Annotated in this window: 44 protein-coding genes and 2 tRNA genes; 19 read left to right on the top strand and 27 right to left on the bottom strand. The window is 69.2% G+C overall.

The features are described 5' to 3' along the window. Positions 1-158 precede the first annotated feature (158 nt). On the bottom strand, positions 159-920 hold the full coding sequence (cobF, locus tag ACFXI3_RS35535; RefSeq protein ID WP_378405569.1) for a precorrin-6A synthase (deacetylating): 762 nt from the start codon (positions 918-920) through the stop codon (positions 159-161). A 114-nt stretch (positions 921-1034) separates the two neighbouring features. On the opposite strand from cobF, the gene ACFXI3_RS35530 reads away from it, so the two are divergent. Further along, positions 1035-1241, top strand: coding sequence for a heavy-metal-associated domain-containing protein (locus ACFXI3_RS35530; protein ID WP_378405567.1), 207 nt, complete (start codon positions 1035-1037; stop codon positions 1239-1241). A gap of 11 nt (positions 1242-1252) precedes the next feature. Beyond that, a complete protein-coding gene (locus ACFXI3_RS35525) occupies positions 1253-3484 on the top strand; it encodes a heavy metal translocating P-type ATPase (RefSeq protein ID WP_378405565.1) in 2232 nt (743 codons plus the stop codon). A gap of 473 nt (positions 3485-3957) precedes the next feature. Here the strand turns inward: ACFXI3_RS35525 and ACFXI3_RS35520 are convergent, their stop codons facing one another. From ACFXI3_RS35520 to ACFXI3_RS35510, 3 genes are all read right to left on the bottom strand, one after another. Beyond that, positions 3958-4239, bottom strand: a complete 282-nt coding sequence (locus ACFXI3_RS35520) for a metal-sensitive transcriptional regulator (protein WP_009081418.1) — start codon at positions 4237-4239, stop codon at positions 3958-3960. A 676-nt stretch (positions 4240-4915) separates the two neighbouring features. Then, positions 4916-5737 (bottom strand): DivIVA domain-containing protein, encoded by an 822-nt coding sequence (locus ACFXI3_RS35515; protein ID WP_378405563.1) that lies wholly within the window; start codon positions 5735-5737, stop codon positions 4916-4918. A gap of 118 nt (positions 5738-5855) precedes the next feature. Further along, positions 5856-6575 carry an MgtC/SapB family protein gene (locus ACFXI3_RS35510; protein ID WP_344282958.1) on the bottom strand — a complete coding sequence of 240 codons (720 nt, stop codon included), beginning with the start codon at positions 6573-6575 and terminating at the stop codon, positions 5856-5858. An 83-nt stretch (positions 6576-6658) separates the two neighbouring features. Between ACFXI3_RS35510 and ACFXI3_RS35505 the strand changes: the two genes are divergently transcribed. Further along, a complete protein-coding gene (locus ACFXI3_RS35505) occupies positions 6659-7279 on the top strand; it encodes an L-threonylcarbamoyladenylate synthase (protein ID WP_116206505.1) in 621 nt (206 codons plus the stop codon). A gap of 541 nt (positions 7280-7820) precedes the next feature. On the opposite strand, the gene ACFXI3_RS35500 is transcribed toward ACFXI3_RS35505, so the two are convergent. Further along, a complete protein-coding gene (locus ACFXI3_RS35500) occupies positions 7821-9368 on the bottom strand; it encodes an FAD-dependent monooxygenase (protein WP_378405561.1) in 1548 nt (515 codons plus the stop codon). Between the two features lie 95 nt (positions 9369-9463). Between ACFXI3_RS35500 and ACFXI3_RS35495 the strand changes: the two genes are divergently transcribed. Continuing rightward, on the top strand, positions 9464-10555 hold the full coding sequence (locus tag ACFXI3_RS35495; RefSeq protein WP_378405559.1) for a TetR/AcrR family transcriptional regulator C-terminal domain-containing protein: 1092 nt from the start codon (positions 9464-9466) through the stop codon (positions 10553-10555). Positions 10556-10763: 208 nt separating this feature from the next. Here the strand turns inward: ACFXI3_RS35495 and ACFXI3_RS35490 are convergent, their stop codons facing one another. The 7 genes from ACFXI3_RS35490 to ACFXI3_RS35460 form a co-directional block, all read right to left on the bottom strand. Next, positions 10764-11243 carry a nitroreductase family deazaflavin-dependent oxidoreductase gene (locus tag ACFXI3_RS35490; protein ID WP_378405557.1) on the bottom strand — a complete coding sequence of 160 codons (480 nt, stop codon included), beginning with the start codon at positions 11241-11243 and terminating at the stop codon, positions 10764-10766. Positions 11244-11961: 718 nt separating this feature from the next. Continuing rightward, positions 11962-12696 (bottom strand): thioesterase II family protein, encoded by a 735-nt coding sequence (locus ACFXI3_RS35485; protein WP_378405555.1) that lies wholly within the window; start codon positions 12694-12696, stop codon positions 11962-11964. Positions 12697-12725: 29 nt separating this feature from the next. Then, entirely contained in the window at positions 12726-13886 is a 1161-nt protein-coding gene (locus tag ACFXI3_RS35480; RefSeq protein ID WP_378405553.1) for an exo-alpha-sialidase, read from the bottom strand. A 79-nt stretch (positions 13887-13965) separates the two neighbouring features. Further along, entirely contained in the window at positions 13966-15012 is a 1047-nt protein-coding gene (locus ACFXI3_RS35475; protein WP_378405551.1) for an AAA family ATPase, read from the bottom strand. A gap of 41 nt (positions 15013-15053) precedes the next feature. Beyond that, entirely contained in the window at positions 15054-16091 is a 1038-nt protein-coding gene (locus ACFXI3_RS35470; RefSeq protein WP_344282981.1) for an aliphatic amidase, read from the bottom strand. Positions 16092-16115: 24 nt separating this feature from the next. Beyond that, complete coding sequence (locus ACFXI3_RS35465; protein WP_378405549.1) at positions 16116-16742, bottom strand: AmiS/UreI family transporter; 627 nt, start codon at positions 16740-16742, stop codon at positions 16116-16118. Positions 16743-16830: 88 nt separating this feature from the next. Beyond that, positions 16831-17901, bottom strand: coding sequence for a substrate-binding domain-containing protein (locus tag ACFXI3_RS35460; RefSeq protein WP_344282987.1), 1071 nt, complete (start codon positions 17899-17901; stop codon positions 16831-16833). Between the two features lie 94 nt (positions 17902-17995). Between ACFXI3_RS35460 and ACFXI3_RS35455 the strand changes: the two genes are divergently transcribed. Next, entirely contained in the window at positions 17996-18403 is a 408-nt protein-coding gene (locus tag ACFXI3_RS35455; RefSeq protein WP_344282990.1) for a MarR family transcriptional regulator, read from the top strand. 5 nt (positions 18404-18408) lie between these two features. On the opposite strand, the gene ACFXI3_RS35450 is transcribed toward ACFXI3_RS35455, so the two are convergent. Both ACFXI3_RS35450 and ACFXI3_RS35445 read right to left on the bottom strand, forming a co-directional pair. Continuing rightward, positions 18409-18888: a hypothetical protein gene (locus tag ACFXI3_RS35450; RefSeq protein ID WP_378405546.1), complete on the bottom strand. Its 480-nt coding sequence runs from the start codon at positions 18886-18888 to the stop codon at positions 18409-18411. Between the two features lie 76 nt (positions 18889-18964). After that, entirely contained in the window at positions 18965-19711 is a 747-nt protein-coding gene (locus tag ACFXI3_RS35445; RefSeq protein ID WP_344282996.1) for a helix-turn-helix domain-containing protein, read from the bottom strand. 106 nt (positions 19712-19817) lie between these two features. Here ACFXI3_RS35445 and ACFXI3_RS35440 point away from each other — a divergent pair, with 106 nt between their 5' ends. Together ACFXI3_RS35440 and ACFXI3_RS35435 are read left to right on the top strand one after the other, a co-directional pair. Next, complete coding sequence (locus ACFXI3_RS35440; RefSeq protein ID WP_378405573.1) at positions 19818-20939, top strand: CaiB/BaiF CoA transferase family protein; 1122 nt, start codon at positions 19818-19820, stop codon at positions 20937-20939. Continuing rightward, positions 20936-22126 carry an acyl-CoA dehydrogenase family protein gene (locus tag ACFXI3_RS35435; protein ID WP_354747581.1) on the top strand — a complete coding sequence of 397 codons (1191 nt, stop codon included), beginning with the start codon at positions 20936-20938 and terminating at the stop codon, positions 22124-22126. Before ACFXI3_RS35440 ends, ACFXI3_RS35435 begins: the two co-directional genes overlap by 4 nt. Here ACFXI3_RS35435 and ACFXI3_RS35430 read toward each other — a convergent pair. From ACFXI3_RS35430 to ACFXI3_RS35410, 5 genes are all read right to left on the bottom strand, one after another. After that, positions 22093-23283: an MFS transporter gene (locus ACFXI3_RS35430; protein WP_378405544.1), complete on the bottom strand. Its 1191-nt coding sequence runs from the start codon at positions 23281-23283 to the stop codon at positions 22093-22095. The two genes, ACFXI3_RS35435 and ACFXI3_RS35430, sit on opposite strands and share 34 nt — an antisense overlap. Next, a complete protein-coding gene (locus ACFXI3_RS35425) occupies positions 23280-23768 on the bottom strand; it encodes a carboxymuconolactone decarboxylase family protein (protein WP_344283005.1) in 489 nt (162 codons plus the stop codon). The genes ACFXI3_RS35430 and ACFXI3_RS35425 overlap by 4 nt, the downstream gene beginning before the upstream one ends. 48 nt (positions 23769-23816) lie before the next feature. Then, complete coding sequence (locus ACFXI3_RS35420; RefSeq protein WP_378405542.1) at positions 23817-25208, bottom strand: PLP-dependent aminotransferase family protein; 1392 nt, start codon at positions 25206-25208, stop codon at positions 23817-23819. Positions 25209-25247: 39 nt separating this feature from the next. After that, complete coding sequence (locus ACFXI3_RS35415; protein WP_378405540.1) at positions 25248-26192, bottom strand: ATP-dependent 6-phosphofructokinase; 945 nt, start codon at positions 26190-26192, stop codon at positions 25248-25250. A 109-nt stretch (positions 26193-26301) separates the two neighbouring features. Next, a complete protein-coding gene (locus ACFXI3_RS35410) occupies positions 26302-28437 on the bottom strand; it encodes a phosphocholine-specific phospholipase C (RefSeq protein ID WP_344283014.1) in 2136 nt (711 codons plus the stop codon). A 382-nt stretch (positions 28438-28819) separates the two neighbouring features. On the opposite strand from ACFXI3_RS35410, the gene ACFXI3_RS35405 reads away from it, so the two are divergent. The 5 genes from ACFXI3_RS35405 to ACFXI3_RS35385 are packed head-to-tail and all read left to right on the top strand — an operon-like array spanning position 28820 to position 34522. Then, positions 28820-29362, top strand: a complete 543-nt coding sequence (locus tag ACFXI3_RS35405) for a YbaB/EbfC family nucleoid-associated protein (RefSeq protein WP_378405538.1) — start codon at positions 28820-28822, stop codon at positions 29360-29362. A 13-nt stretch (positions 29363-29375) separates the two neighbouring features. Next, positions 29376-29708 (top strand): type VII secretion target, encoded by a 333-nt coding sequence (locus ACFXI3_RS35400; protein WP_378405537.1) that lies wholly within the window; start codon positions 29376-29378, stop codon positions 29706-29708. Next, positions 29705-33574, top strand: a complete 3870-nt coding sequence (locus tag ACFXI3_RS35395) for a DUF6531 domain-containing protein (protein ID WP_378405536.1) — start codon at positions 29705-29707, stop codon at positions 33572-33574. The genes ACFXI3_RS35400 and ACFXI3_RS35395 overlap by 4 nt, the downstream gene beginning before the upstream one ends. Beyond that, positions 33525-33989, top strand: coding sequence for an RHS repeat-associated core domain-containing protein (locus ACFXI3_RS35390; protein ID WP_378405571.1), 465 nt, complete (start codon positions 33525-33527; stop codon positions 33987-33989). The genes ACFXI3_RS35395 and ACFXI3_RS35390 overlap by 50 nt, the downstream gene beginning before the upstream one ends. Further along, positions 33977-34522, top strand: coding sequence for a hypothetical protein (locus tag ACFXI3_RS35385; protein WP_378405534.1), 546 nt, complete (start codon positions 33977-33979; stop codon positions 34520-34522). The genes ACFXI3_RS35390 and ACFXI3_RS35385 overlap by 13 nt, the downstream gene beginning before the upstream one ends. A 33-nt stretch (positions 34523-34555) precedes the next feature. On the opposite strand, the gene ACFXI3_RS35380 is transcribed toward ACFXI3_RS35385, so the two are convergent. The 5 genes from ACFXI3_RS35380 to ACFXI3_RS35360 form a co-directional block, all read right to left on the bottom strand. Continuing rightward, positions 34556-34897, bottom strand: a complete 342-nt coding sequence (locus ACFXI3_RS35380; protein ID WP_378405532.1) for a hypothetical protein — start codon at positions 34895-34897, stop codon at positions 34556-34558. Between the two features lie 125 nt (positions 34898-35022). After that, positions 35023-35364, bottom strand: coding sequence for a hypothetical protein (locus tag ACFXI3_RS35375; protein WP_378405530.1), 342 nt, complete (start codon positions 35362-35364; stop codon positions 35023-35025). Positions 35365-35465: 101 nt separating this feature from the next. After that, positions 35466-35537: transfer RNA gene (locus tag ACFXI3_RS35370), tRNA-Val, on the bottom strand. A gap of 34 nt (positions 35538-35571) precedes the next feature. Continuing rightward, positions 35572-35643: transfer RNA gene (locus ACFXI3_RS35365), tRNA-Val, on the bottom strand. Between the two features lie 83 nt (positions 35644-35726). Then, positions 35727-36917 carry a transcriptional regulator gene (locus ACFXI3_RS35360; protein ID WP_378405528.1) on the bottom strand — a complete coding sequence of 397 codons (1191 nt, stop codon included), beginning with the start codon at positions 36915-36917 and terminating at the stop codon, positions 35727-35729. 154 nt (positions 36918-37071) lie between these two features. Here ACFXI3_RS35360 and ACFXI3_RS35355 point away from each other — a divergent pair, with 154 nt between their 5' ends. Both ACFXI3_RS35355 and ACFXI3_RS35350 read left to right on the top strand, forming a co-directional pair. Next, positions 37072-38889, top strand: coding sequence for an NAD(P)-binding domain-containing protein (locus ACFXI3_RS35355; protein WP_378405526.1), 1818 nt, complete (start codon positions 37072-37074; stop codon positions 38887-38889). Positions 38890-39009: 120 nt separating this feature from the next. Beyond that, positions 39010-40506: a class I adenylate-forming enzyme family protein gene (locus ACFXI3_RS35350; protein WP_378405524.1), complete on the top strand. Its 1497-nt coding sequence runs from the start codon at positions 39010-39012 to the stop codon at positions 40504-40506. On the opposite strand, the gene ACFXI3_RS35345 is transcribed toward ACFXI3_RS35350, so the two are convergent. After that, positions 40503-41912, bottom strand: a complete 1410-nt coding sequence (locus ACFXI3_RS35345; protein WP_378405522.1) for a PLP-dependent aminotransferase family protein — start codon at positions 41910-41912, stop codon at positions 40503-40505. The two genes, ACFXI3_RS35350 and ACFXI3_RS35345, sit on opposite strands and share 4 nt — an antisense overlap. Here ACFXI3_RS35345 and ACFXI3_RS35340 point away from each other — a divergent pair. Further along, the gene (locus tag ACFXI3_RS35340; RefSeq protein WP_378405520.1) at positions 41911-42858 is read left to right on the top strand and encodes a DMT family transporter; all 948 of its coding nucleotides are present in this window, start codon (positions 41911-41913) and stop codon (positions 42856-42858) included. The genes ACFXI3_RS35345 and ACFXI3_RS35340 overlap by 2 nt on opposite strands. A gap of 48 nt (positions 42859-42906) precedes the next feature. Here ACFXI3_RS35340 and ACFXI3_RS35335 read toward each other — a convergent pair whose 3' ends face one another. Further along, entirely contained in the window at positions 42907-43851 is a 945-nt protein-coding gene (locus ACFXI3_RS35335; RefSeq protein ID WP_378405518.1) for an ankyrin repeat domain-containing protein, read from the bottom strand. 18 nt (positions 43852-43869) lie between these two features. Continuing rightward, positions 43870-46125, bottom strand: a complete 2256-nt coding sequence (locus ACFXI3_RS35330; RefSeq protein ID WP_378405516.1) for a helix-turn-helix domain-containing protein — start codon at positions 46123-46125, stop codon at positions 43870-43872. Positions 46126-46294: 169 nt separating this feature from the next. Between ACFXI3_RS35330 and ACFXI3_RS35325 the strand changes: the two genes are divergently transcribed. The 4 genes from ACFXI3_RS35325 to ACFXI3_RS35310 all read left to right on the top strand — a co-directional run bounded on the left by ACFXI3_RS35325 (position 46295) and on the right by ACFXI3_RS35310 (position 49714). After that, the gene (locus ACFXI3_RS35325; RefSeq protein WP_370935344.1) at positions 46295-46534 is read left to right on the top strand and encodes a hypothetical protein; all 240 of its coding nucleotides are present in this window, start codon (positions 46295-46297) and stop codon (positions 46532-46534) included. Between the two features lie 32 nt (positions 46535-46566). Beyond that, the gene (locus ACFXI3_RS35320; protein ID WP_378405514.1) at positions 46567-47727 is read left to right on the top strand and encodes a serine hydrolase domain-containing protein; all 1161 of its coding nucleotides are present in this window, start codon (positions 46567-46569) and stop codon (positions 47725-47727) included. A gap of 23 nt (positions 47728-47750) precedes the next feature. Continuing rightward, complete coding sequence (locus ACFXI3_RS35315) at positions 47751-48602, top strand: hypothetical protein (RefSeq protein ID WP_378405512.1); 852 nt, start codon at positions 47751-47753, stop codon at positions 48600-48602. A gap of 125 nt (positions 48603-48727) precedes the next feature. Next, positions 48728-49714: an alpha/beta hydrolase gene (locus tag ACFXI3_RS35310; protein WP_378405510.1), complete on the top strand. Its 987-nt coding sequence runs from the start codon at positions 48728-48730 to the stop codon at positions 49712-49714. Positions 49715-49778: the final 64 nt, after the last annotated feature.

Here is a 49778-nt window from a genome sequence, read left to right as displayed (position 1 = left end):
GTACTGCAACCGAAGGGTTGTGGGAGAGTAGGACACCGCCGAACTCAACATGAGAAAAAGGGGCGGGACCCCGGTCGAGAACCTGAAAAGGTTTTCCCGGAGTCCCGCCCCTTTTTTCATGCCCAAAAACAGCGGGCCGAAAAGGCGGCCCGCCGGCCTCACTCCGGCCGGCGCAGCAAATAGGTGTCCATGATCCACCCGTGCCGCTCCCGAGCCGCGGCTCGCGTCTCCCGGATCTTCGCCGCCAGCTCGTCATCCAGCGGCCCGGACAGCAGGATCTCGTCCGGAGTCCCGACGTACGCGCCCCAATAGATCCACAAGCCCTGGCCCGCATACTGATCGAACGTGGTGTGCGCGTCGAGCAGCACGAAGACGTCATCAGCGTCACTCGGCCAGCCATCGGCCAGTCGGCGCCCAGTTGTGAGCTGCACAGCCCGGCCGATCTGGTTCATCGTCGTCCGATGCCGCGCGACCAGCGCGGAGATGCTGCTGATCCCCGGCACGACCTCGTAGTCGAACGCCACATTCCCGCGCGCGAGCACGGCCTCGATCAACGCGATAGTGCTGTCGTACAGCGCCGGATCGCCCCAGACGAGAAACGCGCCGGTCTCGCCGTCAGCCAGCTCGTCGCGGATCAGCTGCTCGTAGACGTCCGTGCGGAGCTGGTGCCAGTCGGCGACCGCGGTGCGGTAGTCGGCGGGCGTGCGGTCGCGGTCCGGGTCCTTCGCGCTCACCACGCGATACCCCGGCCGGCTCACGAACCGCTCCAGGATCTCCTGGCGCAGCTGCACCAGGTCGGCTTTCGCGCTGCCCTTGTCGAGCACGAAGAACACGTCGACGCGATTGAGCCGGTCGATTGCCTGCACCGTGAGGTGTTCCGGGTCGCCGGCGCCGATCCCGATCGCGTAGATCTTCCGCATCCGTGAAGTCTCTCCCGGCGGGTAACCGGGTTCGGCAGAGGGTCCCCTGGCGTACTGCTACCCCCTAGGGGTATAAAGGAGGCATCAGGAGAGAGCACCATAGGGAGTGTGGCGATGACCGAAGCGACTTACACCGTCGAGGGCATGACGTGCGGGCACTGCGTCGGATCGGTGAAAGAAGAGGTAGGCGGCCTGACCGGCGTGCGGACGGTCGACGTCGACCTCGCCACCGGCGCCGTGAAGGTCACCAGTGCGGAGCCGATCTCGCGCGAAGCCGTCGAGGCTGCCGTCGCTGAGGCCGGCTACCAGGTCGTCGCGTAAAAAGGAGTGACATGAGCACCACGACACCAGCCCCCGTGCAGTCAGTCGAACTCGCCATCGGCGGGATGACCTGCGCGTCGTGCGCTGCTCGGGTCGAGCGGAAGCTCAACAAGGTCGAGGGCGTCAGTGCGAGCGTCAACTACGCGACCGAGAAGGCACACGTCGAATACCCCTCCACCGTTTCGGTCGACGACCTGGTGGGCGTCGTCGAAGCGACTGGTTACACCGCGCAAGCGCCGCAACCGGAGAAGCCGGAAGAGCCCGAGCAGGACGAGACGCGACCGCTGCGCGACCGGCTCCTCTACTCGGCGATCCTCACGGTGCCGGTGATCGTGCTGGCGATGGTCCCCGCGCTGCAGTTCACGAACTGGCAGTGGCTGTCGCTCACGCTCGCCGCGCCGGTGGTGGTCTGGGGAGCGTGGCCGTTCCACCGCGCCGCGTGGACCAACCTCAGGCACGGCGCGGCGACGATGGACACGCTGATCTCGCTCGGCGTCTCGGCCGCCACGCTGTGGTCGCTGTACGCGCTGTTCTTCGGCATGGCGGGGATGCCCGGCCTGCGGCACGGCTTCGAGTTCAGCGTGTCCGGGGGATCCGGAACCGACAACATCTACCTCGAGGTCGCGGCGGGCGTCACCACGTTCATCCTGGCCGGCCGCTATTTCGAGGCTCGGTCGAAGCGTCGCTCCGGGGCTGCGCTGCGAGCCCTGCTCGAACTCGGCGCGAAAGACGTGACGGTCCTTCGCGATGGTCGCGAGCAGCGAATCCCGGTCGAGCAACTGCGGGTCGGCGACACGTTCGTGGTGCGGCCTGGCGAGAAGATCGCCACCGACGGCGTGGTCACGGACGGTGGCTCGGCAGTCGACGTCAGCATGATCACCGGGGAATCCGTGCCGGTCGAGGTCGCAGTCGGTGACGGCGTGACCGGAGCGACGGTGAACGTCGGCGGCCGGATCGCGGTGCGCGCGACCCGGGTCGGCGCGGACACACAGCTCGCGCAGATGGCCCGGCTCGTCGAGGAAGCACAGAACGGCAAAGCCGCAGTACAGCGACTGGCCGACCGCGTCTCGGCAGTGTTCGTGCCGATCGTGCTGGTCTTGGCCCTGGGAACGCTGGTCACCTGGCTGCTGACCAGCGGAAACGTCACCGAGGCGTTCACTGCCGCGGTAGCGGTGCTGATCATCGCCTGCCCGTGCGCCCTAGGGCTCGCGACCCCCACCGCCCTGCTGGTCGGCACCGGTCGTGGCGCGCAACTCGGGATTCTCATCAAGGGTCCGGAGGTGCTCGAGTCCACTCGCCGCGTCGACACCGTGGTGCTCGACAAGACCGGGACCGTCACGACCGGGCGAATGAGCCTGGTGGACGTCCACGTCGGGGAAGGCGTCACGGAGCGCGAACTGCTGCGCTATGCCGGAGCAGTCGAGCACGCTTCGGAACACCCGATCGCGAAAGCCATCGCAGACGGTGCTCGCGAACGAGTCGGTGACCTCCCGTCCGCGACGGAGTTCCGGAACACCGAGGGCCTCGGCGTCTCCGGCCTCGTGGAAGGCGCAGCTGTCCTAGCCGGCCGTGCGGCGTTCCTGGCCGACTGGAGCGTGAAGGTCGACGACCGGCTCGCCGAGGCCAAGTCCGCAGCGGAAGAACAAGGCGCGACAGCAGTGTTCGTCGCCTGGGACGGCGTGGCCCGAGGCGTGCTGGTGGTCGCGGACACGATCAAGCCGACCTCTGCCCAAGCTGTCGCCGAACTCCAAGCCCTGGGCCTGCGTCCAGTGCTGCTGACCGGCGACAACGCCGGCGCAGCGCGGGCGATCGCCGACGCCGCAGGCATCACCGAGGTAGTGGCCGAAGTGCTGCCCGCGGAGAAGGTGGCCGTGGTGAAGCGACTGCAAGACGAAGGCCGAGTGGTGGCCATGGTCGGCGACGGCGTCAACGACGCAGCCGCGCTGGCCCAAGCCGACCTCGGCCTGGCCATGGGCACCGGAACGGACGCAGCCATCGAGGCGGGCGACCTGACCCTGGTCCGAGGCGACCTGCGCGCAGCAGTCGACGCGATCCGCCTCGCCCGCCGCACGCTCGGCACGATCAAGGGAAACCTGTTCTGGGCGTTCGCCTACAACGTGGCGGCACTGCCGCTGGCCGCATTCGGCCTGCTCAACCCGATGATCGCAGGTGCCGCGATGGCGTTCTCGTCGGTGTTCGTGGTGTCGAACAGCCTGCGGTTGCGGCGCTTCCGGGCTGCTTGATTCACCTGAGGACGGGCCAGTTGGCGGGACTTCCCGCTGCTGGCCCGTTTCACGTTCGCCGGGCTCCGCGCTTTGGCGGCTACGGATTGCTCGGGCGCTGATCGCTGCACCAGGGACCGCGACCGGCGGGGACGATGAGAGCGCCGGACTAGTGAGCACAGCGGATTGACCGGCAGTCGCGTGCGGTGGAACCGGCTAGGACGTGTCGCAGGAACTCATTACGCGGGTAGGCCGTGGGGACGCATCGCGCGGTAGGCCTTGGGAATGCATCGCTCGGGTAAGCCCTGGGGACGCATCGCGCGGGTAAGCCTCAGGAATGCATCAAGCGGGCAAATCACGTGGGAGACCTCGCATGTGCACTATCCGCGCAGTTCCCTCCACCCGCAGCGGCGGCCATGGTCGCGTCAACGGGTGTGGCCTTATAACGTCGGACTAGCCGAACCCGCGCTCCGCGGAACGAGCCGTGAGTTACGTCAGGAACGCACCAGCCGAGCGATCGCGTCGGAGGCTTCGCGCACCTTCAGATCGGCTTCCTCTCCGCCCGCAGCCGCAGCCTGGACGACGCAGGTCGCCAGATGCTCGTCGAGCAGCTCCAGCGAGAAAGACTGCAACGCCTTCGTCGCCGCGGACACCTGCGTCAGGATGTCGATGCAGTACTTGTCCTCCTCGACCATGCGCTGCAGGCCGCGGATCTGCCCCTCGATCCGGCGAAGGCGCTTGAGGTAGGCCTCTCGTTCACTGCCGTAGCCGGTCATCGCACATCGTCCCTTTTTCTCGACATCCCCGTTGGTCCACTCCCCAGTATACCCACCCGGCGTATCCAGGTTCGGCGCTCAACCGCCGGGGCGACTTCGGCGATCGCCGACGTTCGGCACCGGTTCGCTGTCCGACCATCCCGAGTACGCCACCCGGCGTAGCCGGGATTGGTGCTAAGCCATGCGCGCTGCCTGCGATGAACGCGCACGTTGGCCGCGAGGTCGGCCTGCACGGCGGTCGCCGCTGAGTGAACCGTCCGGCGTATCTGGGGTTGGCGCTCAGCCAGTGGCGGCTGTCATAAACGCGCACGTGCGGCGGCACTGGTTCGACGCGACGTCGGCGCTCGTGGTGGCCATCCGCCGAGCAGGTCAGTCGTCGTGGGTCGCTACGCGCCGAGTAGATCACCCGCCGAAAGTGTCTGGCCGCCGAGTAGGTCAGACGCTGTGGGCTGCCACGCGCCGCGCAAGCCATCCGCCGAAGGTGTCCATCCGCTGCGCAGGCCACCCGCCGAAGGGGGCCACCCACCCCGTAGATCACCCGCCGAGGGTGTCCGGCCTCCGAGCGGGCCATTCGCCGAGGGTGTCCCCGCGCCGCGTAGATCACCCGCCGAAGGTGTCCGGCCGCCGAGGATGTCCAGCCGTCCAGCAGGCCTGGCGACGTCTCCAGTGCTGGCGTTCAGCCAGTCGGAGTGGCCTCGGTGACTTCGGTGAGCGCGGAGGTGCGTCTTTGGTTCGGCACGGGCGTTCCGTCCGGCGCGAGGTCGGCGTTCGCGGTGGCCAGCAGTTCGCGGGCGCCGCGCAGCGCGGCCTTGACCCGTTGCTGGACGGCGGCGAGTTCGGCGACGCGCTGTTCGGCGTCGGCGACGATTCGGGTGGCGTGGTCGGTGGCTTGGCGGACGTGCGCGTCGGCTTCGGCGCGCGCGGTGGCGGTGCGGTCGGCGATTTCTCGGAGTGCGTCGGTGCGGCGGTCGGCCAACGTGCGCGTGAGGTGTTCTTCGAGCCGCCGGCGTTCTTTCGCCGCCGCCTCGTCCGCGGCTTTGCGTTCCTCGACTGCGCGGCGCAGCAGATCTTCGTGTTCTTGCCGCTGCTGCACGCGGTCCGCGGAGACGGCTTCGACGAGCGCGCGTTCCTTTTCAGTGAGGCGGACGGCTTCCGCCTTGGCGTCGGCGATGATCCGCGCGGCGGTGTCCTCGGCGCGGGCGGTGATCTCCGCGGCTTCCTCGCGCGTCAGCTCGACCATCCGGCGGGAGCGTTCCTGCAATGCGTCCGGCTCGATAGGGGTGCGGCTGATCCGGTCGACCGTCGCGCGCAGTTCGCGATTGCGCTCGGCGAGTTCGGCCGCCTGCTGTGCCGCGGCGTCGCGTTCCGCCGCGAGGCGCCGGAATTCCGCCTCGACCCACGTGACGAATTCTTCGACCTGGCCGCGCTGATAGCCGCGCCACGCCGAGTCGAAGGACGGCCGGACGGACATCAGGTCCTCGCCACCGCCGGGGGCCATGCTCTCACCTCCCATTTGGATGGTTTCTCCTCGGCGCTCGTTTTTCTTGCCGCACCGGGGTTTCCGCACTGCCTCCAGTGTGCCTGAAGTCCGGCGATCCGTGTGAGTCCGGGGCGGGTCAATCTTCGAGCGGGTCCTCGGTTCCCGTCGCGGTGCTTCGCACGCCGGGCAATTCGGCCAGTTCCGCGGTGAGTTCGGGAAGATCGCCGCGCCCCTGCAACAGCAAGGTGACGACCGCGATCCGTTGCCCCTCTTCGGAAACTGTTTCGCGGTCGACCGCCACCCGGTGGACGGCCCAGCCCCGATCGGTGCAAGTGGCGAGCACGGCGCGCAGTACGCCGTGTCCGTCGGCATAACTCAACCGGAGGATCGGCGGCTGCCGCCGATGGCGCGCGACGAACCGGGAAAGCGGCGGGAATCCGCGAGTGATCACCACGAGCCCGGCAGTCGTCGCGACGGCCAGCACGGGCAGCCCGGCGCCGCATGCGACTCCGACGGCCGCGGCGAGCCAGACGGTCGCCGCGGTTGTCAGGCCGCGCACCGCGTCGCGGCGCACGAAGATCAGCCCGCCGCCGACGAACCCGATGCCGGACACGATCTGCGCGGCGATCCGCGACGGGTCGAGTGCCACGTGCTCGATGCCGAGCAAATCGGCGAAGCCGTATTTCGACACCAGCATGAAGACTGCCGACCCAACGCCGACCAGCGTGTGCGTGCGCAGGCCGGCCTGTTTGTTGCCGACCTCGCGCTCGATGCCGATCACCGTGCTCAGCAGCAGGGCGAGCAGCACCGGCGGCAGCAGTTCCCACTGTTCGCCGGTGGACCAGAGAGCATGCACGGACGTACCTCCTCGCCCGTCACTGTGCCCGGCCTCCGGAGAGCCCGCGCGCCCGGCCCGGCGGGCACGCCTAAGCTCGGGCAATGGCCCGTTACTTCGACGTGCACCCGCAGAACCCGCAGCGCCGCGCGCTCGCCCAGGTAGTCGACCTGCTGCGCGACGACGGGCTCATCGCCTACCCGACCGACTCGTGCTTCGCGCTCGGCTGCCGCATCGGCAACCAGCAGGGGATGGAACGGATCCGCACCATCCGCAAGCTCGACCACCGGCACCACTTCACGCTCGTCTGCCAGGACTTCGCCCAGCTCGGCCAGTTCGTGCACATCGACAACGCGGTGTTCCGCGCCATCAAGGCCAGCACGCCCGGCGCGTACACGTTCATCCTCCCGGCGACGAAGGAAGTCCCGCGGCGGCTGCTGCACGCCAAGAAGAAGACCGTCGGCGTGCGGATCCCCGACCACGTGGTGACCCAGGAACTCCTCGGCGAACTGGGCGAGCCGATCCTGTCGAGCACGCTGCTGCTGCCCGATTCCGGCGAGCCCCTCACCCAGGGCTGGGAGATCAAGGAAGAACTCGACCACGTCCTGGACGCCGTGATCGACTCCGGCGACTGCGGCGTGGAACCCACCACGGTGATCGACTTCTCCTCCGGCGAGGCGGAGGTCGTGCGGCACGGGGCGGGAGACCCGTCCCGGTTCGAGTGAGCAGGGTTGTCATCGGTACTTGCCTCCTGATGGGGTCTTGATCGGATCCTGATTCGGGTGGTGTGCGGACGGTGTTTACGGGCCGCTCCGCGCGACAGTTCTTGACGCGGATTGCCCGACTCGGCGGCTGCTCATGACAACTTCTTGACGTGACGATCCTTGTGCGGCAGCTACCGTCACGGGCTGTGTGAACTGACGGCTGCCGACTGCGGCGGATCGAATCGTCTGCTGTTGGCACGGAACGTTTGCGGCGACGCGGCAAACCCTGGTCATTTGACCCTGACTGCTGGCAGTTGAGACCCGCTGCGGCTCAGTCTCCTTCAGGCGCGGGCCGCGGGTGGGTGCGGGCTGGCACGGTGGCGCGGCTCAACCTGGAGGGACAGCGGCGGATCCCGACCGGTCGGTGCCGAAGCGGGCTGGCAGATACCGGCACCGGGGGTCCGCGCTTTCAGGTGTTTGTCCGATCAGTGCTCCTTTCTTGCGTCGAACGTGTGGCAGATCTGGCGCGCGGGGCGGGCGAACCCGGGCACCGCCGAAGCGATCACACGGTTGCCTCCATAGGGACGTTGAGCAGGCGGGACAGGGCCTCGGCAAGCGGGACTTCCGACGTCGAATGCCAGCCGACGACAGCGTCCGGCCGGAGCAGCAGCGCACCGTCGGCGGGGAGTTCCGTCTCGGCCAGCCACGCCTCGTTCGCTATCGGAACGAGGCGGAGGCCCAGCCGGTCGGCCTCGGCTGCCCATCGGGCGTTGTCCGGCCCAGTGAGCAAGACGAGGCCGGGGCCCGCTAGGTCCACTGTGGACGTCGTGGCGTCGAGCCAAGCGTGGGGCACTCGGGTGCCTGGACGGCCTGCGGGGCTGTATCGATCTTCCGGTGCGGGACCGCGTCCGTCCGGGATGAAGGCACCGCGTTCGTATTGCACGCCGAACAGCGCGGCGAGCGGGTCGATGCGCGGCGCGTCGGCACTGGTGATCGCGGCGATCATGGTGCCGAGATGGCCGCTGGCCATGCTGGAGAACTCCGCGGTCGCGTACCCGATCGGGTACCGCTCGGCGTGGTAGGTGTCGAGCAGGGCGGGCGTCGCGCTGCCGGCGAGCACTGCGGCGAGCTTCCAGGCGAGGTTGGCTACGTCCGCGATCGCGGTATTCGCGCCCGCGGCGGCCATTGGCGGCATCGCGTGTGCGGCGTCGCCCGCGAGGAAGACCCGGCCGGAGGAAAACTGGTCGGCCACGTACATCCCCGACTCCCAGTGCATCCGGCTCAGCACCTCGACCTCGAGATCCGGCACGCCGACGACGGTGCGCAGCAACTCGCGCCAGCCGTCCTCTCCCAGGGATTCCGAGCCGGGGAAGTCGGAGGTGGAGAAGAGCCACCGGTCGGTGCCGTTGACCGACACGAAAGCGCCGGAGGCCGCCGGGTTTTCGATCCGGCACAGGTTGAACGGTTTGTCCCGGACGAGCTCCGCGAGATCGGCGCGGAAGCAGACGTCGAGATTGTCGGCCAGGTGCCCGTGCCCGCTGCGCGTAATGCCGAGCGCGGTGCGGATCGGGCTGCGCGCGCCGTCCGCCGCGATCAGGTACTCGGCGCTGATCCGGTATGGCTCGCCGTCCGCCGGGCGCAGTTCGGCGGTGATTCCGGTGTCGTCCTGCTCGAACGACACCAGTTCGGTGCCGAACCGGACTGAAACGCCGCGCTCGACAGCGGCCTGCCGCAGCACCGGTTCCAGGACGTCCTGCGGGCACAGCACGCTTGGCGCGGGGCTGAGGTCGGGCATTTTCGCGTGCAGGTTCGGCCGCTCGCGCAACGCGTCGGTGATCTCCGGCCAAGTCGCGTCGGCCAGTGTCGTGCCGGAGAGCATCCCGGTGAACGACGCGAGCGGAGCGCTGGCGCGCTCGACCTCGTCCATGAGGCCGAGCAGGCGGAACACCTCGGTGCTGCGCGGGTTGAACCGGCGCGCTTTCGGCTGCGGGGAGGTGCCGGCGTGCTTTTCCACCAGCGCCGCCGCTACTCCCTCGCGGTGAAGCAGCAGTGCCGCGGTGAGGCCGGCGATCCCTCCGCCGCAGATCAGAACAGGAATTCGAGCAGTCATTTCGCAACCCCCAGTGTCGTGTACGTTGTACATCTTGTGTACGTTGTACATGACGATGTACTATGTACGCAAGCGGGCTGGAGACAGGGAGATGAATGGGAGATCAAGGGCCGACACCGCCGATTTGGCTGTTGCCTGAGCCGCCGGAACGCGGTTGGGGCCTAGGGCGGGTCGACATCGTCCACGCGGCCGTGCGCCTCGCCGACCATGGCGGCGCGGAGGCGCTCACGATGCGGGCAGTGGCGAAGGAGCTGGGCGCGTCCACGCCGATGTCGCTGTACCGCTACGTGCACAGCAAAGACGGCCTGGTGGACCTGATGCTGGACCTGGCGAACAGCGAGGTGCGCACCCCGGAAGTCCCGGGCGAGGACTGGCGGGGCGAGCTGACGGCCGTCGCGGTCGACACGTGGACTATGACGAAGCGGCATCCGTGGTACGCCCGGCTCGTGCACCAGCGGCCTCCGGCGGGGCCGAATGCGAGCCGGCGGACCGAGTTCGTGCTGGCGACGTTCGACCGGCTGGGTCAGGACCTCTCGTCGGCGCTCGGGTACGCCCGGCTGCTCGACGGATATGTCACTGGGCAGGCGCTGCAGTGGGCCGAAGAGCGGGCGATGTGGCAGCGCAACGCGTTCGTCGACGTGGTGGACGTGCAGCGGCAGGCGCGGGCCTGGTTCGGCGACGTCGTGTCGGAGGACGGGCCGTATCCGTTGCTCGTGCGCGTGCTGGAGAGCTTTCTGGCCGAGCGGCACGACGCGGCTGGTGAGAGTGCCGAGGCTGGCTCGGACGGTGCCGGGTCGGACGGTGCTGGGTCAGGCGCGGAGCCGGAGGAGTTTGGCCGGGCGGCCGGTGCTGGCGGGTCGGATGCTGGGCCGAGCGTCGGGTCGGATGCGGAGGTCGTTGAGGCTGGGCGGGTGGCTGACGCTGCTCGCGAGGTGGCTGGCTCTGGTCGGGCCGCGGAGGCTCACCGGGGTGCGGCTGGAGCTGACCGACGGGGCGGGAGTCGTCCCGGACCGGCTGGGGCTGGCCAGGCGGTCGCCGGGACAGATGCGGCGGTCGGAGCGGGTCAGTCGGTGGATGCGGAAGCTGCTGCCGGCGCGTGGAAGGTGGCCGAGGCGGCGGCTGAGGACGCGCAGTTCGAGCTTGGCCTCGAATGTCTGCTCGACGGCATCGCCGCCCGGCTCCGCTAGGTTGGTGCGCCTGGACCGGCTGCTGGGGAGAACGACGTGAAGTTCCTGCTGACGATGCACATGAACCCCGCGATCTGGGAAGGGCTGAGCTTCCTTCCGCGGGGAGGGTAGGCGGGTTTCCGGGCAGGTGAGTTGGCTGGCCAAGTGCGGTCAGACCGGGAGATCCGGGACCGGCTCGGTCGGGCTGGGGGAGCCGGGATCGGCTCGGTCAGGTGGCTGGGTTTGTGCGTTCCAGGAGGAAGACGCGGATTTCGCGGTGGGCGGCGCGTTCGGCGTAGCGGTTGTAGGCGGGCCAGTAGGAGGCGACGGCGTCCCACATTTCCTGGCGTTCGGCGTCTTTCAGGAGGCGGCCTCGGACCGGCGAGGTGCGGCCGTGGACGGAGACTGTCGCGTCGGGGTGGGACAGGAGGTTCGCGGTCCAGGCGGGGTGGCGTTCTCCGCCCCAGTTGGAGCCGATCACGATGTATCCGCCGGAGCGTTCGACGTACAGCAGCGGGACCTGGCGTGGTTCGCCCGTCGTGCGGCCGATGGTGGTGAGCAGGAGGGTGCGCAGTCCGACTGCCGCGCCTACGCCCACGCGGCCGCCGCTGATGCGGAGGAGGAGGCGGTCTGCGGGCATCATCGCTTGGCCGAACGCGGCGAATGCCTTGCTGCGGCCCAAACCGGCGAACATCCTGCGCAATTCCATGATCGGCAGCCTACGGGGCGGTGCAGGAACGATTGACGGGTGGAGTCTCGGGCGGAGGGTGCGGCGGGGTGGCAGTTGCGCGGGCTTGGTTGGTGCGGGGGAAGGGGTTGCAGTGCGAAGGGTTGGACGGCGAAGGGGCTGCAGTGCGAAGGGTTGGACGGCGAAGGGGTGGCGGTGCGAAGGGTTGAACGGCGAAGGGGTGGTGAGGGGCGCTGATGGCTGGGGGACGGTCCAGTGGGGATCGCGGGGTGGGTCGATCGTCGGGATGGTGGGGATGAGGTGCTGGTGGAAGGCCGAGTGGAGGTCGCGAGGCGGGTCGATCGTGGTAGCGGCGGGTAGATGAGGCGCTTCTGCCCGGGGCAGAGGAGGCTGGTGGAGGCCATGTTCGGGGTGATCGGCGGGAAAGAGTTTGAGAAACCGGCACCAGGAGAGCCGCGTGCTGGAGAAGGTGTCTGAGGCCCGAAGACCGCGGGGATCGAGTGGCCGAGGCCGACATTGGCGAGTTGCGCTGGCGGGCAGGCGTTCGGGTCGGCAGGGTGCGAAGAACTGGCACCGGTGCCAGGGGGCGGCAAGCGAAGGCCAACGAGCCAGTGGTGGGCAAGCGGAGGTCAACGAGGCAGGGGTAAGCAAGCGGAGGTCAACGAGGCAGGGGTAAGCAAGCGGAGGTCAACGAGGCAGGGGTAAGCAAGCGTGGGCCAACGCAGCCGCGCAGAGGAGGCTAGAAACCGCTTGTGGTGAGTTTCAGCAGGGCGTCCGTGATCGCCGGAGTGTGGTCTACCAGGTAGAAGTGGCCGCCGGGGTACGTGGTCAGGGTGAAGTCTCCTCGGGTGTGCGACGACCAGGCTTGGACGTCCGCTACGGGGGCGTGGGGGTCGGCGTCGCCGGTGTGGGCGTGGATGGGCGCGGTGAGCGGGCCCGCGCTCGGGTGGTACGTCTCGATGGCCGTGTAGTCCGCGCGCAGGGCTGGCAGGAACAGTTCTCGCAGTTCCGGGTCGCGCAGCACCTTCGGATCTGTGCCTGCCAGGCCTTCGATTTCGGACAGCAGACCGTCGTCGTCCTGGAGGTGGACTCGTTCGTTCACCTGGCGGGACGGGGCTCGGCGGCCGGAGATCACTACTGCTTCCGGGGGTGTGCCGCGTTCCTCCAGACGGAGGCCTACCTCGTACGCGAGCGTCGCGCCCATGCTGTGGCCGAACAGCACCACCGGGACGTCCAGCCATGCCTGCAACGCCTGGGTGACGCTGTCGGCCAAGGCCTCGATGGTGCGCAGGGCTGGTTCGGCCATGCGGTCCTGCCTGCCGGGGTATTGCACCGCCAGGACGTCGACGGCGGGGGACATCGCTTTCGACAGCGGGTGGAAGAACGGGGCTGCGCCGCCTGCGTGCGGCAGGCACACCAAACGGGCGGGGGCATCGTCGGCGGGGTGGAAGCGGCGTAGCCACGGGTCCGTCATGCGGGCGATTTTACCGGCGGCGGGCGTCGTCACAGGGGCAAGCGGCGGAATTCGATCTTTTCGTAGGCGCTGGTTTCGCCGGTTTCGTACAGGACGCCGATGGTCTTGCGGTCTGGTTGCACCAGGTCGGAGTAGCCGGCGGGGGCGTCGGCGAGAACTGTGGACGGGCGCCAGGTTTTGCCGCCGTCGGAGCTGGTTCGGAGTTGCATGGTGCGGCGGATCGCACTGTCGGAGGGGCCCGAGTAGAGGAGGATCCGGCGGTTGGTGGTTTGCAGGACGCTGCCTTCTACCTTCGGGCCGGACAGGGTTGGTTGCACTTGGTAGGGACGAGTGAGGGTGCGGCCGCCGTCGGTGCTGTAGGCGTCTAGGCGGTGTTCTGGGGCGGAGCCCTGGTTGCGGCTGGAGAAATACACGGTGCCGTCCGGAAGTTCGGTCGCGGTGGTTTCGTTGGGGGCGAGGACGCCGTCGGTGGGGTCGTCGGTGAAGCCGATGTGCCAGGTGCGGCCGTTGTCGTCGCTGTAGAGGTCGTGGCCGCCGTAGTACTTGGCTTCGGTTCCTACATCTGCCGAACCTGCGGCGGGCGCGCTGGAATGGTTGGCTGGGACGATGATTCGGCCTGCGTAGCGGCCGTGTTTGAGGAGGGTCGCGTGGCCTGGGGCTGCGGCGTACCAGCGCCAGTTCGGCAGCTTCGTCGTGGCGGTGATGTCGCGGGCCGGGGTCCAGGTGCGGCCGTTGTCGGGGCTGCGCTGGACGAAGACTCGGCGGGTGTCTTGCGGGGAAACCGTGCCGGACATGATGGCTTTTTCGCTGACGGGTCCGTTGTGGACAGTCAGCAGGATTAGGTCGCCGTTGCGGGCCAGTACTGGGGTCGGGTTTCCGGCGGTGGCTTCGCCGTTGCTGTCTACTAGGCGCAGGTCGCCCCAGGTGCAGCCGCCGTCGTGGGAGGTTTTGGCGACCGTTTGGATCGCGCCGGAGTCTCCGGGGGAGTCTCGACGGCCTTCGGCGAAGGCGATCAGCGAGCCGTTCGCGGCGCGGACTGCGGCTGGGATGCGGAAGGTGTGGTAGCCCTCGGTGCCGGAGACGAACGGGGTCGACGACGTGCAGCCGCCGCTCGCGCTGGCGGGTGGCGGGGTCGGAGTGAGGCTCAAGAGGGTTGCGGCGAGCGCAAGCGTGACTGTTCTCGGGAGCACCGGGGGACCGCCTCTCGCTCCGGACATGGGATGTCCGACGTCCTATGTCCGGAGAACTTAGAGAGGCGGTCGCGCGGCGTCAAGACTCCGGATCGGTGGCGGTCGCGCGGATGGTTCCGTTCGCGGCGGTGGCGGTGATCGACAGCGGGGCGGTGCCGGTCGGGCGTACGCGCATGATTTCCGCGGCTACTGGGGCGGCCAGGCGGGTGCGGAGGGTTCGGCGCAGGCCGCGGGCGCCGTAGATCGGGTCGAAGCCTTCGAGGGCGAGGAGGTGGACAGCGGAGTCGTCTACCTGAAGGTCGACGCCGCGGCGGCGGAGCCTTGAGCGCAGCAGATCAGTTTCCAGGCGGGCTACTTGTTCGATGGTGGTGCGGTCCAGCTCGTCGAAGATCACCGTTTCGTCGATGCGGTTCAGGAACTCTGGGTCGAAGAACGACTGCAGGGCTTTGTCGACCACGGTGCGGCGGGTGTGGCCGCGGTCCAGGAGCGAGCGCCAGCGGGAACCTCGGCGGCGGGCCAGTTCCTTGGAACCCAGGTTTGAAGTGAGGAAGACGAAGGTGTTGCGGAAGGAGATTTTCTCCTGACCGTTCGCGAGGCGCAGGATTCCGTTGTCCAGTACGCCCAGGAGGGCGCGCAGGACGGTGGGGTGGGCCTTTTCGACCTCGTCGAAGAGGACGATTCCGGGGGTGTACGGATCACCCTCCACAGTGGATCGGTCGAAGACGGTGAAGGCTTCCTTGCTCCCGGCGTATCCGGGTGGGGCACCGTTGAAAGAGGCGGCATAGTGCTCTTGGGCGAGGGAGTTCATGTCCACTCGGCACAGGTCGTCCGGGCTGGACCGCACCGCGGCGGCGACTTGGCGGACCAGTTCGGTTTTGCCTACGCCGGTGGGGCCAAGGAGCAACACTGTCGCGGGTGGACGGTCGGGTTCCGTTGCTCCGGCGCGGGCCAGGGTGATGGCTCGGACAACGGCGTCGATGGCGGGGTCTTGGCCAAGGACGCGGCTGCGCAGGCGTTGAGCCAATGCGTCGGGAGTGTCCGGGGCGGACGGAACGGGGGCGGGGGCCGGAGCGGCTGGCTGCCGGTTCCGGTTCTGGTCGTGGTACCTGTCGGTGATGAACGGCATGGTGTCCTTTCCCTGAACCGAAAACCGGCAGCCAGCGAAAATCAGGCCTGTTTGGTCTTTTCGACTGGCAGCTCGCCTACGGGACATTCGGCGACGCCGACGGTGCTGCGCGTGATGGCCTCGACGTTCTCCTGCGCCTTCTGCGCGTCGGTGACCCACGTGCGGTAGAACTCGAACGGGCAGTCCGCGACGCCCTTGTCGCCGTCACCGGCCGCGTGCACGCCGGAGTAACCGCGGTGCAGCAGCTTGAACAGATGGTTCTGCGACTGGTCGTACTCGCGTGCGTCCCGGATCGCCGAAAGCGACAGCTGGGCGAACTGGATGCCGTACTCCTCCTCGCCGGTTTCGCCGAGCGTCCGGCCGTCGAAACCGATGATCGACGAGTGGCCGAAATACGAGTACACGCCGTCGAATCCGGCAGCGTTGGCGACCGCGACATAGCAGTTGTTGGCCCAGGCCATGGCTTTCGCCATCAGCACCTGCTGGTCCTTCGCCGGGTACATGTAGCCCTGGCAGCGGACGATCAACTCGGCGCCCTTCATCGCGCAGTCCCGCCAGATTTCCGGGTAATTGCCGTCGTCGCAGATGATCAGCGAGATCTTCAGGCCCTTCGGACCGTCCGTGACGTACGTCTGGTCGCCCGGGTACCAGCCTTCGATCGGGCACCACGGCAGGATTTTCCGGTACTTCTGCACGATTTCGCCGTGGTTGTCGATCAGCACCAAGGTGTTGTACGGCGGCTTGTTCGGGTGGTCCTCGTGCTGTTCGCCGGTGATCGAGAAAACGCCCCAGGTGTCGGCCTCGCGGCAGGCGGCGGAGAAGATCGCGGTCTCCTCGCCGGGGACGGTCGCGGCGGTGTCGTACATTTCCTGCTCGTCGTACATGATCCCCTGCGTCGAGTATTCGGGGAACACGACGAGGTCCATTCCGGGAAGGCCGCTCTTCATGCCGACCACCATGTCGGCGATCTTGCGCGCGTTGTCCAGCACCTCGGCCTTCGAATGCAGCCGCGGCATCTTGTAGTTCACGACCGCGATGCCGACCGTGTCCGGGCTCGAGGAAATGTCACCGTGTCGCATGGGATTTCTCCTTTGGATGGAGGGTCAGGCCGCGGCCGCCGCGCGGTCGTGGACGGAGCGGAGCCTGCCGCGGAATCCGAGCACCGCGGCGAGGGCGACGAGGAGGACGGCGACCGCCGCCGCGATGAGCGCGGTGGCGCCGGTGGAGCGGTAGCCGCCGGTGAGCGCGAGGAACGCGGGCAGCGTGCAGGTCGGCTGGCTCAACAGGACGGTCGTCCAGCCGGTGAACCGGGTCAGCTCCTCGCGGCCGAGCCCGAGCACGAGGAAGAACAGGCCCCACAACAGAGCCCAGGAAAGCCAGATGACGCCGAACACCGGATCGTGCTGCCGCCAGAACGCCAGGCCGGCGTACACGAGCGCGGCGCCCGCGACGAACAGCGAGAACCAGCCGATGCCCTCGGGTTCGAGCCCGGCGAGGTTCGCGATCCCGACGTACAGATAGGTGAAGCCGAACAGGAACAGCCCGGACGCGCCGAGGATCGCTTCGGAATCCCCGTGCGCCTGGATGATCAGCACCGTCGGCGTCACGCACTGCAGCCCGCCCACGAACAGATTCAGCGCGGCGGCCGACCGCGCGGGCACGCGCCCGAGCAGCATCAGCCCGTTGACCAGCAGTACCGCCCCGACGTAGAGCAGGCCGACGTTGTTCATCGCACGCTCCTCAGTTGGTACCAGATGAAATACTGTCAAGTGAAAATAAATGGACAGGAGGCGGCCGTCAAGACCGGAGCGGGACGGGTCAGAGCCGGGTGATCGGATCGAAGTCGCAGCCGTGCGCGGCGGCGAGGTGCACGTGCTGCGCGGCTTGCTGGCCGTGGAATTCGACCGTGCCGCGCGGTCCGTCGTAGGCGACGCCGTCGATGGCGGCGTTCAGCGCGCGCATGTCCGGAGTGCCCGCGCGGCGGGCGAGTTCGGCGAGCGTATGCAAGCCCTCGTAACAGGATTCGGCCGCGTTGTTGAGCGGCGGCGCGGCCGGGCCGTGCAGGCGGACGTAGCGGCCGAGCAGGTCCATCGCGTCCGCGGTGACGAGGGAGCGGAAGTACGCGGCGGACGCGAAGAGGTTGTGGGTCGCTTCGGCTCCGCTGGCGAGCAGCATGTTTTCTTCCATCAGCGGGCTGAAGCGCAGCATCTGCTCGTGGAGGCCGCGCGCGGCGAACGTGCGGTTGAACCGGACCGCGTCCTGTCCGACGAACAGCATGAGAACGCCGTCGCACGCCGACGTTTCGACGCGGCGCACGAGCCGCGCCATGTCGCCGGAACCGAGCCCGACGAACGCTTCGCCGGCGATCTGGAGATCGAGTTCCCTTGCGTAGCGCCGGATCGCGTTCGCGGAACCGCGCGGCCACACGTAATCGTCGCCCGCCACGAACCAGCTGCGCGCGCCGCAATTGTCGCGCAGCCACCGCAGCGCGGGCTGGATCTGCACGCGCGGCACTTCGCCGGAACAGTAGATGCCAGAACGGCTTTCGCCGCCTTCGTACAGTGACGTGTATACGTACGGCACACGGTCGGCGAGCACCGGGGCGAGCGCGTTGCGGACTGAAGAAATGTGCCAACCGGTGACCGCGTCGATCTCGCCCGCGTCGACCAATCGCCGCACGGACGACGCGACCTGGGCGGGAGGAGCGCCGCCGTCGACGACTTCCAGCGTCACCTCGCGGCCGAGGATTCCGCCCGCGTCGTTGAGTTCCCGGACCGCGAGTTCGCTGATCGCCTCGCACGAAGGCCCGAAAAGGCCCGCCGGTCCCTGCAGCGGGACGACCAGCGCGACGCGCAACGCGCTCGCGCGGCTGGCGACTCCGAGTCCCATGCCGGCTCCGGGCTTCTTTGCCGGTTGACTTGCTTCCATTTGGAAGTCTTACAATGCGGAGGCATTTGCGCAAGGGCGGAACGAGGGCGGGCGGATGAGGCAGGCACAGGCGGCCGAGGCGTCGTTGATCCGCGCACTCACCCGCACCGCACGCGCGGTCACACTGCGGATCGAGCCGCTGCTCAAAGAAGAGGGCCTGTCCCTCGACGGCTGGCTGGTCCTGGACGCGCTCGCCGGAGGCGACGGCCTCACGATGACCGAACTCGCCGGGCACACGCTGGTCACCGGGCCGACGCTGACCCGCGTGGTCGACCGGCTGGTCACCACCGCGGCGGCGTATCGCGAGGTGGACGCGGAGGACCGGCGGCGGGTCCGGGTGTATCTCGCGCCGCGCGGACGCAGTGCGCATCAGCGGGCGACGGCCCGGCTGGCCGAGGTGGAACGCGAACTGGATCCGGACGGCGGCGTGCTGGCGAAGCTGTCGGACGTCGAGGTCGAGTAAGGCGTTCAGTCCCGGCGTTGTGCCCACGGCGTGCGGAAGGCGACGAGGCTGCCGAGCAAGACCAGGGCGAGCAGTGCCGCGCCGCCGTCGGTGATCACGGACGGGAGGATTCCCGCTGGTCCGTAGAGGGTGACGGACGCGTCGAAGACCGCGGGCGGGATCGCGAAGACACCGGCGGCTTGGGTGACGTTGACGGCCACGACGACCCAGAACGTCCATGTCCGGCCCCGCAGTGCGAGCAGGCCGACCGCGTTGCCGACGATGTAGAGGCAGCCGACTGTGCGAAGCCCGATCAGGAATCCCGGCGCGTCGGACGCGCTGGCCCCGGCCGACTGCAGCGCGAGGCGAAGCATGTCGAGGTCGATGACGAGAAAGTTCTGCAGGATCGTGCCGACGGTGAACACCAGCGAGCAGACGGCAGTGGCGATTTGCAGCGGACGAGTCCACGCGGTCGGGCGGAACCTCCGGACAAGCGTGTGCGACATGAGTCCAGCTTTGTCCGGTTCGTGCTTGAGGACATCCGGCACAAGCCCCGAATAGCGACCCCGGAATACCCTGAGACTAGGGCCGCTTCTGCCAACCGCGCTGATGCCGGGTCAGCACTTCGATCAGCTCGTCTTTGCGCGAGGCCACTTCGGTGTGGCTGCCCATGATCCCGACCGCGGCGACCGTCCGGCCGTCCTCCACGACCGCGACCGACACGCCGTCCGCCTCGGTCGAAGCACTGGGCGCGGCGACCAGGCCCTCGGCTTGGATCCGGGTCAGGTCTTGGAGAAAACGCTCGACCAATTCGGCGTCCGAAGGCGGCAGCGCGCCGATCTGCGGCCACAGATCGCGGTTTTCCATGGCTGCCAACAGGATCCAGCCAGTCGACGTGCGGATCGGCGAGCGGCGCACGAAACCCTCGGCGAGATAGGCGTACCGCGGGTCGTGCGAGGCGTAGTCGACGTAATAAAGGTCGCTGCCCACCATGATCGCCAGCACCGCGGTCATCCCGGTTTCCTCGTGCAGCGCTTCGAGATCCTCGTGCGACACCGTCGTCACCGTGGGGCGGCCGACGAGGCGGATGAGCAGGAACGGGGCCGGGCCGAGGGAGTAGCGGCGGTCGTGCTCGTCGAGGTAGCCGGTCGCGACGAGGCCGTTGACCAGGCCCTGGATCGAGCTCATCGGCGCGTCGAGCTCGCGGGCGAACTCGGTGAGCGTGACCCCGTGCCGGGAGCGCGCGGCCCGCTCCAGGATGGTCGACACCCGGTCGATCATCCGGTGGTGCGGCCTCGGGCGGCCGTCCGGCGTGGGGTGCGTCGGCATCGGTGCTTTCTCTCCTCGGGTGATCGGGAACTCTACCCGGACCTGCGGGTTGCGTAAATACGTATTTTGATGCCAGTATGCGTAGCGAGGAGGTGCGCTCGTGAGCATGCCACTGGACGGTGTCGTCGTCGCGGATTTCAGCCGGGTGCTGGCCGGTCCGCTGGCGTGCGTGAACCTGGCCGACCTCGGGGCGAGGGTGATCAAGGTCGAACGACCCGGTGCCGGGGACGACACCCGCGGCTGGGGACCGCCGTGGACGGCGCACTCCAGCTCGTACTTCGAATGCGCGAACCGGTCCAAGCAGTCCGTGGTGCTCGATCTCGGCGATCCGGACGACCTGGTCTTGGCGCGCGAACTCGCCAGCCGCGCCGACGTGCTCGTGGAGAACTTCCGGTCCGGCGCGCTGGGGCGGCGCGGGCTCGACTACGAATCCGTCCGCGTGGGTAATCCGGGCATTGTGTACTGCTCGGTTTCCGGCTTCGGCGGCGACGCGGACCTGCCCGGCTACGACTTCCTCGTGCAGGCGATGGGCGGCTTGATGAGCATCACCGGCACCGACGAACCGGCGAAGGTCGGCGTGGCGCTGGTGGACGTGCTCGCCGCGAAGGACGCCACCATCGGCATTCTCGCCGCGTTGCGCGCCCGCGAGCAGACCGGACGCGGCCAGCGGGTCGAGGTGAATCTGCTGTCCAGTTTGCTCGGTTCGATGGCCAACCAAGCCTCTTCGTACCTGACGACCGGACGCGCGCCGCAGCGGATGGGCAACTCGCATCCCTCGATCGCGCCGTACGAAACGTTGCGCTGCAAGGACGACGTGCTCGCGCTCGCCTGCGGCAACGACGGGCAGTTCCGTCGGCTTGCCGAAGTGCTGGGCGTTCCGGAGCTGGCCGACGACGAGCGGTTCGCGACGAATGCCGAACGCGTCCGCAATCGTCCGGAGCTGAGGGCCGCGCTCGAACAGCAGCTCGGCACCGACACGGTGGTCGCTTGGGCCGCGCGGCTGACCGAGGTCGGCGTGCCCGCTGGTCCGGTCGGCGATCTCGCGGACGGGTTCAGGCTCGCGGAATCGCTCGGTCTCGCCCCCACCGTGCCGGTCGGCGATTCGCCGCCCCAGGTCCGCCATCCGATCGGCTACTCGGACACGCCGGTCGCCCGCTACACCGCCCCGCCCCGGCTGGGGCAGCACAGCGACGAGATTCGCCGCTGGCTCGCAGAGGAGAAGAAATGAGCGCCACGAAGTCCCTGCCGCCGCTGGACCCCCGCGACCCCGCCGGGCTCAACGACCTGTTCACCGAGGACGAGAAGGCGATCGCGGCCGCGGTCCGCCGGGTCTGCTCCGAGCGGATCGACCCGTACGTCGGCGACTGGTTCGAGCGCGGCGAGCTGCCCGACGTCCGCGGTCTCGCGAAGGACCTGGGGTCGCTCGGGGTGCTCGGCATGCACCTGGAGGGCTACGGCTGCGCGGGGATGTCGGCGACCGAGTACGGGCTCGCGTGCCTGGAGCTGGAGGCGACCGACTCGGGCATCCGCTCGCTGGTGTCGGTGCAGGGATCGCTCGCGATGTTCGCGATCTGGAAGTGGGGTTCGGAGGAGCAGAAGCAGCAGTGGCTCCCGTCGATGGCGGCGGGCGAGGCGATCGGCTGCTTCGGCCTGACCGAACCGGACGCCGGCTCGGACCCGGGCAGCATGCGCACCCGCGCGCGGCGCGACGGTGACGACTGGGTACTCGACGGCCGGAAGATGTGGATTACCAACGGAAGCGTCGCCGACGTCGCCGTGGTGTGGGCGCAGACCGACAAGGGCGTGCGCGGTTTCGTGGTGCCCACCGACACTCCGGGCTTCTCGGCGCCGGAGATCAAGCACAAGCTGTCGTTGCGCGCTTCGATCACCAGTGAACTCGTTCTCGACGGCGTGCGGCTGCCCGCGGACGCGGTGCTCCCGGAGGTCACTGGGCTGAAGGGGCCGTTGAGCTGTCTCAACGAAGCCCGCTTCGGCATCGTGTGGGGTTCGGTCGGCGCGGCGCGTTCTTGCTTGCAGGCGGCGATGTCGTACGCCGAGGACCGCACGCAGTTCGGGAAGCCGATCTCCGCGTTCCAGCTGACGCAGCAGAAACTTGTCGACATGACGCTCGAGTACACGAAGGCGTTGCTGCTCGCGATCCACTTGGGACGGCGCAAGGACGCCGGCGTGCTGCGGCCGGAACAGGTCAGCCTCGGCAAGCTGAACAACGTCCGCGAGGCGATCGAGATCTGCCGCACCGCGCGCACGATCCTCGGCGCGAACGGGATTTCGCTGGAGTACCCGGTGATCCGGCACATGAACAACCTCGAATCGGTGCTCACCTACGAGGGCACCGTGGAGATGCACACGCTGGTGGTGGGTCAGGCGATCACCGGGCAGTCCGCTTTCCGCTGAGGTTTGCGCCGAGGGACGGCCATGGCCGCCAGCGCGGCGGCCGCGGCCAGCATCCCGAGCCCGGCGAGCGTCCAGCCGAGGAAGCCGAACGTCAGCACGAGCGGGACCAGCACGATCGGCCCGGTGATGCGCGCGAGCGCGGTGCTGGTGGCGAACAGCGCTTGGTATTGGCCCTGATGTCCTTCGGGTGCAAGGCTGAACGCGAGGTGCCAGGCACCGGCGGAGGCGGTCGTTTCGGCGACGGTGAGCAGGAGCGCGCCCACTAGCGCCAGGACCACCGGGTGCGCGGAAGCTCCGAGCGAGCCGAAGACGGAACAGGCGGCGATCAGGAAGATTCCGCCCACGGCAAGGGATCGGCGGGCCGTGCGGGCGTCGCGGACCTGTCGGCTGATCGGCAGCTGGAGGAGCACGACGAGCACGGTGTTGGCCAGCAGCACCACCGCGGAAGTCCATTGTGGAGCGGAACTGCGCATGACTATCCACAGTGGAAGGGTGACGCTGAGGATCGGCATGGTCAGCTGGGTGATCGCGGCCAGCACTGTCAGGGTGACGTAACGGCGGTCGCGCAAGGCTGGCCAGCCGGTCTGGCGTTCGGTGGGTGCGTCCGGCCCGGCGTGCAGGTACAGCGCGGTGGCGAAGACGAAAAGTCCAGCATCCACAACGAAAACGGTGACCGCGTTCGTGCCTGCGGCCAGGACGAGCGCGCCGATTCCGGAGCCCGCGCCGATGCCGATGTTGACGGCGGTGTGCAGCAGTGCGCGGGCCCGGACTCGGCCTTCGGGAGCCACCACGGTGGCGACGACGGCTTGGCGGCCCGCCGCGAGCGCGCTCTGCCCGCAGGCGAAGAGCGCGCACGCGGCGATGTACAGCGGAACAGTGTGCGCGACGGCGAAAAGCAGCAGGCCCGCGACCGCGGCGACGGTCGCCGCGGCGAGTGCGCGGCGGGCGCCGATCCGGTCCAGCAGCGTCCCGAACGGAACGGTGGTGGTCAGGCTCGTCGCGGCGCCGAGCGACAGCCCGAGCGCCACGATTCCCGCCGGCAGGCCGACCCGGGTGGTGAAGTGGACGGCGGACACGGCCAGCACCGCGCCGTCGCCCGCCGAGGTCAGGGCTTGTGCGGTGGCGAGCCGCCGAATCGCCGTGCGCGCGCTGGTCATGCCGGGCTGACCGACCAGCAGCGGGTCGACACGCCGACCGTGTTCCACATGTTGATCGCGGTGATGAGCGCGATCACCGCGGCCGCGCCCTCCTCGCCGAGTGCCTTGACGGCGTCGGAAACGGTCGACTCGGGCACGTGCGTTTCGGAGAGGCGCGTGACGTCCTCGGTGAGCGCGAACGCGGCCCGCTCGGCAGCGGTGAACAGGCCCGATTCCGCCCAGACGGCGAGCGCGTCGACCCGCTGAGCCGTGACGCCTTCCTTGCGCGCGGCCTGCGAGTGCATGTCGACGCAGTACGCGCAGCCGTTGATCTGGGAGGCGCGGAGGCGGACCAGTTCGCGCAGGCCCGGCTCGATGCCGGCGTGGTCGAGCTGCTGGGTCGCGGCGTCGTCCAAAGTGCTCATCGCACGGGAGAAAATCGGGGCCAGCGCGTCGAAATCGAGGCGCTGTGGGATCGGGACCAGAGTGGGGTTCGTCGTTGTCATGGACCTAGATTAGGTTGCGAATGGACCGAGTTCCTGGCCAATCTGTCGCTAGGAACTCAGTCCATTTGCCAGTGCGTCGGCGGCCAGGGCGAGGGCGCGGGCGGCTCGGGCGGACGACACCGCGCCGTAGCCGATGACGACCCCGGCGCGGTCCGGATCGCCGCCGGGCGCGCGATAGTCGGCAAGTCCTTCGAGGGCGACGCCGAACTGGCGGGCGGCGGCGAGCGTGCGTTCTTCGGCGGCCGCGTCCGGGAGTTCGACCAGGCATTGGAGACCGGCGGCCAGACCGCCTGGCCGCAGCTCCGGGGTGCGTTCGGCGAGGAGTCGGGCGAACAGTTCACGGCGGGTCCGGAAGGTGGCCCGGCGTCGGCGGACGGCGCGGTCGTACTCGTGGGAGTCGAGGAAGCGGGCGAGGACCTGCTGGTGCAGGCCGCTGGGCGTGACGCCGCTGAGGTTGCGCTGCCGGAGCAACTCGGGGAGAAGCTCGGGCGGGGCCACCGCCCACGCGACGCCGACCGCCGGGGCGAGGGCCTTGCTCGACGTGCCCAGGTAGACGACCCGGTCCGGCGCGAGGGCTTGGAGCGCGCCGATGCTGCGGCGGTCGTAGCGGAACTCGCCGTCGTAGTCGTCCTCCAGGATCAGCGCGTCGCGGGAGTTCGCCCATTCGATCGCGGCCCGGCGCCGTTCCGGGGACAGCGGCACTCCGGTGGGGAATTGGTGTGCCGGAGTGAGGAAGACGGCGTCCGCCTGGGTGTCCGCGAGGTCGGCGCCGTCGGAGTCGACCGGGATCGCGACGATCTCCAGCCCGGATTCGGCGATGATGCGCCGGTGCCGTTCGTGCCCGAACTCCTCGACGGCGATCCGCTTGCCGCCGCGGGCGCGAATGCTGCGGCAGGTCAACGAAAGCAGGTCGCCGAAGCCGCTGCCGATGAGGACTTCCGCCGCGGTGACCGCCACGCCGCGAGTCCGGGCGAGGTACCCGGCGAGGGTGTCGCGGAGTTCGGTCGCTCCTTCTGGCGGCGCGTAGGCGAACGCGGAGACCGGCATTTCCGCCAGCGCACGCCGGGTTTGCGCGCTCCATTGGCTGCGCGGGAAATCGCCAGCGTCCGCGAGGCCGCCGCGAAGCTCGTACTCCGGCGGCGATTGTCGTTGGGCCGCAACTGGTTGCGCCTGTCGAGGGAAGCCGGCGATCCAGGTCCCGGCTCCGACGCGGCTCTCCAGCCAGCCTTCGGCGGCGAGCCGGGAGTAGACCTCGGAAACGGTGCTGCGGGCGATGCCGAGGTCCGTGGCGAGCGCGCGCGAGGCGGGCAGCCGGGTGCCGACCGGAAGCCGGCCGTCGACCACCGCCGCACGCAGGGCGGTTTCGAGCGCGTGCGCGGGGCGGGTCGTGGAGACGGGCAGGTAGAGGTCGAGACCCTCGGCCACCGATGCGCGCTTCATGGCCGGACTTTAGCCTGGTGCGTCCACAGTGGGCAGACGTCAGCCGAGCAGCGCCTCGACTTCGCGGTACCGCGCGGGGGAGACCGTCTTCCGTCCAGCGGCCGCGGCCAGCGGGACGGTGCCGAGATCGGTGCCGCGCAGCGCGACCATGACGCCGGACTCGCCCGCGTGCACCGCGTCCGCCGCGCGCAGGCCGAACCGGGTGCCCAGTTCGCGGTCGGCCGCGGTCGGCCGTCCGCCGTCCTGGCTCACCGCGACCGCGCGGGCCTCTTTGCCGGTGTGCCGCGAAATCTCCTCGGACAGCCAGGTCGCGACGCCGTTCGGCACCGGGATCCCGTCCGGGAGCGCGCCTTCGGCGAGCACGACGATCGGCGCCCGGCCTCGCTCGAACCGCCGCGTCACCCGCGCCAGCACCTGGCTCAGGTCGAACGGGCGCTCCGGCCCGACGATCACGTCCGCGCCGCCCGCCAGCCCGGCGTGCAGGGCGATCCAGCCGGAATCGCGGCCGGAGACCTCGACGACCAGCGCGCGCTCGTGCGATTCGGCCGTGGTGCGGCACCGGTCGAGCGCGTCGGCGGCGACCTGCACCGCGGTGTCGAAGCCGAAGGTCGCGTCGGTCGCCATGACGTCATTGCGGATGGTCGCGGGAACGACGACGACCTGGACCCCGTCGGCGGCGAGTTTCGCCGCTCCGGCAACGGCGTCCTCCCCGCCGAGCACGACCAGCGCGTCGAGGCCGTGCAGCGAGTCGCCCGGCTTGACCGGGCCGCGCGACGAGCTGAGCAGCGGACGGTCGCGGGTCAGCGTCTCGTCGATTTCGCGAGGCCCGATCGGCACGGCGCGGTTCTCCCGCAGCCCCGCCCACCCGTCGCGAATCGCGACGATTTCCCAGCCGTACACCTGAATGCCCTTGCGAGCGAAGGCCCGGACCACCGCGTTCGATCCGGGGCAGTCGAGGTCGCCGGCCAGCATGCCGATCCGCATGAGGCGAGAGTGGCATGGCTGAATCGATGAAGCAAGCGGGACGCGGAAACGCCCGGCAGGGTCCACCCGGCCGGGCGTTTCCGTTCTCTTTAGTGGTCTTCCGAGGGGATTACCGTCGCGGACCGGGGTCGCTGAAGCTCGGACGGCCGGTCTCGTTGTGCCCGGCGAACCGGCGCAGGTAGCCCGGCGCGGCGGGGTCGGTCACCGAGATGTCGAACCAGCCGAACGCGGACGCCGTTTCGCACGGCACCCGCCGGGTTTCGCCCGGGCCGAGCACGATCGTCCGGGCGGCGCCGCGGCTGTAGTCGTTGCGCAGCTTCAGTTTCCGGCGCTGGCGGCCCGGGTTCGTGACGGTCAGCGTCAGCAGCGGGGCGCCGTAATTGTTGGTGGACACCGAAACCTCGGGTTCGGAGGTGTCCGCGGTGGTGCCGGTGAACTGGGCGAGGTAACCGTTCGCGCCGGTCACGCGAAGGTCGTAGTTGCCGTGCTCGTCGGTGCCCGGCGCGCCTTCCCAGATGTCGCTGACGGTGTCGTGCGCGGCGACCGTGTAGCGGCGGGGCGAATCGCCGTGCGCGTAGACGTAGAAGTACGCGCCCGCGGTGCCGTCGTTGGTGAACTGCACCGAAATCGAGCGGCCGTCGCGCTTTCCGGCGAGCTGCGAGGTGAACCGGTACGGCAGCGCCCGCGCGGGGCGGACGCCCGGCTCCTGCGTCGGCATGGTCTGCGGCAGCTTCACCGAGAACGGCTGGTTCTTGCTCGGCAGCGGGGTCGGCGTCGGCGTCGCGACCGGTTTGGTCTGCGGGCGGGAGAAGTCGAACGCCGAGGTGAGGTCGCCGCAGACGGAACGGCGCCACGCGCTGATGTTCGGCTCTGCCACGCCGAACCGGGCCTCGAGGAAGCGCAGCACCGAGGTGTGGTCGAAGGTTTCCGAGCAGACCCAGCCGCCGCGCGACCACGGCGACACGACGAGCATCGGCACGCGGGAGCCGAGCCCCGCCGGGTGCTTGCCGGTCAGCGGGACGCCGGCCGGTCCGCCGCCGGTGCCCTTCGGGAGCTTGTCGAAGTCGAGGGTCTCGTCGGGGAGGCTCGCCGCGAGCGAGCGCGAAACGAGGCCGTCCGTGCCGGGCCGGTTGACCAGCGGCGGCATCGGCGGGACGACGTGGTCGAACAGGCCGTCGTTCTCGTCGTAGTTGATGAAGAAGACGGTCTTGCTCCACACCTCGGGGTTGGAGACGAGCGCGTCGAGGACGAGGTTCAGGTAGTACGCGCCGTCGCTGGCGGACGCGGCGGCGTGCTCGCTGTACTGGTACGGCGGGACGATCCAGGTGACCTGCGGCAGCGTCCCGGCCTGCACGTCGGCGCGGAACTCCTTGAGCGTGTGCGTCGAAACGCCCTGCTCGACCAGCGGCCCGGACGCGCCTTCCTGGCGGTGGTACTTCGCGAAGAACTCGAGGCTGTTGTCGGTGTAGTTGTCCGTCGGCTGGCCGGGAATGCCGCTGCCGCCCTGGTAAAGCTTCCAGCTCACGCCGGCTTGCTGCAGGCGCTCGGGGTAGGTCGTCCAGCTGTAGCCGTTGGTGTCCGGCCGCTCCCAGAGGCCAGGCCCGTTCTGCTTGCTGCCGAGGCGGTTCTGCGTGTCGATCGTGCCGGACCACAGGAGGATCCGGTTCGGCGCGGTGTCCGCCGGGACGGAGCAGTGGTAGGCGTCGCAGATGGTGAACGCTTCGGCGAGCGCGTAGTGATACGGCAGCTCGGACCGCTGCTGATACGTCATGGTGAACACGTCCTGCTTTTCGTTCACCCAGCCGTCGTAACGCCCGCCGTTCCAGAGCGGTTCGCCACTGCCCCAGCCGTGGTGCGTGCCGGCGATGTGCTCGCTGGTGCGCAGCGCGTCGAGCGGGAACGGCAGGACGTACTCGGCGTCGTTCGGCAGCCCGCGCCCGTTGTAGCCGGAGGTGCGGACCTTCGCCGGCGGCTGGTAGAACACCGGCCGCCCGTTGGGCAGCAGGTGCGGCCGGGGGTCGCCGTAGCCGCGCACGCCGCGCATGGTGCCGAAGTAGTGGTCGAAGGACCGGTTCTCCTGCATGAGCACGACGACGTGCTCGACGTCCTCGATGGTGCCCGACCGGCGGGCCGGTTCGACCGCGAGAGCCTTCCCGATCGATCCCGGCAGCAGCCCGCCTGCCGCCGCGCCGGCCAGCGAAGCGCCTGCCATGCCGAGAAAATTCCGGCGACTCGTACCCGCCATGTTGCGTTCCTCCACGTGTCCGCGGCGAGACAGCGCCTTGCCCGGAGTTACCGGCCGCCGCTCGCCCGGGGGAGAGCATGAACGAGTTGAGTGTCCCGGATCTGGCGCGCGGGTGAATACTCCGTCCGGGGGCGGTTTGCCGTGGTCCGGCGCGGATTTTTGGTGATCTTGGCGACGGTGGATCCGGTGATCGTCCCGGCACTGTCCGCGACAGTGCGTGGTGCGCCGGGCGCGCGCCGGAAACGGGTTTCCGGACAAAAAAGGCATTGTTCCTTCTTGCCGCATAAGCACTTCGACTGAGCGGGCCGGGATGTGCTTTCCTGGCGGACGGCCTGGAACCTGGGGGTTCCGCCCGGCCCGGACGGAAGAAGGAGCACACACCATGAGCGATCCGTCGCCGAACGGGCCCGGCCCCGCCGCGCGGATCGACCAGATGGTCGCGCAGGCGAAAGCGAAAGCCGAGCGATACCAGGCGATGCAAGCCGCGGCCGGGCAGGTCTCGGTGACCGAGAGCGGCAAGGACGGCCTGGTCACCGTCACGGTCGATTCGTCGGGCAACGTCACCGATCTGCGCGTCTCGGACCGGATCCGGGAGCTCTCCGGCGACCGGATCGCGGCCGCGGTGCTCGGCGTCCTGCGGCGCGCGCAGTCGCGGCTCCCGGAACGGCTGGGCGAGGTCATGGCCGCCACGATCGGCGACGACCAGGCGACGGTGGACACGATCGTCGGCAATTACCGGGCCAGGTTCCCTGAACCCGAACCGGACGAACCGGAATCGCCGGATCCGGGGAACCAGGTCAAGCTCGGCGCACTCGAAGAGGAAGCGGGCGCGCCGGCGCCGAAACCGCCTCCGGTCCGCCGTCAGGCGGCCGATCCCGGCGACGGGGACGACGACTTCGGCCAATCGTTCATGACACGGGGATGAGCGCGGGGGGACGATGGCAGACAACGGTTCCGGCGGCTACCAGGTCCATCCGGACGAACTGGCCACGCACGCGAAGGCGGTCGAACAGGTCGGCAACACGCTGGGGCAGGCGCTGTCCGCGGCCGAACAGGTGACCATGGGCGTGCAGGCCTACGGCATGATCTGCGGCCCGTTGTTCGTGCCGATCGTGCTCGCGGTGAGCGCACCCGGCCTCGCCACGCTCGGGCTCGCGTCCGAGGCGATGAGCGAGGTCTCCGGCGCGGTGAACACGGCGGTCACGACCTATCAGACCGCGGAGCAGAACCACGCGCAGGCCATCGACAAACTGGGGAAGAAGCTTTCATGAGCAATCCGCTGGTGGCGCAGCGGCAGGATTCGACGACCTGGCATTCCGGGATCAGCGTTCTCGACGATGCCGCGGGCGTGTACGACGGCGTGCAGTCCGGTTCCTGGATCGAGGGCGGCATCTCCGCGCTCGGCGCGGGCCTGGACATGCTGACCATCGCGATGAATCCGGTCGGCACGCTGATCTCCTACGGGCTGAACTGGCTGATCGAGCACGTCAAGCCGTTGCAGGACGCGCTGAACCAGCTGGCGGGCGACGGCGACCAGATCGCGGCGTACTCGCAGACCTGGAAGAACGTCGGCGCCGCGACGCAGCAGGCGGCGAAGGACCTGGCCGAGACCGTGCGGAAGGACACCGCGAACTGGCGGGGCGGCGGCGCGGACGCGTACCGGGACAACCTGAAGAAGAAGATCGACCACATCAACGCCGCCGCGACGTGCGCGAACACGATCGGCACGGTGGTGGAGATCGTCGGCGTGGTCACCGCCGCGGTGCGCTGCCTCGTCCGGGACATGATCACCCAGGCGGTCGGCGACTTCATCCAGGACGCGCTGGAAGAGGTTTTCTCGCTCGGGCTCGGCACGCCGGTCGTGGTGGCGCAGGTGGTCGAGCAGGTGTCGGCGTGGATCGAGAAGATCGGCGCGCTGATCAAGAAGCTGATCACCTCGGTCGAGAAGCTGCGGCCGATGATGTCGAAGCTCGAAGAGATCTTCGGCTCGATCAAGAAGGTGCTGTCCGACCTCCACGGCAAGCCGGGCGAGGGCGGCGACGCGACCCATGTCTCGTCCGCGGACGAGCCGCACACCCCGGCGGGCAAGCCGTCGCACGGCGACGGAGCGCATCCGCCGGACGACGGAACCGCGCCCAGCGGCGCGGAACCCGGAGGCGGCGGCCCGCACGACGGGTCGGGGAAACCGGGAGAGCCGGGGGAGCCCAACGCCCGCGACAGCACCGATCCGGCGAAGGACGGGCGGCCCAACGACGGGAAGTGCACCGGCGGCGACCCGGTCGACCTCGCGACCGGCGAAATGCTGATGTCCCAGACGGATGTCGAGCTGCCCGGCGTGCTGCCGCTGGTGCTGCGCCGGACTCACCTGTCGAGTTACCGGCTCGGCCGTTCCTTCGGCTCGTCTTGGGCGTCCACAGTGGACCAAAGAGTCGAGCTGGACGAGAAGGGCGTCAGCTACGTGGGCGAGGACGGGGTCACCCTGACCTACCCGTTGCCCGCCGCGGACGGCTCGCCGGTCGTTCCTTCGCACGGCGTCCGCTGGCCGTTGCGTGCGCTGTCGGCCACCGAGTTCACCGTCACCAGCCCGGCCGACGGGCTGGTCCGGCATTTCCGCGCCGCGCCGGAAAACGTGGCTCCGCAACGGGTTCTGCTTTCCGCGATCGCCGACCGCAACGGGAATAGCGTCACCATCGCCCGGGACGCCGACGGCTTCCCGACTTCGATCGAGCACTCCGGCGGCTACCGCGTCGCGGTCGAAACGGTGGCCGGCCGCATCGTGGGATTGAGCCTGGCCCGCGCGTCCGGCGGCGACATTCCGCTGGCCAGCTACCAGTACGACACCGAGGGCAGACTGACGGCGGTCGGCAACTCCTCCGGACGAGCCCTGCGGTTCGAGTACGACCGGGCGGGCCGGGTCACCACGTGGACCGACCGCAACGGGCATTGGTACACCTACCACTACAACGAGGCGGGCCAGGTCGTCCGGACCGACGGCAGCGGCGGCGCGCTCGCCTGCTCGATCGGCTACGACGCCCGGAACCGGGTCACGACCTACCGCAATTCGCTCGGCGCGGTCAGCGTTTTCCAGTTCGACGCCGAATGGCAATTGGTGCGCCAGACCGACCCGCTCGGCGCGACCACCGCGTTCGAACGGGACAGCTTCGGCAGGATCACCGCGGAAACCGATCCGCTGGGGCACACCACGCGGCACGAGTACGGCCGGACCGAAGAACCTGTCCGGACCATCCATCCGGACGGCAGCGTCACCAGCACGGTCTGCGACGAGCACGGCCTGCCGGTCGCGGTGGTCGACGCCGACGGTGCACAGTGGACCTACCGGCGCGACGAGCGCGGCAATATCGTCGAGGAAACCGACCCGGCGGGCGCGGCGACCCGGTACGAGTACAACGAATCCGGCCACCTGCGGGCCGAAACCGACGCGCTGGGCAACGTCCGTCGCGTCGAGACCGACGCGCGCGGCCTGCCGGTGGCGCTGACCGACCCGCTCGGCCGGACCACGCGGATCGCGCGGGACGAGTTCGGCCGGATCACCGCGGAAACGGATCCGCTGGGCCACACCGTCCGGACCTGGTGGACGGTGGAGGGAAAGCCGCTGGCCCGGACTCGCGCGGACGGGACGGTCGAGCGCTGGCGGCACGACCCGGAGGGCAACTTCGCCGAGTACTCCGTGGGCGAGAGCCCGCTGTTGTCGGTCGCCACGACCCATTTCGACCTGCCTGCCGCGCAGATCGGCGCGGACGGCGGCCGGATCGACTTCGGCTACGACACCGAGCTGAACCTGACCTCGGTCACCAACGCACAGGGCTCGGTCTGGCGCTACGAGTACGACGCGGCGGGTTTCCTCTTCCGGGAGACGGATTTCAACGGACGCGTGACGACCTACGCGCGCGACGCGGCCGGCCGGCTCGCCGGGAAGACCAACGGAGCCGGGCAAAGCATCACCTACGAACGCGATGCCCGCGGCAACATCGTGGCGGCGCGATCGTCGACCGACACCCAGCGCTTCGCGTACGACCGGGCGGGCCGGCTGGTGTCGGCGGCGAACCGGGATTCGACCGTCGAGCTGACGAGAGATGTGCTCGGCCGCGTGCGGGCCGAGACGGTGAACGGCCGGACGGTCGAGTCGGAGTTCGACGCGCTCGGTCGCTGCGTCCGGCGGCGGACGCCGAGCGGCACCGTGACGACGTGGGAGTACGACGCCGCCGGGTCGCCGGTCTCGCTGCGCAACGGCAGCCGGATGCTGAGCTTCGGGTATGACGCGGCGGGCCGGGAAACTGTCCGGACGGCTCCGTCCGGCGTGCGGCTCGCCCAGTCGTGGGACCAGTCGGACCGGCTGGTCGGGCAGTCCGTGCTCGGTGGAGGCGACGACCCGGCGCGGCAGGTGCAGCACCGGACGTTCCGCTACCGGCCGGACGGCGGCGTCGTCGCCATGACCGACCGGATCCACGGCGCGCGCCAGTTCGACCTCGACGGATTCGGCCGGGTCACGCGGGTGCGCGGCGAGCGCTGGTCCGAGCAGTACGCCTACGACGAGGCGGGCAACCTCGCCGGCGAAGGCGCTGAGGCTTGGCGCAGCACCGGGACTTTGCTGCACGACGCGGGCGCGCTGCGCTATCAATACGACGCGCAGGGCAGGGTGGTGCGCAAGCAGCGCGGCGCCGAAGTGTGGCAGTACGACTGGAATGCCGACGACCAGCTGGTCGGCCTGGTCACCCCGGATCAGACCGGCTGGCGCTACCGCTACGACGCGCTGGGCAGGCGGATCGCGAAGGAACGGCACGTCGGCGGCCAGGTCGCCGAGCGGGTCGATTTCGTCTGGGACGGCACGACGCTCGCCGAGCAGACCACCGCCGGGCAGTCGCTGACCTGGGACTACGACCCGTCCTCGCACCGGCCGCTCGTGCAGGTGGAGCGACGGAGCACCGACGAGCGGTTCTACGCGATCGTCACCGACCTCGTCGGCGCGCCGACCGAATTGCTGGACGAGCACGGGGCAGTCGCGTGGTTCGGGCAGAACACGGTGTGGGGCAAGCCGATCGCGCACGGCGGCGACGACGACGACGCCGCTGCGCTTCCCCGGCCAGTACGCCGATCCCGAATCCGGGCTCAACTATAACTATTTCCGGTACTACGACCCGGAAACCGCTCGCTATTTCAGCGCCGACCCGGTGGGCCTCGCCGGCGGGTACTGGCCGCACAGCTACGTGCCCAACCCGCTGACCTGGCTCGACCCGCTCGGTCTTTCGCTGCTCGACGTCAGCAAGAACGGCGTGCGCATCGTGGTGCACGAGTACGACGTCGACAAGCCCGCGCACGCCCACGTCACCGGAGGCGGGGGCCGGGAGGTGCGGATCGGGCCGAACGGCCATCCGATCGACGGCCAGCCGGAGCTTTCCGGCAAGCAGCGGGCCGTGGTGGGAGAATACAAAAAAGAGGTACGGAAGGCTGTCCGCAAGCTCGGCAGGCGAAACCAGGCGGACGAAAAGGCCGAGGAAGAGCGGAAGCAGGCCGCAAAGGGATGTACGAAGTGACGACGTTGCGAGCCGATCTGACCGCGTTGTTCGAGAAGGCCGGGCTGACCGACGTCGAGGTCGACGCGGCGGTCGCGGACGAGCACGTCCGCTCCGCCGCCTACCGTCGCGTCATCGCGGCGGCCGTCGCGCCGGATCCCCGGGAACTGGCCGCGGTGCTGGTGCGGGATCCGGAACCGCTGACGGCCAAGACAGCGGTGGTGGAGCTGGTCGACCACGTCGCGGGGGAGACCGCCGACCCGGCCGAGTTCCGGCGCCCGGCGGCGGGAATCGTGGCGGAGGCGGACCGGCTGGCGCCGGAGAAGGACCGCGAATTCGTCCGGCAGCGGGTACGGGATTGGGAATTGTGGCTGGAGACCGAAAACGGCCGGGTCCCGGAGGTCGCCGACCTCGCCTCGGCGAGCGACTGGATGCAGCGGCGGCTGGCTGATTTCTCCGCTTCGCGGCAGGTGCTGGGATTGCTGGCTGAGCACGGGCGTACCAAGAAGATCCGGAACACCGCCGCGAACCGCGCCAAATCTGCCATGCCCTAGCCCGCATCCCGGCGAGATCGCGCATCGTTTCGGTCAAGCCGAGGGAGCGGCTTCTGCTTCCTCGACCATCTCGACGAGTTCGGCGATGTTCTCCCTAACGGCTTCGTCGCCCGGAAACCATTCTTCGACGGCGGTCGGCAGCTTCTCCCGGATCACCTTCATGATCTCCCCGGCGTGCTCCGCGGAGTAGACGCCGAGCGAGAAGAACGCATAGCCCCCGGCCACGAACTCGCGCAGGGCCGCGGCCAGCGCCTCGTCCTCGACTTCGTCCGCGACGAACTTGAGGACGCGGCGCAGCAGGCCGCGGCTCGGCATCCAGTCGAGGAACTCGAGATCGGCCTTCCCCGGCGGATCGACGATGAAATCAGCGGACATGGGTCACCTCGGGATGAAGACGCAGGACTGGATGAAGTCCGTGAGATTCTGGATCTGCTGGGCGTGCAGGCCGATCGTGTCGACCGGGCGGCGTGGTCGAAGTTCCCATCGCTGCCTGGTTTCGGTCAAGCCGAGGGAGCGGCTTCGGCTTCCTCGACCAGTTCGATCAGCTCCGCGATGTGCTGGCGGGCGCCCTCGTGGCCCGGATGCCATTCTTCGACGGCGGCCGGCAGCTTCTCCCGGATCACCTTCATGATCTCGGCACCCTGCTCGGCGCTGTAGCTGCTCAGGGCGATGAACGCATAGCCCTTGGCCACGAACTCGCGCAGGTCCGCGGCCAAGGCCTGATCCTCGACCTCGCCTGCGATGAACCCGAGAACCCGCAGGAGCATGCCGCGGGAAGGGTTCCAGTCAAGAAATCCCGGGTCGCGCTTGCCGGGAGGATCGACGATGAACACAGCGGACACGAGCCACCTCGCTAGCCGTCAGGAGACCGTGCTCCCCGAAATCACGAACGGCCTGCCGACGAAGATCATCGACAGGCCGGGTGACCAGAACAACCACACTGTGGGCGATACTGGGATCGAACCAGTGACCTCTTCGGTGTGAACGAAGCGCTCTCCCCCTGAGCTAATCGCCCGTTGTGCAACGCACCAGCCTGGGGTGGACTGGAGTGCGCGATACTGGGATTGAACCAGTGACCTCTTCCGTGTCAGGGAAGCGCTCTCCCGCTGAGCTAATCGCGCTTGCTGCTGTGCAACGTGTCGTAAACATTAGCGGACGCCCCGGCGACGCCGCACAGGGGGCCTGGTTTCGGGGACGGCGCTGGTCACTGTCCTGCGTGGACAGTCATGCGCACGCCTTCGGCCAGGCGGTAGGGGCGGGTGTCGACGATGGCGCCCAGCAGGCGGCGCAGGCGCGACACTTCGGCGCGGACGGTGACCAGATGCTCGGCGTCGCCGTAGAGGGCGTGGCTCAGCGCGACCGCGGACAGGCCGTCGCGGCCGGCCTTCTCCAGGCGGACCAGGATTTCCGCGTGTCGTTTGGTGATCGGGCGGCGCCAGCCGGTGTCGCCAGCTTGGAGGCTGAGCAGGGGAGCGGGCGTGAGGTCCAGGTCGAGCCGGACGCTGCGGGCCGTGTCGGCGGGGCGGACCAGCCAGCCGTCGGCGATGGGTTCGGGGAGGCAGGCTCCGAGGCCGGGGACGGCTACGACTTGGCCGGTTTGAGGGGCGGCGATGCGTTCGCCCGCGGAGACGCCGACGCTGTGCGCGACCCAGCCGTCCTCGTCGACGACCAAAGCGGGGCCGGAGGACAGGACAGGTTCAGCCATTTGGCGCAGTCGTTCGAGGCGTTGGCGGTGCGTGCGCCAGAGTTCCGATTCGGCCAGCCGCTTGCCGGTTTCGACCAGGGCGCCGATTGCCGGGTGAAGGGTCAAGGCGGGGCCGCTGATGTCGATGACGCCGAGCAGTTCGCCGGTGCGGGGGTCGTGGATCGGCGAGGCGGTGCAGTACCACGGGTGCTGGTTCTGCTCGAAGTGTTCGCCGGCGAGCAGTTCGATGGGCGCGGCTTCGGCGAGGGCGGTGCCGATCGCGTTGGTGCCGACGCGGGATTCGGTCCATTCGGAGCCTTCGATGAAGCCCAGCGTGTCCGCTTTGCGCCGGACGGCGGACGAGCCTTCGCGCCACAGGATGATGCCGTCGGCGTCGGTGACTACCAGGAGCATGTGCGCCGAATCGGAGGTCGCTCCGACGACCTGGCGGAGGTCTTCGATGACGTGCCGCAGCGGCGAGCCGTGCCTGCGGCGTTCGACCTCGTCGCCGGGCACCGAATCGCGGGCGTTCATCCCGTCGGCGGTGAGGCCGAGGCTCAGCACGCGGGACCAGGAACGCGAGACGAGCGGCCGGGGCGCCGTGGCCGGGCGGCTGCCGCCGATGACGGCCTCGTGCATCCGGACGAGGTCGCGGGCGTGGGTGGGCAGGTTGCGGCCCGGAGGCACCGCACTGTGCACCACCACAGTCACCTCCCGCACCGTCGCGTTAGCCGCCCAGCATAGGTGACCTGCGCCGATGTTTCCATGCACCGGGCGCGTGCAACTCGCTGCAACCCTTGCCGCGCCCGTCGTCCGGAGAGTGTGATCGGCGCTACACCACGACAGCGACGTCCGAGGAGTAGCGATGACACAGACAGTCGACCGGATCGCGGAGGCGAGCACGCCGCAGGCCCGGGTCGAGGACTGGCTGGCCCGGTTTGAGGCCGCGCTGACCGCCCGCGACGTCGAGGCCGCCGCGGCGTTGTTCGCCGTCGATTCCTACTGGCGCGACCTGGTTTCGTTCACCTGGAACCTCAAGACCGTCGAGGGCCGCGACGGGGTCGCGGGCTTGCTCGGCGGCTGTCTGGAAGCGACGGACCCGAGCGGATTCCGCACCTCCGAACCGGCGACTGAAAGCGACGGCGTCACCGAGGCGTGGATCGAGTTCGAGACCGCCGCCGGACGCGCGAAAGGGCATCTGCGGCTGAAGGAGGAGGGCGCGTGGACGCTGCTCACCAGCCTGCGCGAGCTGAAGGGTTTCGAGGAGTCGCAGCGGGAACGGCGGCCCAAGGGCGTCGAGCACGGCGTGGTCCGCGGCCGCCGGTCGTGGGCGGAGAAGCGGGCCGAGGAGCAGGAGACGCTCGGCTACGGCGAGCAGCCCTACGTCGTCGTGATCGGCGGCGGGCAGGGCGGGATCGCGCTCGGCGCGCGGCTGCGCCAGCTCGGCGTGCCCGCGCTGGTGGTGGAGCGCAACGACCGGCCCGGCGATTCGTGGCGCAAGCGGTACAAGAACCTCTGCCTGCACGACCCGGTCTGGTACGACCACCTGCCCTACCTGCCGTTCCCGGAGAACTGGCCGGTGTTCGCGCCGAAGGACAAGATCGCGGACTGGCTGGAGATGTACACGCGCCTGATGGAGGTGCCCTACTGGACGCGCTCGGCGGTCACCTCCGCGGTCTGGGATGACGACGCGAAGCAGTGGCACGTCACGGTCGACCGCGACGGCGAAGAAGTGGTCCTGACGCCGAAGCATGTGGTGTTCGCGACCGGGATGTCCGGCAAGCCGAATCTGCCGTCGTTCCCCGGAATGGACGAGTTCGAAGGCGACCAGCACCACTCGTCGCAGCACCCCGGACCGGCCGCGTACGCGGGCAAGAAGGCGGTCGTCGTCGGCTCGAACAACTCGGCGCACGACATCTGCGCGGCGCTGTGGGAGCACGGCGCGGACGTGACGATGGTGCAGCGCTCGTCCACGCACATCGTGAAGTCGGATTCGCTGATGGACCTCGGCCTCGGCGACCTGTACTCGGAGCGTGCGCTGGCCGCGGGCGTCACCACCGAGAAGGCCGACCTGATCTTCGCGTCGATCCCGTACCGGATCATGCCGGAGTTCCAGATCCCGGTGTACCAAGCGATCCACGAGCGCGACGCGGACTTCTACGCCCGGCTCGAGGCGGCGGGCTTCAAACACGACTGGGGCGACGACGGTTCCGGCCTGTTCATGAAGTACCTGCGCCGCGGCTCCGGCTACTACATCGACGTCGGCGCTTCGGAGCTCGTCGCCAACGGCAGCATCAAGCTCGCGCACGGCCAGGTCGACCACTTGACCGCGAACTCGGTGGTGCTGTCGGACGGCACCGAGCTGGAGGCCGACGTCGTCGTCTACGCGACCGGCTACGGCTCGATGAACGGCTGGGTCGCCGATCTGGTCGGGCAGGAAACCGCGGACCGGGTCGGCAAATGCTGGGGCCTCGGCTCGGAAACGACCAAGGACCCGGGCCCGTGGGAGGGCGAGCAGCGCAACATGTGGAAGCCCACCCAGCAGGAGGGATTGTGGTTCCACGGCGGGAATCTGCACCAGTCGCGGCATTACTCGCTGTATCTGGCGCTGCAGCTGAAGGCGCGGTTCGAAGGCCTTGAGACGCCGGTGTACGGGCTGCAGGACGTGCATCACCTGTCTTGACGCGGTGAGGGAAACCCGGTGGCTGCCTTGAGAGCGGCCACCGGGGTTTCTTTGTAGCCTGGCAGCCGGGCGGCGGCACCTCGGCTCCCCCGCCGGCCACCTGACCAGTGAGGACGAGCGATGACGCGTATTCACGACCTGCTTCGCACCGCGCCCGCGGACGCCGTCGGCTGGACCGCCGGTTCACGCGACCTCCGGATTTCCGAGATGGACGCGTGGTCGGACCGGATCGCCGCCGACTTCCTGCGGCGTGGAGTGCGGCGCGGCGACCGGATCGCGGTCAACGGGCGCACGACGCCGGAATGGCTGGCGGTGTACTTCGCCGCCGCGAAGATCGGTGCCGCGGTGGTCGGGCTGAGCCCTCGATACCGGGAAACCGAGTTCGCGCACATCCTCAACGATTCCGGCGCACGGCTCGTGGTGACCGAGCCATCGGCGGGCGAGGTAGATTTCCTTGCCCTGCTGGGAAAACTGGAACTGCCCGGCGTTTCCGTCGTGACCTTCGCCGAACTGGGCTCAGCGGAGCCTGACGAAGCGCTGGCCGCCGCCTCGGCCGCAGTCGAAGACGACGACCCAGTGATGATCATCTACACCTCCGGCACCACCGGCCGTCCCAAAGGCGCGACGCTGACTCATCGCGGCCAGCTGGCGTCGGCCGCCGCTGAAGCCGATCACCTCCAGTTGAGCCCCGCCGACGTGCTGCCGGTGGCCGTTCCGCTGAATCACGTCAGCGGCATCACCTGCTGCGTCCTGTCCGCTTTGGTCGCGGGCAGCCGGACGGTGCTGCTGCCGTCCTTCGACGCCGGGGCCGCCGCCGATCTGTTCCGGACCGCTGGCCTGACGATGTGGGTCGGCGTGCCGACGATGCACACGCTGCTGCTGAATCACGAGCGTTTCGCCGGTATCGACACGTCCGCGATCCGCGTGGTGGTCACCGGCGGCGCGAACGCGGAACCGGCTCTGCTGCAACGGCTTACGGCTGCGTTCCCTAAGGCGACCGTGATGAACCTGTACGGGCTGAGCGAGGTTTCCGGCGCTGTCGTGATGACGCCGTGGGGTGCCAGCACGGAAGCGACCGAAAGCTCGATCGGCGTTCCTTTCCCTGGGGTGGAAGCAAAAATCGCCTCTCCCTCCGGGGAAGCGCTGCCGGTGGGCGAAACCGGCGAGCTTTTGTTCCGGACGCCGTCGATCATGGCTGGCTACCACAATCTGCCGACGGAAACTGCGGCTGCGGTCGACGCGGACGGCTGGCTGCACACCGGCGACATGGCCCGCGCGGACGAGGACGGGTACCTGACGTTGCACGGCCGCGCCAAGGACATGTTCGTCCAAGGCGGATTCAACATCTATCCGATCGAGGTGGAGAACGTCCTCGCCGCGCATCCCGGGGTCCTGATGGCTGCCGGAGTCGGCGTTCCCGACCCGGTGCTGGGGGAGATCGGCCGGTATTACGTTGTCCCGGCACAAGATTCGGCGGTCACCGAGGCGGAGCTGAAGGAGTTCTGCGCGGGGAAGGTGGCGGACTACAAGGTCCCGCGCCAGATCGTGCTCCGGCCCAGCCTGCCGCTCACGCCGTCCGGAAAGGTGCAGAAAGCAGCCCTGCGCACGGAAAACTAGACGTTCGCCGTGACCGCGTCCTGGATCACCCGCGCGGCGTCGGCGAACGCACCGGGATTCGGCCCGGCGTAGTTGAGCCGGATGAAGCGTCCGGTCGGTTCGGCGGGGAACCATTCGTCGCCGGGGCCGATGACCACGCCCGCGGACTCGCAGTCGCGGACGACGTGTGCTAGGTCGACCGTTCCGGGCAGCCGCGCCCAGAGGTTCAGCCCGCCCTGCGGCACGGATTCGACGTGCACTGCGGGCGCGTGCTCGCGAAGGCCGGTGAGCAGCAGGTCGCGGCGGGTCTTGAGCTGGTGCCGCACTCGTCGCAGGTGGGTGCGCCACGCAGGCTGGGTCACGACGTCGAGCGCGACGGTCTGCAGCACCGTGCTGACATACATCGACTCGGCGAGCGTGTCGACGAGAATCCGGTCGCGCGCCGGGCCGCGGGCGATCAGCGCGGCGACGCGGATCGCGGGGGAGACGCTCTTGGTGAGGGAGCGGAGGTAGACCACGTGACCGTCGTCGTCGCGGCCCGCGAGCAGTTGCGGTTCCGCGGTGATGCCGAAATCGTGCGCGGAATCGTCCTCGATCAGGAACGCGCCGTGCTGGCGAACGGTGTCGAGGACGCGGCCGGCCAGGTCGGGAGACCACAGCGCACCGGTCGGGCTGGCGAAACTGGGCTGCGCGTAGAAGGCCCGCGCGCCCGTTTGCTCGAACGTCCTGGCCAGCACGTCGGGATCCGGTCCGTTCGGGCCGCTCGGCACCGGTACCACCGCGACGCCCGCTTTCGTCGCCGCGAGGATCGCGCCCCAGTACGTCGGCGATTCCAGCAGCAGCGGCTGTCCCGGCCCGACCAGCGCGCGGAACGCGGTGACCAGGCCGCTCTGGCTGCCCGGGGTGATCACGACGTCCCGTGGCGTGACCGGCGCGATCCCGGCCGCCGTCACCGCGCGGAGTTCCGCGGCGAACCAGGCCTGCAATTCGGGAACGCCCGCGGTCGGCGGCCTTCCGACCAGGGCCGCGGTCCGTGCCGCCCGGGAGAACGCACTCCGGACGAGCCGCTCCGGCAGCAGCTCGGGGTCGGGATAGCCGGAATGAAGCGCTACTGAGTTAGTGGAGGCCGGCTGCAGCGACGCGGGATGCTTGAGCACTCCGTGCCCCGGCGTTCCGAGCGCGGCGGTCTGCCAGCTGTAATCGCCGGTCCCGGTGGCGGGCGCCGCGCGGACGAACGTGCCGACTCCCGGCAGACTCTCCACCAGCCCTTGGGAAGACAGGCTGCGCAGTGCTTTCTGGACAGTCACCGGACTGGCCGAATACCGCGCGACCAGCTCCCGCGAGGACGGCAGCTTCGCTCCGGCCGGTGCGGTGCTGATCCACTCGCGCAGTGTCGAAGCGATCCGGGAGCTGCTATCGTCGGACATGAAACTGAAGGATAGCGCTACTCTCCCGGCGGTACCGGCGCTACCCCGGGCCGGTCTCTGGTGGGGGCTGCTCGGTGTCGTGGCGTTCTCGTTCACGATGCCGTTCACGCGGCTCGCCGTGGAAAACGGCGGACTCTCGGCGATGTTCATCGGCTCGGCCCGGGCAGTGGTCGCCGCGGTGCTCGCGGCCGTCGCGCTGAGCGTCACCAAACAACGCCTCCCGCGTGGCGCCCAATGGTTCCGCCTCGCCGTCGTCGCCGGTGGCGTGGTGATCGGCTTCCCGCTGCTGACCTCCTACGCCCTCACCACCGCGTCCGCCAGCCACGGCGCTGTCGTCATCGCGCTGCTCCCCGCCGCGACGGCCGTAGTAGCGGTCCTCCGCACGCGCGAACGTCCACCCGCGACTTTCTGGGCGTTGGCCGCGGTGGGCGCCGTCGCCGCGATCGGCTTCGCCGTCCTGCAAGGCGGTGGCCTCAGCGGTCTGCAATGGTCGGACGCGCTCTTCTTCGGCGCAGTATTGGCCGCCGCCGTCGGCTACGCGGAAGGCGGTCTGCTCGCGCGGGAACTGGGCGCGTGGCAAACCGTTTCGTGGGCGCTGGTGGTCGCTTCGCCGCTGATGGTCGGGTTGACCGTCGTGTCGGTGGCGAGCCACCCTCCACATGCGACAGTCGGGGAGTGGGCCGCCTTCGCGTATTTGGCGGTGGTGAGCATGTATTTGGGCTTCTTCGCGTGGTACCGGGGGCTGGGTCTGGGGCCGATGACGCAGGTCAGCCAGGTGCAGTTGGTGCAGCCGGTGCTGAATCTGTTGTGGGCAGCGATCTTCCTTGGCGAAGAGCTGACCTGGCAGACCATCCTGGGCGGCCTGGCAGTGGTGGTGTGCGCGGGAAGCGCGGTGCGGGTGCGGACCGCTCGTCCTCCGGTGCGGGCGGCAGTCGAGGGTGCTTAGTGCTCTCGCTTGCCGGACAGACCCAGCCCAGGACCGTTCTTTGACCGGTCAGCTCCAGTAATCGCGGTCGGGCAGCCGGATCCAGGCGTCCGGCGGTCCGATCACCGAACGGTTGTCGACCGGCCGCAACCCCGCGTAGGCGAAGCAATAGGCGAGTGCCTCATCCTCGTACAGGCAGGACAGCAGCACGTCGCCCTGCTCGCTCGGCTCGCCGCCGGGGTGCAGGTCCCAGCCGATGACCTCGCCGTCGCGGAGGATGCTGCCCTGGTTGCCGCTCTTGGGATTGGCGTACATGCCGTAGCAGATCGTGCCCGCCGACAGGGCCTTGGTGACGCCAGGCATTTGCGGCCCGTATCCCCAGGGCTGTGCGAGGACGCATCCGCCCGGCACGTCAGTGGCCCACATGGTCAGAATGGTGTTGTCGTCGTTGAACGGGTCTTCTTCCCACGCGGCCTCCAGTTCGTCCCGTTCGTGGAGGACCTCCGCGGAAAGCCTGCGCACCGCTTCGGCGACGTCGATGCCCGCGACGCAAGCGATGCCCAGCCCCTCGAGGTGCTGATCGCCGAGCGCGGCGATCAGCCGATGGCTTTCCTCGACGATCGCGGTTTCCTCCGGCGTCAACGAAACTCCCAAGTCTGGCAACTCCGGCGTCGGGCTCGTCAGGCTCAGCCGTCCCGGCGACCAGCCCGACATCATCTCCAGCAGCGGATCCGCGCCCGCGGCGACGAGCGCGCGGGCGTTGTCCGGCCGGTGTGCGGCCACTGCCCGCCACAGCGCGGTCCGGCCGCCCGACAGCGCGTCCACGTCGTGCACCCGCCGCGCCAGTTCGGCCACGACCTCCGTTGAGCCGTACTCGGCCGCGGCGTGCAGCGGCGGCCCGGGCCACCCGTCGCCGACGTTCGGGTCGGCACCGTTTTCCAGCTGGGCTCGCACCTCGCCGAGATCCGTCCAGCTTTGCCAGCCGAGGCCGGTCCATCCCCCGTCACTGCGCATGCCGGACAGCATGCCGGATCAGCCGTGCGCCCGATACGTCCGCCCGAGATGATCCTGAAGCCGCGCATGGCGAAACTGATACACCGCCCCAGCCTGCCGCAACACCCCGCGCCGGTACGCGTCGTCCAGAAACGCCGTCACCGCCCAAGGCAGCCGGCCGGTCAAGGGCAGCCAGATCCGCGCCAGCAGCACCCACTGTCCCCAAGCCGTGAACGCCAGCACGTAAGAAAGCCCGCCGCCCAGCCCTCCGACGGCTCCGATGAGCAGCCCCGACGACAGCGGCCAGCGAAGCGGCCCCAACGGACCTTGCAGCAGCTCGACCAGCGCCCACCCGCCGAAAGCGATGGCGAGGGCGACCGTCGGCACCAGAATCAGCAACTGGCGCAACGCAGTCGTGCGATTCGTGGCCAGCAGACCGAGCGGAGTGGCGGCCGAGCCGACGTCCAGCGGGATCTCCAGCGCGGCCATCAGCCCGAACACGAGCCCGGCCGCCAACCCGAAGATGAGTCCGTAGACCAGCGTCGGGACGAGCATTTTCTCCACCAGGGACTTGCCGTCCGGCGGAAATCCGAAGAGCAGGCCGTGCAAAGCCGTGTTCACCGGGCCGTAGCCGAGCCCGATCACGAAGCCGCCCAGCAGGGCGGTGCCGAGCCGGGCGGCGTAAGCGCGGACGAAGTGCCGTCCGGTCCGACGTCGTCCCCGCAACCGGATCTGCACGCGCGACGGCTCGATCGTTCTTCGGCCGCACACGATCATCAGGCCGTAGACCAGCCCGAAGGCAAGGCCGACCATCGGCCCGATCAGGAGGCCGTCCATCAGGCCCGCGCGGAAGGTGAACGCGGTCCCGCGGCCGATCAGGTCGAGCGGGACGAAGACAAGCCAGTTCAGCACGGCGATCGCCAGCGTCGAAGCCACGACGACGGCGAGGATCCGCGACGACCGGCGCAGCGAATCGCCCAGCTGCCACCAGGCCAGATCGTGGTCGTCGAGCTGGCCGACGTGCTGGGCGAGAAAGCCCAGCCACCGCTGGGCGCGTCCGGGATCCCAGCTCCGGAGCGGGCGCGCCAGATGCGGGGGCCGGTGCTGGTACACGGTGGGCACGAAGCTGGCCAGCAGATGGTCTTCGAGGGCGTCCGAGGTCGGAAACCGGGCGGTGTCCAGCAAAACCGCCGGGTCCCGGCCAGGGACATCGCTGTAGACGGTGCGCGCGAGGCCCGCCATCAGCGGCGTTCGCAACGCCGTCGCCAGGCGTCCGCCGGGATGCTCGCGCACCTCGGCGAGCACCGGGCCCCACGGGTTTCCGTCGCGGGAGGTCGTGCGGGGCAGGTAATTCGCGACATCCGTCGGGGTCAGGTCGAGCAGTTCCACGCCCGCGGCCGAGGTCGGCACGTCGGTCGCGGCGACCGCCGTCTCGTATTCGCCGGGACGGCTGGTCAGCAGGAACGGCAGCGAGGTGGCGCTGAGCGCGGCCAGCGCGGCGGCGTGCAATCCGCCGGAGATCTCGTCGAATCCGTCCAGAACCGGGAGGACGCACCCGGTTTCGACCAGTTCGGCGGCCAGGGAAGCGGTCAGGCCGGGGTAGTCGGGGTAGTCCTGCGGCAGCCGTTCGATCAGCCAGTCGCGCAGCGTGCGGGCCGTCGGGTCCCACGAGCTGACGGCGAAGACCGTCGGCACCGGTTCGCCGGCGGCGCGCGTCCGGAGACAGCTCAGCACGAACCGCAGCGTCAGGATCGTCTTCCCGGAACCGGCCCGGCCGAGGACGACCAGCCGCCCGGACGGGATCCGCCGGTAGACGTCCGCGATGTCGTCCAGTTCGCCGTCCAGCTTCAGCGGTTCCGCGGCCCCGCCGGGCGGGACGTTGCGGATGTTGTCCCAGCGATCGGTCAGCCGTTCGGACGCCAGCTGCCAGCGCACCGGCAACGGGAACGGATCGTGGACCCGGCATTGCTCTTCTTCGCGTTGCCAGCGAGAAGCGACCACCAGCGCGAATTGGTCCGCGGCCTCGGAAAGCGCGCTCCGGATTCGCGGAGGCTCGATCTCTTCCGGCGCGGGCGAGACGCCGAACTCGGCCAGCAGCGCGCGACGCTCGGCCGTCGTGGATCCCAGCGCGTCGGCCAACAGCTTCACGGTGCCCATCCGCGGATCGATGGGTTTGCCGTTCTCCAGCCGCCGGATAGTGCTGACGCTGACCTCGGAGCGTTCCGCCAATTGCTCTTGCGTCAACCCGGCCTGCCGCCGCATCTCCCGCAGCAGAACGCCGGCCCGGCTCGTCACCGCGGAGACCCCTCACTGTGCGCCGCTTTCCCGCAAATGACCTTACCGCGCGGGCCGGTCATCTTTGACCGGCTTGTGCTCTGGCACCCCGACCTGCGCGAACGCGACCATGATCGGCACCGGCTCCCCGCCCGGTCGCCTCGTCGGAAGAGAGAGAAGGAAACCGGGTATGGCCGCCGATTACCGGTACTGGTGCGGCGAATGCGGCTATCGGACGCCTTGGCTCACGCGGGCCGACAGCGCCGAGCAGCGAACGCGCCACTACGCCGAGTGCCATCCCGGGGTTCCGCCAAGGGGGCAGGCGGAGCGCCGCCGGTCGGCCAGCGGCGGGGTCGGGTGCCTGGTGCTGGTGGGCGTGCTGCTGCTGATCGTCGTGGCGGTGGCCGTCTGCCGGTACCAGTTCAGATAACTCCGGAACCCTTCGAGCGAAGGAGAGATTTCGTGCGCACACTGAGACGGACAGCCTCGGTATTGGCGAGTGTCGCCGTCGCCGTGGCACTGGCCGCACCGGCATCCGCGGCCGACGCCCACGCCGACACCCAGGCTGTCCTCAACGCCTATCAATCCCACGCCGGACCTGGTGCCGCCGTCTACGCGGGCAACGCGTCCGGGTCGTGGCACCTGTCCGCCGGCAGCGCCACGATCACTGGAGCCGCGCGTCCGCTGGAGCCGAACGAGCACTTCCGCATCGCCAGCCAGACCAAGACCTTCACCGCGTCGGTCGTCCTGCAGCTCGTCGACGAGGGCAAGGTCGTGCTCGACGCGCCGATCGAGCGGTACCTGCCCGGCCTGGTCGACGGCAACGGCTACGACGGGAACCGGATCACCGTCCGGCAGCTGCTCCAGCACAACGCCGGAATCCCCGCCCCGGATGTGGTGGCCTGGGCCCAGAAAGCGGCCGGGCTCGTCAAACCGGACGGCAGCATCGGTCTTCGCGACCTGGTCCAGGTCGGGCTGCGCAATTTCCCGCCCGCGTCCGCGCCCGGCACGAGCGTGCTGTACTCCAACCTGGGCTACCTGATCAACGGCCTGCTGATCGAGCAGGTCACCGGAATGTCCGTCGGCGACGCGATCACCTCCCGGATCATCGACCGGCTCGGCCTGGCGCAGACCAGTTTCCCGCGCGCGGGCGATCGTTCTCTCCCCGCGCCGTATCTCGCCGGGTACCGCGGGGTCCGGGCGGGCCCGTTCTTCTTCTGGACCGAGACGACCTCGGCTCCGGTCATCTCCGAACCGTCGATCGAAAGCTCGGCCGGCGCGGTCGTCTCGACGCTGTCGGACCTGTCGGCGTTCTACCGCGCGCTGCTCGACGGCAAGGTCGTCTCCCCGGCCGCGCTGGCCGAGATGCGCCGGACGATCCAGGTTCCGGTGCACGATCCGAACTACGTCGGGCTGGGGCTGGGCCTGCAGGCCATCACGCTGTCCTGCGGCGGGGAAGCGTGGTTCCACAACGGCCTCGCGGCGTCCGGCTACAGCTCGTTGACCGCGGTGACCGACGACGGCCGGTACGCCTCGATGATGACCAACGCGTGGGAGCTGACGAGCCTCCGACCCTCGCCGGTCGATGTGATCGACTCCGCTCTCTGCGGCAGCAGGAAGTGAACCCTACGAATCAAGGAGCGTGTGTGCGCACCCGAAGTTTCCTCGCCGCGATCGCGGTGGTCGTCCTGGCGGTCACCGGCGCGGCCGGCGCCTCGGCCGAGACGGCGAAACGGGTCTTCAACTCGATGCAGATCCTGTTCGACCTGAACAGCCCCGACCATTTCTGCACGATCGGGGCGGTCGGCACCGACAAGTACGACCGGAGGATCGCCGTCTCGGCGGGGCACTGCCTGCAGGATCCGCCCGGGCAGAAGTACTCCGACCGGGACATCCCGGAGAACATCCAGCCGGTCTACGACCGGGCCGACACCGGGTTCGGCCCGATCGGCTACGTGCGGTACTTCAAGAGCCGGGAAGGCTCGATGACCGGGCACCCGACCAAGGACTACCTGATCATCGAGCTGGTGCCGTCGGTGACGCTCTCCGCACAGGGGCCGTACCTGAAGCAGACCGGCGAAATGGAAGTCCCCGACGGGCAGCCCAGCCCCAACGCGCTCACCCCGTCGCTGCCCGCCGAACGCCTCCTTGGCGCAGCGCTGAACAACAACAACGAACTCGTGGTGTCGGGGCAGCTCGGTGTCTGGTACGGCCGGATCACCAGCAACGCCAACGGCGTCTACCAGTCCTGGGCCAAGCACCAGGGCGGCGACTCCGGCGGCCCGGCGATCTGGCACGCGCCCGGAACCGAATATCCCGGACAGGGCAACAACTTCCAGGCCGCCGGCCCCTGGGCGGGCATCACCAAGGCGGTCATCCTGGGCGTCCCGCAGTATGCCTACACCAGTTCGGCGAACATCCTCGCCGACCTGCGTGCCCGCGACGCCGCGCACCCCGGCACCTACGGCGCCGGTTTCCAAGTGACCCAGAACCCGTGACTCCCGCTACCGAGAAAGTGACCATGAGACCGTTGTTTACGCGCACGCGCGCCCTAGTGTCCGCCGTCGCAGCGGTGCTGGCCTTCAGCAGCCCCGCCCACGCCGACACCCCTGCTGTGCCAACCATGACCGACGGCTACGGCCTCACCCAAGTCGGGACCCCGCAAGGCACCGCGACCAACTTCGTCCTCACCGTGACGACTCCGGCGGTCTCGGGACAGCACCACATCCGCGTCATCGTCCCGAGCAGCTATTACACCGACACCGCCAAGCGCTACCCGGTGTTCTACTTCCTGCACGGCGTCGGCGACGATCCGAGCAACCCGTATCTGGCGTACCCCGCGATGCTGGCCAGCCAGAAGATGATCACCGTGATTCCCGACGGCGGGTTCCGCGGCTGGTACACCGACTGGGTCCGCCAGGACACCGCCGCCGGGGCGCAGAACTGGGAAACCTTCCACCTCAACCAGGTGATCCCGTTCATCGACGCCAACTTCCGGACCATTGCCGCGAAGCAGGGCCGAGCCGTCGGCGGCCTGTCCATGGGCGGTTTCGGCGCACTGCACTACGCCGAGGACCGTCCCGAATTGTTCGCCCAGACTGTTTCGCTGTCCGGCGCGATCGACTTCAACCTGTACTGGGTCCGTACCGCGATCCGCGGCACGTTGTCCAACGTCGGTTTCGCCATGTCGGGCACCTCCGGCTCCGGCGAGACCGCCGGCGGCAGCGGATTCGGCCCGGCCGTGCCGACCGACTCCGCCTTCGGGCCGCTCAACGAGGCGGGTGACCTGTCCGCCGCGCTGGCCCACGGCCCGGTCGCGAACGCCGGGAAACTCGCCACGGTGGGGGTTTCGCTCTACACCGGCTCCGGCAACGGCAATCCGATCAACGTGCTGCTCGACGAACCCGCGTTCGCCGAGTCGGTCACCGAGGCCGCCCAGCAGAACGTGAAGGCAGCCCTCGACAAGGCCGGACATCCTTACTACGCCGTGGATTACGGCAACGGCAAGACCTGGGGACCGAACTGCCAGGGCAAGCACACGGCCGGTTGCTGGGGTCAGGACCTGGTCGACTACCTGCCGCGGCTGGAGCAGGCTTTCGCTGCTGCGTAGGGGAGCGCCCAAGGTCCGTGAAGGGCTCCTTGAGGGAATCAGATTCCCTCAAGGAGCCCTTCAC

The sequence above is a fragment of the Amycolatopsis sp. NPDC059235 genome, from assembly GCF_042754125.1.
GTDB classification, from domain to species: domain Bacteria; phylum Actinomycetota; class Actinomycetes; order Mycobacteriales; family Pseudonocardiaceae; genus Amycolatopsis; species Amycolatopsis albidoflava.
Note: the sequence above shows the minus strand (reverse complement) of the source record. Positions and strands in the feature narration are given on the sequence as shown.

Bases quoted from the DNA above. Each gene is read 5' to 3' on its own strand.
- ACFXI3_RS35455 (WP_344282990.1), top strand. From the start codon at position 17,996: ATGAGGCAGGCACAGGCGGCCGAGGCGTCGTTGATCCGCGCACTCACC.
- ACFXI3_RS35425 (WP_344283005.1), bottom strand. From the start codon at position 23,768: ATGACAACGACGAACCCCACTCTGGTCCCGATCCCACAGCGCCTCGAT.
- ACFXI3_RS35380 (WP_378405532.1), bottom strand. From the start codon at position 34,897: ATGTCCGCTGATTTCATCGTCGATCCGCCGGGGAAGGCCGATCTCGAG.
- ACFXI3_RS35355 (WP_378405526.1), top strand. From the start codon at position 37,072: ATGACACAGACAGTCGACCGGATCGCGGAGGCGAGCACGCCGCAGGCC.
- ACFXI3_RS35345 (WP_378405522.1), bottom strand. From the start codon at position 41,912: ATGTCCGACGATAGCAGCTCCCGGATCGCTTCGACACTGCGCGAGTGG.
- ACFXI3_RS35475 (WP_378405551.1), bottom strand. From the start codon at position 15,012: ATGCCGTTCATCACCGACAGGTACCACGACCAGAACCGGAACCGGCAG.
- ACFXI3_RS35385 (WP_378405534.1), top strand. From the start codon at position 33,977: ATGTACGAAGTGACGACGTTGCGAGCCGATCTGACCGCGTTGTTCGAG.
- ACFXI3_RS35520 (WP_009081418.1), bottom strand. From the start codon at position 4,239: ATGACCGGCTACGGCAGTGAACGAGAGGCCTACCTCAAGCGCCTTCGC.
- ACFXI3_RS35470 (WP_344282981.1), bottom strand. From the start codon at position 16,091: ATGCGACACGGTGACATTTCCTCGAGCCCGGACACGGTCGGCATCGCG.
- ACFXI3_RS35420 (WP_378405542.1), bottom strand. From the start codon at position 25,208: ATGAAGCGCGCATCGGTGGCCGAGGGTCTCGACCTCTACCTGCCCGTC.
- ACFXI3_RS35415 (WP_378405540.1), bottom strand. From the start codon at position 26,192: ATGCGGATCGGCATGCTGGCCGGCGACCTCGACTGCCCCGGATCGAAC.
- ACFXI3_RS35525 (WP_378405565.1), top strand. From the start codon at position 1,253: ATGAGCACCACGACACCAGCCCCCGTGCAGTCAGTCGAACTCGCCATC.
- ACFXI3_RS35515 (WP_378405563.1), bottom strand. From the start codon at position 5,737: ATGGCCCCCGGCGGTGGCGAGGACCTGATGTCCGTCCGGCCGTCCTTC.
- cobF (WP_378405569.1), bottom strand. From the start codon at position 920: ATGCGGAAGATCTACGCGATCGGGATCGGCGCCGGCGACCCGGAACAC.
- ACFXI3_RS35465 (WP_378405549.1), bottom strand. From the start codon at position 16,742: ATGAACAACGTCGGCCTGCTCTACGTCGGGGCGGTACTGCTGGTCAAC.
- ACFXI3_RS35430 (WP_378405544.1), bottom strand. From the start codon at position 23,283: ATGACCAGCGCGCGCACGGCGATTCGGCGGCTCGCCACCGCACAAGCC.
- ACFXI3_RS35325 (WP_370935344.1), top strand. From the start codon at position 46,295: ATGGCCGCCGATTACCGGTACTGGTGCGGCGAATGCGGCTATCGGACG.
- ACFXI3_RS35505 (WP_116206505.1), top strand. From the start codon at position 6,659: ATGGCCCGTTACTTCGACGTGCACCCGCAGAACCCGCAGCGCCGCGCG.
- ACFXI3_RS35450 (WP_378405546.1), bottom strand. From the start codon at position 18,888: ATGTCGCACACGCTTGTCCGGAGGTTCCGCCCGACCGCGTGGACTCGT.
- ACFXI3_RS35410 (WP_344283014.1), bottom strand. From the start codon at position 28,437: ATGGCGGGTACGAGTCGCCGGAATTTTCTCGGCATGGCAGGCGCTTCG.
- ACFXI3_RS35405 (WP_378405538.1), top strand. From the start codon at position 28,820: ATGAGCGATCCGTCGCCGAACGGGCCCGGCCCCGCCGCGCGGATCGAC.
- ACFXI3_RS35350 (WP_378405524.1), top strand. From the start codon at position 39,010: ATGACGCGTATTCACGACCTGCTTCGCACCGCGCCCGCGGACGCCGTC.
- ACFXI3_RS35310 (WP_378405510.1), top strand. From the start codon at position 48,728: ATGACCGACGGCTACGGCCTCACCCAAGTCGGGACCCCGCAAGGCACC.
- ACFXI3_RS35400 (WP_378405537.1), top strand. From the start codon at position 29,376: ATGGCAGACAACGGTTCCGGCGGCTACCAGGTCCATCCGGACGAACTG.
- ACFXI3_RS35440 (WP_378405573.1), top strand. From the start codon at position 19,818: ATGCCACTGGACGGTGTCGTCGTCGCGGATTTCAGCCGGGTGCTGGCC.
- ACFXI3_RS35460 (WP_344282987.1), bottom strand. From the start codon at position 17,901: ATGGGACTCGGAGTCGCCAGCCGCGCGAGCGCGTTGCGCGTCGCGCTG.
- ACFXI3_RS35335 (WP_378405518.1), bottom strand. From the start codon at position 43,851: ATGCGCAGTGACGGGGGATGGACCGGCCTCGGCTGGCAAAGCTGGACG.
- ACFXI3_RS35485 (WP_378405555.1), bottom strand. From the start codon at position 12,696: ATGACGGACCCGTGGCTACGCCGCTTCCACCCCGCCGACGATGCCCCC.
- ACFXI3_RS35445 (WP_344282996.1), bottom strand. From the start codon at position 19,711: ATGCCGACGCACCCCACGCCGGACGGCCGCCCGAGGCCGCACCACCGG.
- ACFXI3_RS35495 (WP_378405559.1), top strand. From the start codon at position 9,464: ATGGGAGATCAAGGGCCGACACCGCCGATTTGGCTGTTGCCTGAGCCG.
- ACFXI3_RS35340 (WP_378405520.1), top strand. From the start codon at position 41,911: ATGAAACTGAAGGATAGCGCTACTCTCCCGGCGGTACCGGCGCTACCC.
- ACFXI3_RS35490 (WP_378405557.1), bottom strand. From the start codon at position 11,243: ATGGAATTGCGCAGGATGTTCGCCGGTTTGGGCCGCAGCAAGGCATTC.
- ACFXI3_RS35395 (WP_378405536.1), top strand. From the start codon at position 29,705: ATGAGCAATCCGCTGGTGGCGCAGCGGCAGGATTCGACGACCTGGCAT.
- ACFXI3_RS35530 (WP_378405567.1), top strand. From the start codon at position 1,035: ATGACCGAAGCGACTTACACCGTCGAGGGCATGACGTGCGGGCACTGC.
- ACFXI3_RS35435 (WP_354747581.1), top strand. From the start codon at position 20,936: ATGAGCGCCACGAAGTCCCTGCCGCCGCTGGACCCCCGCGACCCCGCC.
- ACFXI3_RS35500 (WP_378405561.1), bottom strand. From the start codon at position 9,368: ATGACTGCTCGAATTCCTGTTCTGATCTGCGGCGGAGGGATCGCCGGC.